Here is a 57671-nt window from a genome sequence, read left to right on the forward strand (position 1 = left end):
CATTTCTATAACAGTACTAAAAGTTGAGTACTGAACTATTATCACGGATTGATAAGAATCGAGTCTATTGTCTCACATATGACTATGATTTTCGAGGTACGGAGTATTTACCGTTTACGTTTATTTTTTCTGTGACATATCTTTGCTGTCTGTGCCTTCTTCTATTTTTGTCTGCGCCATCTTACAAGAACAGCTCCGGCCGCAGTAAGACTAAAAAGCCCAATAAGAATTAACGGATAAATTGGGTTATCGTCGCCTGTCTTTGGTATGTTGTCTGTGTCTGTCGGAGACGGCTGTTCTTTGGCTGAGATTTTAATTGCATCGCTGTCTTTTGTGTATTCTGTTTCAGCAACCGGGGTTCCGTCATGTTTTTTGCCGGTGACTTTTACTGTGTTCTTTATGGTACTTTCAGACGCCTGCTGAGCTGTTACGGTGGCTTCAAAGGTCACTGTGATACTGTCGTTTGGCTGCAGGCTGTCCAGTGTCAGGGTGTTCGCCGTTTTCTTCTGAACTTTTATCAGATTACCTTTAGCGGTTTCCAGGGATTCTCCCACTGACAGGGTGAATCCTTCCGGCTCCAGAGATTTTTTCCAGGAAGATGACGGGATTTCTTTGATCGTGACCTCACTTGCTGTTGCTGTTCCGTAATTGGACACAGTGATTTTATATATCACACGGTCGCCCTCGTAGTAGGTTCCTGGTTTTCTTGTCCCCTGATAACGTCCTTTTTTCAATGTGATTCCCTTTGTTTTGTCTGCCTTCTTCGCCACCCGAAGTTCCGGTTCACCCGGAATATTGACATGGTCCTGATCTTTCATCAGCTCTGTCACCGGTATCGGTGTATACGGGCTCTCCGCCGGTTCATCGCCGCTGTATGCCGGACTATCTCCGTCGAAACTGCTTTTTGGCATTTCTTCCCAAAGCGCATAGAATATCGTATCATTTTCCGGAACTGTATAGGCACAGCCCGGATAGATGATATCTGTCTGTTCCATGGCCTGCTCCCATGTCTGTTTTTCTTCGCCTTCTCCTGCGGATGCGGTGGAATCCGTGGCCTTTAGCGGCTCCAGCTTTTCTGTCGTCCAGCCAAGGAACCGATATCCATCCCTTCGGAATGAAGACGGATTTATCCGGATGACTGAACCGGCAGTGCACGGCGTCTCATCATCAATAATCCTTCCATCACTTTCTGGATTGGAAACTGTGGCCGCTCCTCCATTGCCGTCATAATATACTCTGTGACTCTGCTCTTCTTTCCATACAGCATACAGAACGGTATCCCCTGCCGGCTGCTCAAAGCGCTGTCCCGGCAACAGGAGATCTTCCGAATCGGCTGCGGCATCTTCATCAAGACTCCAGCCCGCAAAAACTGCTCCCTCATTGGAAAATGGATTTGCAATGATTGTCTGAGGGGTTCCCGCCGGAGACGGCGAGGACGGTGCCGCTTCCCAGATAGCTGCCTTCGTATTGGAGGAATAAAGCAATGCATATTCTTCGCACTGATCCGTCCATATTGCATACAAAACCGTATCTGCTGTAATCGTATACTGCACCTCCGGGATGATAAGTTCCGAGCTTCCGTCCGGTGTCATGCTCCAGCCGAGGAACCGGTATCCGTCACACTGAAAGCTGCAGCCGTCAATGCGGACAGAAGTCTGTTCCGGACACGGCGTCTCACTGTCCATTCTTTGCTCATCAGGAACCGAATCTTTCTTATCCGGGTAGTTGGAAAGGTAGGTGAGCGTATGTTTTGCAACTTCCTTCCACTGGGCATACAAATGTACATTTCGGTCCGGCATTGTAAAGGAATCATTGACATTCCATGTCTTTCCTGTTCCGTCTGCTTTGGTATTCCAGCCAGTGAACACATGTCCGTCATAAGTAAACAGATTCTGTGAAAGTATCACAGATGTTCCTGCTATGCACGGAGTTTTAAAATCGACAAAGGAATCTCTGGTTTCATTATTTCCATGATAGGTCAGCTGATACCGGAATTGTTCCTGCCCGTCTTTTTCTTTTTCCCACACGGCATATAAATCCAGATCATTTTCAAGAATCAGACTGTCTCCCGGATTGATTTCGGCTTTTGTCGCCGTTTTTTCTTTGCTCCAGCCGACAAAAATGTAATCCTCTCTCTCAAATTCACACTGTTTGATAACAACTTTCATACCTTTTGCACAAGGTGTCTCAAAATCAGCTCTCGTCTGTTCCTGATCTGAAACATTGGAATGATATGTCAGAACCGCTTTTTCATCCCTTTCCCACTGTGCATATAAATGTATGTCTTTCTTCGGCATTCGGCAGGTGTCGCCCGGCTGCAGCAGATCTTCTTTTTCATCTGGAGTCAGGCTCCAGCCAATAAAATGATATCCTTCATAAAGAAATGAACATTCATCAAGCAGCACGGCTGTTCCCGCGGCACATCTGGTCTCGCTGTCCGGATAAGACTGTGACAGGGTATTATTTGAGTGATATGTCAAGGCATACGTATAATTTTTCTTCAATACACTGCCTTTTCCTCCCCATCGTGCATACAGATGAACATCCTGGGCCGGCATGGTATATTCCGCTCCCGGAGCATAATCCTGCCCCGTTCCGTCTGCCTTGGTATTCCATCCTAAAAATTCATATCCTTCTTTTGTAAATGGATTGCCATTAATGCGCACAGTGTCTCCCCGATGCGCCGGCGTCTCGCTGTCGGGCGTTTTCTCTGTGGTTCCATTATTAGCGTGATACTCCAATACATAGGAATGACCGGATACCTCGGCTTCTTTTTCATATTCCTGCTGGTATTGTTCATTTCCTTTTCGGTAATGGCCTGTCACATATACCTTATTTTCCAGCTTAAACAGATCACCGGCCTGTCTGCTGACCACTGCCCGAAACAGCAGATTCACGCTGTCGCCGGCCCGCAGACGATTCATCAGCAGGACATCCGCCCCCTTAGATTCAGTATCGATCAGATCCCCTTTCGATGTGGTATATCTGCCATCCTGAAAACGAATGCTGTCTTTATCAAGAGCCGACAAAAGCCTCTCTTCCATCACATCTCTGACTTTCAGGTCATATAAATCCGCAGTACCAGAATTGGTAACAGTAATCGTATAGACAATCTCATTGCCGTTATCATAGCTGCCGGTTATTTTTTCATTCTGATATCTTCCCTGTACTAAGACCGCTCCCGTAGTTCTGTCAGCAAGCTTCGCCACCTTTGCCTCCGGGACTCCAGGTATCTCGATGATATCTGTGTCTGTCTTTTCCGGTACAGGCGCGTCCTCCTCACCGGTAAAATAAGAAGCGTTCACAATGGCTGTATTTAACAGATCATAAAAGTTGGCAGCGTCTTTTTTTACTCTGGCGTAAAAATGCAGTACGATGGTATCTCCCGGACGCAGACTGCCCTCACCGGTTACAGTATCCACATCTTCACAGAGAATCACTCTGGAGGCATCAATCTGCCGGGCAGATACTTTCTCCCCTCTGCCTGTCAAAAGAGTGAACGTGGAATTATTTTTTTCTGATTCCTTTTGGTCTGCCGCTCCGCCTTCCGCTGCGTTGTCCGTTGTCGTCTCATCTTCTTCAGCGCCATCCTCTGTTGTTCCCTCTTCCGCTGTATTGTCGTCCTCAATCTCAACCTCTTCCTCCTTAGCATCATTCTCCAGGCGGAAGGCTGCTGTACTCTCATCGACAATCTGCTTCAGTTCTTCCGACATCACATCAGTGACGAGAATGTTTTTCAGGTTGGCTGTTCCGGTATTTTTAATATGGATATCAAAACGTACCCTGTCGTTTTCATAATACAGGCCCGGCACCTTTGTTCCGTTGAGTTCTCCGTCGGTGACGATGGCTCCGGTAGTCCGGTCCGCGATTTTTACCACAGAAGTATCCGGCGTTCCCGGAATATGTATCTGATCTTCGTCTTCTGTCAGAGGATTGCCATCTTCATCTACCAGCTGCTCTGTATTGACAGGAATCAGATGCTGTCCCGGCCGCTCTTCGTTATTATCGTAGCTTGCCGTAACGGTCACCTTATTTATGAGGTGATATATATTGGCTGCGTTATTCAGTACGGGAGCCTCGAAATACAGTTCCACACTGTCACCCACCGGCAGCCTGCTGAGAAGCACCATCCGGCCATTATCCTCTGATAACGAAGCTGTGATGCTATTTCCTTTCTGCGTCTCATAGCTTCCAGCCGCCGGAAGGACAAAAGACGCCCGCTCCGTGTCCACATAATCTGCCAGTTTCTGACCGGCTTCGTTGGCTTCTTCCATACTGTCGTAAACCCTCACATGGTACAGATCTGTATTTCCCGTATTGGTCACGACAATCCGATACCTGATAGTCTCTTCGGCGTTATAGGTTCCCGGTACCTTCTCCTGTGTATATCGTCCTGTGTTCACATCAAACTCTACTTCTTCTCCTTCCGGATTCCGGGTCCGCTCCGCCAGTTTTGCCACTGCGAAGGCCGGGCGCATGATGACATTTCCCGCCTGCACAGTTTCTTCCACCATTGCAGTATCATCTTTTTCCGGATATGTGAATGTCACCTCATAGACTTCCTCCGACTGTACATGCTCCGGTGCGCCGCCTATCTCTGTCACCTGATACTTACCAATATAAAGCGGCCTGGACACTGCTCTGCCATTTTCATCTGTAGTCAGGCGACCGCAGACCATGCCTTTCGGAACCAATGGTTCCTGATCCGGCGCAGCCGTCCCATCTTCTTTATACTGCCACGGCGCATAAATATCTTCCGCTGCTTTTATCTCAAACAGCGCTCCTTTGACCAATGCTCCTTCATCGTCAGTCTTAATAATCTTGAGAATTCCTTTCTGAAGTTCATTTGTATAGATCAATTCTTCTTTCTGCGTTTTTTTCCTTCCATTTTCTGCCGTATAAACAAACTCAATATTTTTCTCATCGTCTGCATAAGCATCTGTGGTAGAAAAAGTCCAGCTTACACCGGCATTATAACAGCCATAGGGAGCCTTTTCTTCCTTTATCATAAAACGTCCCAGATTATCCTCCGTAGCAACAATATCTTCCGGATTGCGATAATAGATCCTTCCGTCTTCATCTGTGGCTTCTTCCAGAGTACATGCTTTCATATAACTGTTTCCCGCCTCAGACCATTGATACAGACCAAAAACCGCGCCTTTCAGAAAACCACTGGTCTCCCGGTTCTTTTTTCTCACCTGGACAGAATACTTACGGAGAATTTTTGCCACATCCTCCAGAGTAGAAACGCTTTTATCCTTCTCTTCTCCGTAGACAACCGCGTTACCTTTATCACTGGAGAAAGCATAATGCCACGTCTCATCCAGAAGATATACATTATCAAAAACTCCCCGGGATATCTCACGCACATAATATGGCCCTGCTTTTCCTGCCAGATTGAAAAAGGAAGCTGCTCTGAAATGCGCCACGCCGTCCTCTCCTGTTACCGCCGTCATCAAAGGTTTATCTTTATGGATATCTGCGTCCGGGCTGGCAAAAATCCCAAAGGTAACCCCCTTTACCGGACGTCTTTCCTCATTGACCTTTCTGACCTTCAGTTGTTGCGGAATCACAGTCTCAACATGATTGGACGTATATGTCGTACCGGTAGACAGTGTCGCATTATTTGAGAGAACATATCTGCCTGTCCCGGAACCGCTTCTGACATACTGACTCGCGAAGTCCAGATGCAGGCTCTCCAGTTGTTCCTGCGTCTTCACTCTGACCGTGATATATAAGTCATACCAGTTTTTCTCATAGAAAGACTGCGCTGCCGGGTTGGATGCTGTTGCTGTTACCATCGTGGAACCGTCTCCCTGCACCTGCTTTTGTATCTTAAAATCAGATGCACGGTTCCCTGTACCGTCATAGACGACTGCCTGCTCAACGTTGAGGTACGGGCTTACCCGGTCTGACACAACCCAGGATGAATAGTGATGCTCAGAGGCATCTTCATATGGACATACCGTCCGCACTTTATAAGTAAAAACATCTTCCAGTCTGGATAATTCATTGGAAACCCCATTGTGCGGCGTGCGGATCTCAGCCTGTATATCGTTTCCATTGAAAACAGACTTCTGAATTTCAGGCTGAGCCAGATACGGCTGTCTCGCATCAAACCGGATATAACCGCTTGATGAACTGGTGGAATAGTCTTTCACATCAGAATTATCAAAAGGCACTTTATACTTTGTCAGATTACTTCCATTCTGCGGGCCGCCGTCATCTTTCCTGCTGCACTTTGCAAAAGTGTAGCGCAGAGTGAGCTGCGAACCCGAAAACAGCGTATAAAAGGAGCTTCCCGCATTGCCGGAAACCGCCGCAGAACTCAACGCATAAATGTATGCTTTGCTCCCCTGATTATACACACCTTTACTGTATCCGAGATATTCATTAGCTGCATCAACAGCATAAAAATAATTGGCTTCTCCGGAAAACTCAATACCCTGCTGAGCGTCAACATCCCGAAATCTGGTAAACCCTTTCAGCTGAATCGGCGTCTGCGTGCCATGAATATAAAAAGAATACCGGACAGTTACTGCATCACAGAAACAGGTGAGCACTCCGATGGACCCCACCGACTGGCCGCCCACAAAGCAGAACAGCGGACCTCCGTCATCGCCCAAAGCTCCATCGGCAATGGCACCTTTCACATCTTCCGTACCTTTTGGTTTCTTTGTAAAATCGGTCACCACCGCCTTCATGTCAATGGCGTATGATCTGCCGGAAGCCCGGTCATAGTATCGCCCCACATTATAATAAGTGCAGCTCAATTTATTCTTCATGGAAGCGTCCAGTTTAAAAACCCGTCCTCCGATAATATTCGGAGACATGCTCGCCAGTCCGATTCCGCCCACGTGCTGCGCCTTCTTTGGATCATTGACATAATAGCTGACATTCCGGGAACCGGACTGCGTGGACAGAGATGCTGTGGTATCGATTCCCCAGTGAGGGGTAAAAGAAACATAGTCATTATGTTTCTGCGTTATATCATTCTGAATCGCCCTTCTGGAAGGCATCATCGTCACCTTGCCGCTGTTTCCTATCTTCTGCCCTTTTCCATTTCTTCCCTGCAGAATAAATGTCTCATAAGTTGCTTTCGGCATATTAAAATCATTTTTTGCCCGGACATCAGCGCGCAGAAGATTCTTATTGAGCAGCCGGTCAAAAATATCCTCCTGCTGCCTAGCGGCGTTTTCTGTCGTCTGCTCAGTATTCTCCTGTTCTTCTCCGGGATGTGCCGGGATGGAAACAGAACTGTTATTCTCATTCTTCTGCGCATCGTCTTCTGTTTTCCCTTTTTGCTCTGTCTTGTCCTCCTTGATGCCTTCTTCCGAATTCAGGTCATTCTGCTTCCGGCCGTCATCGTCGTCTCCCCCTGCATTCTCTGTCTCGCCTTCTGTACCGTCTTCGCCTCCCTGTTCATTGTTTCCGGGCTCTGTCTCATCTATGGCCTCCTGATCATTTTTTCCGGGCTCTGTCTCATCCCCGGTATAACCTGCTCCCTGATCATCTTCTCCGGTCTCCGTTTCATCACTGGCAGTTTTCCCGGCTTCCTCTCCGGTACTGCCGGCGTCTTCCTCGTCAGAAGAAACTCCATCGTTATCTTTATCTGTTTCCGCATCCTTCTTATCTTGTACGGACTGTTCTGTTCCTGCAGTCTCCGTGATCGTTCCTCTGGCTGCTTTTGTATCTTGCTTCTTTCGTCCCGAATTATTCCCACCGGAAGCCTCGATATACCGATTCCTGCCGGCTGTCCGAACATTCTGATCTCTGGCTGCTGCCCAGTTACTCTTCTTTATAAATGTATCCTTTGTATCTTCCGCTGTTCCCACTTTATCCTTCGAATCAATAAAGACTGCCGCTACCCCCGTTGTCCCTGCATACAGAGGCATAGAAATCTGCTGAAAGATCAGACATCCTGTCAGCAAAACCAGCAGCAGCTTTCTCAGATGATTCTTCATAACTTCTCCTTTCTTTTCTGGAAATATCTGGAACAGTTTCCATTTTTATGGTATCATCTGCGAGCCAAAAAGTCAATCTTTAAAATTAAAAACATTTTATAGATATAATTTTTGATAAAAAAATCCCGCTTCTGCCTGAAAAATCCCCAGACAAAAGCGGGTCGCTGTACATTTGTTATGCTGTTATCTGTCCGTCATGCTGATAGACTCGATGGCGACAATACCGCCCCGGACAATCTCTACCTGATCAAACTTGCGGTTCAGCAGATCAATCAAATCATTGTTTCTTCCTTCTGTCGCCACACATTCCAGCAGAACGCTGTTGATACCGTAATCAATAGCTTTTGCTCCGAATACCTGCGCAATGCGGAAGATTTCCCCTTTCTCAAACTCAGAACATTCATGAATTTTGATAAATAGTATCTCTTTCATGTGCGTCGGCGCGTCAGTGATATCATTAAGTTTTATTACTTCCACACAGCGATTCAACTGCTTCTTTATCTGTTCAAAGGTGGCGTCATCGGAACTCAGACCGATGGTCATTCTGGAAATAGTCGGATCTTCTGTCACCCCTACTGTGATACTGTCAATATTATAAGATTTGCCGGACATCATGCCAGAAATCCGCGCCAGAACACCAATGCGGTTCTCCACGTACAGGGAGACCCATCTTTTTCTTTTGGTATGATTTACTTCTCTCATGATACCGCCCTCCTAATATATGATTTCATCAAAACTGGCGCCGCCCCGGATCATCGGAAGCACAAGCTCTTCCGGTGAAACTGCACACTCTATAATAACCGGCCTGTTATGCTCTTCGGCATAATCCCTTGCCTCTTTGATTGTCTTTTCCAGCTGGGAATCCTCCGTTACCAGATAACCTCTGGAACCATAGGCTTCAGCAATCTTTACAAAGTTCGGGGAATAATCCGGACAAGTCCAGCCAGGTTTGCCGCATTTGCCTCTGCAGGACTTATGATATCTCAGACAGGTGATAGTGTAACGCTTGTTATGAAATAAATCCTGCATCTGCCGCACCATGCCAAGATAATTGTTGTTCAGCACAATATTGACCAGCGGCAGCTCCTGGTTCATGGCAGTCGCCATCTCCTGAATATTCATCTGAAAACCGCCGTCGCCGCTGATGGACACCACTGCTTTACCCGGACATCCAATCTGCGCACCCACTGCTGACGGGAGACCAAAGCCCATGGTTCCCAGTCCGCCGCTCTGCACCAGACGGTGCATGGCATCCAGTTTCAGATACTGGCAGGCCCACATCTGATGCTGTCCCACATCCGATGTATAAATGGTATCCCTGTCTGCATATACTTTATTCAACGTCTCCATGATACACTGCGGATTCACGCCCGCCTTCACCTGAATACCCAGAGGATGCTCTTTATCCCATCCCTTGACTTCCTCTATCCATTCTGTATGCTCCATCGGCTCCGTGTGATCAAGAATCTTCCGAATCGCCATCTTGGCATCCGCCACGATTGGAATATCTACCGTTACATTTCTGGAAATTGCCGCCGCCTCGATATCAATATGGACAATCTTGGCATGAGGGGCGAACTTCGCTACATTTCCCGTCACTCTGTCATTAAACCGGCATCCAATGGAAAACATCAGATCACATTCATCCGCTGTTTTATTTGCCGCATAGGAGCCATGCATACCGATATTGCCTATATATAAAGGATGATCCGTCGGAATTGCTCCCCGTCCCATCACTGTAGTAATCACTGGAACATTTAATTTCTCGCATAATTCTGTCATCTCTTCCTGCGCATGGGCCAGATTAACACCTCCGCCAATTAAAAACATCGGTTTTCTGGCTTCTTCCATCAGTGCGATGGCCTTTTTGAGCTGACCAACATGAACTCCCTTATTCGGTTTGTAACCGCGGATATTGACTTCTGTCGGATAGGATGTAGAGCCAAGCTCCGCCATCACATCTGTGGGCAGATCCACAAGCACCGGACCAGGTTTGCCGGAGCGAGCTATATAGAAAGCTTCCTTGATGCGCTGAGCCAGCATCTCTCTATCTCTTACCATTATAACAAACTTTGCCACATTCCGGGTAATTCCCACGATGTCTACTTCCTGAAAGGCATCATTGCCGATAAGGTCTTCCGCCACCTGTCCGGTGAAACAGACCAGAGGAATACTATCATAATTGGCTGTGGCTATTCCTGTTACCAGGTTCGTTGCTCCCGGGCCGCTGGTGACGAGACAGACGCCGACCTTTCCTGTCGCTCTCGCATAACCGTCTGCCGCATGAATCAGCCCCTGCTCATGTCTTGGAAGCACCAAATCAATACTATGACAATCATGGAGTGCATCTAAAAGATTGACGACCATACCGCCTGGATACGCAAAAATAGTATCCACACCTTCTTTTTTCATTGCTGTTACAAAAAGGTCATTTCCTGAAATCTTCATCTTTTCCACCCCTTTATGTTGATAATTTTGCAAAAATATGTCCTTTTTCTTTCAAAAAAGCCGCGTAATGAGTTAATGATATAACATAATTTGCCGGATTGTCAACTATTGTTTGCAGAATTATACAGCACTGCCGCAGCGCCCGCAGATAAACCCGGCACCGCGGCAGAAAACAGCCGAAGCATCTTTTTTATCGGATTTTTACTTTCTTCACTTTGCTGAATTTGCCAAAAATTTTTCCTGTACTGCTCTTTTTAAATGTACGAATCTTTACATAGTATTTTTTATTCTTTAACTTCCTAATTGTCTTTTTCACCTTTTTATTTTTCTTTATGAGAACAGTTTTCTTACCTTTTGTAAATTTTTTATTTCTGGCAATCCACACCTGATATCCATCGGCTCTGTCATTCCTGTTCCAGCGGACGGTAATAGAACGTCTGCCGGCTGCCAATTTTACGCCCTTTACTTTTTTCAAAGCTTTTGAACCGGTTTTCTCAGACTGTTTTTTATCTGACTTCTTATCAGAAGAGTTTCCAGTCACCGTCAGCTTCGTTGTCACCGAGGCCGGCTGATAAATACCCGACAGACCAACCGATACGGTAATGCTGGTTGTCCCCTCTTTTTTGAGCGTTACCTTTCCGTTTGCATCCACCGACGCTACGGAAGGCTTGCTGGAACTGTAAGAGAAGACTCCTGATCCCTCTGTTTTCGGGTTCAGCTGAAATGTACCGGCAGAAAGCTTTTTCGTGTAAGAAGACGCTATTCCGGAAATACTCCTGCTGATGGATGTCTGTTTTAATTTCGCACGCTGGACTGCCGCCAGCGGATTGATGATACCGTGACCGTAAATCTTGTCATAACCTGGCATTCCGGCATCTGAAGCGGTCTCACGGAGAATCTGTGCGCATTCTGCCGCCGTCAAATTTGGATCTGCCGCAAAAACTAAAGCTGCCACACCGGCGGCATATGCAGTGGCGGCGCTGGTAGTTCCATTAGGAGCTGCGATATCTATACGATCGTTTCGGGTGGAATCTGCGCTCACAAATTGTCCGTTTTGATAATTTACCGCAGAAACGCCAAAAGAATCTGTATATGAAGCTGGATAACGATATTCTTCTATATTGGTATTTCCGGCGGAAGCTACAAACAGTACACTGTTCCAGCTTCTGGAATAAGCTTCGCTGATAGCATTCTCCACATCTGCATTATAAACAGAATCACTGAGACTGGCACTGATCACTCGGCAATTATTGCGAACAGCGTAGTCGATTCCTCTCTGCAAGGAAGACTGCCAGGTTGCGTCATTCCCGCCCACTCTTATTAGATACAGATTTACACCGTAGGCAACACCTGCCGATTGATACTGATTGTTCCCAATGGCTCCCAGTATTTTAGAACAAGATGTTCCATGTGCAACACGGTTTGCATCATCCGGTTTTATCTTGTCGGCTCCTTCCTGATCTGTCATCGCATTATAACAGCCTTTTATTTTTCCTGCCAATTCCGGATCGCTGATATCAAAACCTTCATCAAACACCGCCACATTAATACCGCTTCCTGTGGAGTAATCCCACGCTGTTAATCCCGGCCCCGCCAGATACATCTGGAAATAATCCGGCTGACTATCCGGATTAGCCAAATATTTCGCCTCTGAAATATCCGGATCATTGGTATATCCATCCATACGCGAAAACATACTATACCATCCTGTCGTAGTATCTTCCGGTCTGCTTTCCGTCAAACTCATGCCAACGATTAAAAGCATCAGTATCACAGCAGTACTTTTTTTTACAACCTTTGCCATATTTTTTCCTCCCTTTTGTTTATTTTCAAACATTTTCCGCACGCAAGCATAATTTCTCCCGAACACCTGCTTTCTGCCGCACACCTTTTATATAAAAAGTGTAACATATGGCAAAGAAAAAGACAGCCGGAGCCCTTCCCACATTTTGTGGGAACATCCCGACTGTCTTCTAATGATTTCATTTATTCTGATGTATCTTCGCTGTCCTTATCTCCGGTTGTAATTGATCAGACAACCTTTCAGGATAATCTCCCGCTCATCATCCGTAAGCTCGCCCATGGACAAAGTAAATTCATGGAGAGCGCCGTCTTTTACCTGATATACCGTAAACTTCGTCGCTTTATCTTCTACTGCTTTGCGGACATCCGGTACGAAAATATAATCTCCGTTGGCGAACGGCAGATCTTCTCCATCGATCAGGAATGGCAGCATACCCCAGTTGATGAGGTTGGAACGATACCGTTTTGTGGCATACTCATTGGCAATGTTCGCCCAGCCGCCCAGAACCTTCTGGCAGGAAGCTGCCTGCTCTCTGGCAGATCCATCGCCCGGTTTTACAGCGAAAATAGTACTTCCAACACCCATGTTACTCTCGTTCACATCGGCGTATTTAGCGTGAACGGCATCGAGAACCGCCTGCAGCTCCGGCAGCGCCTCTGTCGGACTCTCTCCGGACTCGATAGCTTTCTGTGCTTTCTGTACTTCTTTTGCCCGCCCTACATAAGCCGGATCTTTTCTGGACAGCGTAAACTCTGCCAGTCCCAGCGGATTGGAACGGTAGGAAGAAGTCTCTCCTGACGGAATCAATTCGTCCGTGGTAGTTACCGGATCATGGATCTCAGAAACGACTTTGAGAATCAGATGCTCCGGCAGCGGACTCATGGCCGGCCAGTCTTTGATGTTCGGTCCCATCTTGATCTCCACCGTCGGATCTGCGATACCTTTGCTGTCAAAGACACGATTTTCATAAATGGTACTGTCAAAGAAATATTTCTTTCCTTTTATCTCCACATCAAGATCTGTAGCCGGCGTCAGGAAGCCTTTGTTGGCTGCCGTGGCCGCAATGGATCTGGCATCCATCAGCGCCACGGAAGCGATCTGACCGTTCTGCAGCTTGGATCCTTCACGGTTCGGGAAGTTTCTGGTTGAATGACGGATACTCAGGCTGTTGTTGGACGGCGTGTCGCCTGCGCCGAAGCAAGGGCCGCAGAACGCGGTCTTCACAATAGCTCCCGCTGCCATCAGGTCAGCCACAGAGCCGTTCTTTACCAGTTCCATGAAGATCGGGGTGCTGGCCGGATAAACGCTCAGCGTAAACTCATCCGGTCCGATGGAGCGTCCTTTCAGAATATCAGCCGCCGCGCAGAGGTTCTCGAAGCCGCCGCCGGCACATCCGGCGATGATTCCCTGCTCTACGTACAGCTTTCCGTCATGTACTTTATCTTTCAGTGTAAATTCCACCTGACCGTCCAGACTGACGAGCGCTTTCTTCTCGCAGTCATCCAGTACGTCCATCAGGTTGGCGTTCATCTCCTCGATAGTGTAGGTATTGCTCGGATGGAACGGCATGGCGATCATCGGGCGGATGGCACTGAGGTCGATCTTGATCATGCCGTCGTAGTAAGCCACGTCGGCCGGAGCCAGCTCCTTATAATCCTGCTCTCTTCCGTGAATCTCATAGAACTCGCGGATGGTCTCGTCGGTCTTCCAGATGGAGGAAAGACAGGTGGTCTCTGTGGTCATGACATCCACGCCGATACGGAAATCCGCGCTTAAGGAAGCCACGCCAGGGCCTACAAATTCCATGACTTTATTATTTACATATCCATTTTTAAATACCTCGCCGATGATGGCAAGAGCCACGTCCTGTGGACCCACGCCCGGAATCGGTGCTCCGGTCATATAGACGCCCACCACGCCAGGCATATTGATATCATAGGTCTGATTTAAGAGCTGTTTTACAAGCTCCGGACCTCCCTCGCCCATGGCCATGGTTCCCAGCGCTCCGTAACGGGTGTGTGAGTCAGAACCTAAAATCATGCTGCCGCCGCAGGCCAGCATCTCTCTGGCAAACTGATGAATGACTGCCTGATGAGGCGGAACATAGATGCCGCCGTAACGTTTCGCGCAGGTCAGACCAAACATGTGGTCATCCTCGTTGATGGTGCCGCCCACAGCGCAAAGGCTGTTATGGCAGTTTGTCAGTACGTACGGCATCGGGAACTTCTCCAGTCCTGATGCTCTGGCAGTCTGAATTATGCCGACATATGTAATATCATGAGACGTCAGTTTATCAAAACGTATCTTCAGCTTGTCCATGCTGTCTGATGTATTGTGCGCCTCAAGGATCCCATACGCGATGGTTCCTTTTGCCGCCTCTTCTTTCGAAGGAGCCGCGGCACCGAGCATGGCCTGAAGCTTCTTTGCCGCCTCAGGCGTGTCCTCTACAATCTCACTGCCGTGAACCAGATACGCGCCGTGTTGTAATAATTCTATCATTTTCATGCCCTCCTGTGTGTCTCTCTGCAAAGCTGCAAAACAAAATATTGCATATATTCTATCATATATTCACGAAAGCTGACAAGAATCTTCCTGTAAAAAGATGAATTGTCCCGGGAAAAATACAAATTCTATGCATATTTATGCATGGATATGCATCCACATCCACCAAAGCTCTCTCCACAGAGCCAGCCCGCCGCATATTACATAAGAAACCAGAAACATCCAGTAAAAGACCGGGACGCCCGCTCCGGAGCACCCTGCAAAGAGCATGATACCGTTGAAAATGCAGAGCATTGTCAGCGTTCTTTTCTGCACCATTTCCGTGATATTCTCAAAGGTATTCCATCTGCTTTCACATTGAAACAGACGAAGCAGCCCATCACTCCAGTGTTTCTTAAAATAAAAATCTCTGTCAAGGCTTGACTCATCAAGAAGTCCCAGCCACAGAATGCGGCCTTTTTCTTTTTTCCTTTCTGTCTCTGCAATGTCCGGCACATTTTCTGCGTTACTACGTTGAGTCAGATTTTTCTGGTCGGAAAAATCCTTTTCCGGCCTCTGCCAGTTTCTGTCCGGAAGAACGTACAGCCAGTCGCATTCCTTGCACCATCCATCCAAAACCCTGCTTTTTTCCTGCTTGTTCAGCCCTGCATAAGCGCGTATGGTTTTCAGCTGACGCCGGTAATCGCTGTCCAGATAACAGGCAAACTGTTTCTCATCAATCACATCCCGCTCCTGTTCCGCCAGCCCCACCCTCTTTAAAATATCAAATGCTTCTTCCCGTTTTTTATCCGTAAAAAAAATAAGCGGAACAGCTTCACGCTGCAGCAATTTTGTCAGTTCCCGCAGCGCATGAGGTTTCAGGGAAGATGGAAAATATTCTGTATCAATGACGACCGCCCTTTTCTTTCCCTTTCCGGGCAGGCAGGACGTTTCCATGGCAATCACGCCCCGTCTGTACAACATTTCCTGAGCACGGAGCGGAAACAGTGCTGACTCTGACAAAATACGGGATAAAATACCTCGTTTCTGCAGCGCGGTGGAACCTGCGGATCCCATGGCGACCGCTTTTCCTGATTCTTCGGGAAAAACGTCGCCTTTTTCATAGACAACGCCGGGATTTATCAGGCTACGGACCGCCGCGGGAACTCTTTTCCCCTTTTTGAGACGCAGAATGTCTCCAATCACGATTTCCCGCACATCAATATATCGGTAAACACCATCCCGCAGCACCTGGATTTTGGGCAAAAAAAGTTCTTTCCTTTTTTGCAGGAACATGTTATTTCTCTTTGCCTGTCCCACTTTAAGCAACAGAACAATCACCGGCAGGGGCAGTACTGCCAGCCAGCCTTTCTCTTCTGTCAGGAAATAAAATATACAGAGAAAAAGAAGAAAAAAGAAAAGCGGATCAAGACATTCCTGCTCTGCGCTGCGAATCCATGACCGCTTTTTCTCCTTTGTGAGATATTCAAATCTGTTTTCTGAAAGTCTCCGGTTTACCTCTCCGGCTGTCAGACCTTTTTCCAGGCTTGTCTCATATTCCTGCTCCAGATTGTCCGCCGGTATGTCACAAAGCGTTTGCTTTTTCATAAGGATGTCCTCCTGCCTTTGCTCTTCCCTGGGGCAGAGAGTTCTGCCTGACAGAACTCTCGCGCTGAGCGCAGCCGCTTCAGCGATAAGCTTCTGCTCGCGCAAGTACGCATCCCGCCCGGAGGGCTTTTATTTTATAGGAATTCCAGCGGAATCTCCTATAAAATAAAAATATGCCGCTTCCGTCTGTTCTATGCCAATCCTGCTTCTATACCTGCTCCAAAATCAAACCGGAACGGTAAGCATGAAGAAGTTCTTCCAGATCTTTGATCTTTTCTTTGATTTTCTTTCCATTTTCTGTATCCCGGACACGCTCCCGGTAGCTGGACAACTCGGTGATGACGGTGTCAGAATGTACATCGATCTCATTTTCTATGACATCTTCCGTCGAAGTGAACGTATTGTGCGAGACGAGACGCAGACCATAGGAGTTATAGATCAGCGTATATCCCGCTATCCCCGTAGTCCGGCGGTAAGCCCTTGAAAAACCTCCGTCGATGATCATTACTTTACCGCCGCATTTTACCGGAGATTCTCCCTGTACTGTTTTTACAGGCATATGTCCGTTGATGATATGGGAGTGTTCCGTATCCATACCAAACTCTGTGAGAATCCGGTTGGCTACCTCTTCCTTTTCGATGAGCTTGTAATAATAATCTTTTTTCTCTTCCTGAATCGCCTTATCATCTATAAAATACCGCTCAAAAGTAGCCATCTTTTCCTTGCCGTACACCGGGGAATTCTCGTTGGACCAAATGTACCACATGATATCCTTGCCGTATTCATGCTCCTCCTGATTATCCTGCTCATAATAGCCTTTCCGCGCGTAATACTCCAGTACATCGTAAAGTTCTTTGCCGGAATATTCCCTACTGCCCAGCTTGACTTTGCGGAAATATCCATTTTCATCCAGCGGCACACAGCCGTGATACAGCAGATTGGAATTATAGCACAGGTACATGCTTCCTTTATTAAAGAGGAAACGTACATGCTCCTGCAGTTTGTCACAATTACGAAAATTCATGCGAAGCCGTTTCATCAGACTCTCTTCTTCTGGAGACAGGCGGTACGGATCCGCCGGATCAATGGTCGGGAAGGACTTATCCAGAAGTTCATATGTCTTCCCGTCAATGGTGATCGTTCCTTTCTCATAATCAATCTTATGAAGAAGCATCCGGTTATCCATGTTAAACTCCGGCCTTTTTTTGATGACCTGCCCCTCCAGTTTAAACTGGATGACAGCAATGGCCTTGTGCATTTTCTTATTGAGAGATACCTCCCTCGGATCATGATGATCCTCAGCGTGAACACCGAAACAATCGCATGGATCATCTCTGTAAGTCTCAATGGCAAAACTTGCCAGAGGCACCAGATTAATTCCATAGCCGTCTTCCAGCACATCAAGATTATTATAGCGGGCAGACAGCCGGATAACATTGGCTATGCAGGCTTCATGCCCGGAAGCCGCACCCATCCATACCATATCATGATTCCCCCACTGGAAATCCACGTTCTCCAGCTGCATCAGATGATCCATGATAATATGAGGCCCAGGTCCTCTGTCGAAAATATCCCCGATCACATGAAGTCTTGTGACAACCAGACGCTGAATAGTCTGGGAAATAGCCACAATAAACTCTTTGGCCCTGTTGATTCGGATGATAGTATCAAAAATCTCATTATAATACTGCTCTTTCTGCACCACCCGGTTATTCTCGCTGAGCAATTCTTCCAGAATGTAAGAGAAATCCGGAGGAAAACTCTTTCTTAGCCTGGAACGGGTATATTTCGCAGAACTTTCCTTGCAGACTGCAATGAGACGGTTCAGAGAAACCTTGTACCAGTCCAGGAGATCCTCATGGGACAGTTCCATCTTCATCCGTTCCACTTTCTGCTCCGGATAATAGACCAGAGCCGCAAGGCTTTTTTTGTCCCTGGCGCTCAGCGTGTTGCCGAAAACGTCCTCAATCTTATTACGGATGGCGCCGGAACCGTTTCTTAAAATATGTAAAAACTGTTCATATTCCCCGTGGATATCAGACACAAAATGTTCCGTCTCTTTGGGAAGATTAAGGATTGCCTGAAGATTAATTATCTCCGTGGACGCTCTGGCAATATTCGGATACTGGGTCGCCAGACTCTCCAGATACTTTAAATTCAAATGCTGCATATAGTGAACCCCCTTTATATACATTTTTTGAATAACAAAAATTCATTTCCTTCTCCCTGCATACCTCTAGCCCTGCTGCTGATAATCATCCTTCTGTGTCAGCTGCAGATACTGCCGCATCTCTATGATCGGCGCGCCGTTATTGCGGATATAGTCTTCCGTAATGATAACTCTTCCGATGTTATCGTCCTTCGGAATCTCATACATGATATCCAGCATAAACTTTTCGATAATGGCACGAAGCGCTCTCGCCCCCGTATTCTTTTCCATCGCTTTTTCCGCGATGGCATAAAGCGCTCCGTCCTCAAACTGCAGATCTACCTCATCCAGCGCCAGAAGCTTCTGATACTGTTTTAAAATAGCGTTCTTTGGTTCTTTCAGAATAGCAACCAGCATATCTTTTGTCAATGGATTCAGCGTAAAGAGAATCGGCAGTCTTCCGATAAACTCCGGTATCATGCCAAATTTGCGCAGGTCCTCGATAGTCACATACGACAAAATATTTTTATCATTATCGTATTTATCTTTCAGTTCCGCCGCAAATCCAATGGAGGACTGCTTGTTCAATCTCTCTTTTATGATAACATCCAGATCAGGAAAAGCTCCTCCGCAGATAAAGAGAATATTTCTCGTGTTCATAGTCACCATCGGCACCATGGCGTTTTTGGAGCTTGCTCCCACCGGCACTTCAACCTCGCTTCCTTCCAACAGCTTCAGCAGAGACTGCTGAACGGATTCTCCGCTCACATCACGGCTGGTAGTATTTTTCTTCTTGGCGATCTTGTCGATCTCATCAATAAAAATAATACCTGTTTCCGCCCTCTCCACATCATTGTCCGCGTTGGCCAGAAGCTTGGACAATACGCTCTCCACATCGTCTCCAATGTATCCCGCTTCCGTCAACGACGTGGCGTCACAGATGGCCAGAGGTACATTTAACAGTCTTGCCAGAGTCCGCACCAGATAGGTCTTTCCGGAACCAGTCGGTCCGATCATGAGCATGTTGGATTTATCAATCTCAATCTCATCCATGGTATTGGTGATCACCCTCTTATAATGGTTGTACACTGCAACGGATACTACCTTTTTGGCATAATCCTGTCCGATGACATACTCGTCAAGCTTCGCCTTGATCTGGTGAGGCGCCGGAATATTTTTGATGGAAAGGGTCTCCTTCGGAGCCTTGTCTTTATCTTTTTTCTTTTTCTTCTTAGCTTTCTTCGGTTTCACCTTCTGGGCCGTCATATTGCCGGCCAGCAGATCGCCCAGGTTCATATTCCGCAGGCTGTTTAAATCCATGTTGGACAGATCCACAAACTGAATGCCGCTGTTATTGCCAAAACCAGAGCTGAACGTGTCAAAAGACTTCTGCATACAGTCCGTACAGATACTCATGTCGTTAGGCATCCGAAGCAGTTTGGCCCCCTGACTCTCTGTCCGATGGCACATGCAGCAGTATTCGGTCTTCTTCGATGTATCGTCTCCGTCGCCCTCTTCTGCCGTTGTCAGCTCCGTGGATTCTTCGTCCTCCTCAGAGTCGCTTTCATCCTCCTCATAGATATCATCGGATTCTTCGTCAAGTTCGCCGAATACCTCATCAAACCCATCGGAACCTTTTTTTCGTTCATTATATTCTTCTTCCAGCCCTCTTTTTGCCTCTTCCAGCAACGGACTGATTAAGTTGTGGTAAATCTCTTCTGCCACATTTTCTCCTGAAGCAGTTACGTTATCTTCTCCTGTCTTGTGTTCCAGTTCATCTTTTTTCATTCTCACCGCTCCTGTTTCTTCATATTTTGCAAAATAGCCTCTCCCAGTATGAAATCACCCGGGGTCGTCAGCTTGATATTTTCGTAGCTTCCCATGATCATTTTCACCCGGCGGCTGCCGTATTTTTCCATGACCATGGCGTCATCCGTCATGGTAGTGTCGCCATTTTCGAGCATCTGCCGGTACGCCTCCCTGATCTCGGACAGACGGAAGCACTGCGGCGTCTGCATCTGCCACATAACGCTCCGGTCCGGCGTGGAGATGGAATATTGCTCCTCATCCACAATTTTGATGGTATCCTTCACCGGCACCGCCATGACGCAGGCGTCATATCGCTTCACATCGCGGATACACTGAGCGATAAGCTCCGGCGTGATAAACGCTCTGGCGCCGTCATGGATGAGAGCATAGGTAATATCCTGTGCCGCGCAGAGTCCTTCGTATACGGATTCATAGCGTTCTTTACCGCCAGTGACAATGCGGCTCACCTTCTTATAGCCAAAACGTTCCACGATCTGTTCCCTGGCGAAAGGGATCTCTCCCTCGCCCACCACCAGGATGATCTCGTCCACTTCGCTGGCTTCAAAAGAATCCAGCGTATGGGCGATGACCGGCCGGCCCAGTATTTCCGCGTACTGTTTCTGTATATCCATGTGCATACGGCTTCCTTTTCCTGCCGCCAGCACGATAGCTGCTGTTCTCGTTTTGTTTTTCATTTCCCCCGCTGTATCCTTCCCTTATGCTTTCTTTCTCTCCCCGATCTTCAGATTCGGCACAGCATTCAGATCCCAGCCGTCACGGACCCCTTTTCTGTATTCATAATAGCCCGCCACGCCGATCATGGCTGCATTGTCCGTGCAGTAAACCGGCGACGGATGATAAAAGGTCAGGTGATTTTTCTCACAAGCCTTTTCCATCTGCGTCCGCAGGGAGCTGTTAGAAGCCACGCCGCCGGCGATGGCAACCTTCTTGATGCCCAGCCGCTTCGCTGCCGCTGCCGTATGCTCCGTGAGCACGTCGATGACCGACTGCTGGAAGGAGGCCGCCACGTCCGCTTTGTTGACTTCGATACCTTTCATCTCGCATTGATTCAGATAGTTCAGCACCGCGGACTTCAGACCGCTGAAGCTGAAATCATCCGGCGCGTCAGCTATTTTTGCCCGCGGAAAGGAGATGGCATTTTTGTCGCCTTCCTTTGCCAGCTTGTCAATCTTCGGGCCGCCGGGATAGCCGAGACCGATGGCTCTCGCCACCTTGTCAAATGCCTCTCCCGCCGCGTCGTCTCTCGTTCGCCCGACAATCTCGTATTCCCCATAGTCCTTCACCAAAACCAGATGGGAATGTCCTCCGGAAGCCACCATGCACAAAAACGGCGGCTCCAGTTCTCTATGTTCAATATAGTTGGCGCTGATATGGCCTTCGATGTGATGCACCCCGATCAGCGGCTTTCCAGCAGCGTAAGCGATGGCCTTTGCCTCCGCCACGCCCACCAGCAAAGCTCCCACCAGTCCCGGGCCATAAGTAACAGCCACGGCGTCAATATCCGCCAGCGTGACGCCGGCTTCCGACAATGCCGCCTCAATAACGGGATTTATTTTCTCTATGTGCTTTCTGGAAGCAATCTCCGGCACCACTCCGCCAAAAACGGTGTGCAGTTTTATCTGTGTATAGATCACATTGGACAGAATCTCTCTTCCGTTCTTTACTACCGCCGCGGCGGTCTCATCACAGGAAGTCTCTATCGCCAGAATCAGCACATCCTTTTCTGTCTGCTCCATATTCTCACTTCCCTCTATCTTTCAATCTCTTTTTATTCATCCTCAAACATCAGCGTAATGCTTCTGCCGTCTTTGCCCGCGCTCGTAGCCGGAAAGATTTCTCTCGCCTTCGGAATAAATTCCTCCGGATATACTAAAGACGGACTGTAGTGGGTCAGCCACAGCTCTTTTACTTCCGCGTCGCTGGCCAGTCTGGCCGCCTCATAAAAGGTCATGTGCTTGTATTCCACAGCTTTTTGCTGCTTATCCGGCTCACCGTACATGCCCTCGCATATAAACAGATCCGAATGCATGGCGTGGGCCGTGATGGAGGCTGTCGGCCGGGTATCCGTAGTGTAGGTACATTTAATACCCTTTCTTGCCGGGCCCATCACCAGATCTCCGGTGAGTGTCCGGTCCGGCAGCTCGATGGTCTCTCCCTTCTGCAGACGGTTCCAGTATTTCATCTCCACCTGATTGGCTTTAGCCCGTTCCACATCAAACTTACCTGCCCTGTCAATCTCAATGGTGTACCCGTAGCAGATCACATTGTGATTCACCCGGAAAGCACGGAGCCGGTAACCGTCCATCTCAATGGTCTCCGATTTCTCTTTGAGTTCCCGGAACTCTATCGGGAAAGGCAGATCCGGCGCGATGACCCGGAGAGCGTTTACCACCCGTTCCAGTCCCCGCGGTCCGATCATCAGAAGCGGCTCCGTCCGCTGTGCGTTGCCAAGCGTCAGCAAAAGCCCCGGAAGGCCGCTGATATGGTCGGCATGATAGTGGGTAAAACAGATGACGTCAATGGGCTTGAAACTCCATCCTTTTTCCTTGATTCCCACCTGGGTTCCTTCGCCGCAGTCGATCAGAATACTTTTTCCGTTATATCTTGCCATCAGCGAAGTCAGTTTGCGGTGCGGCAGGGGCATCATGCCCCCGCATCCTAGCAAACACAGTTCCAGCATAATTTTCCTCTCTTTTCTAAGTTTACCTTCTATAAAAGTTCTGTCTGCATCTTTTTTTCGACAGGTATGCAGAAATGTTCTGTCAGTCTGTCGTAACAGGACTCACACAGAATAAAATGGTGGATTTCTCCGTCTTTCCGGGAGAAATATCCCCATTCTTTGGTCACTTTCAGGTACTCCTCCCGGTCTGCCATCGGCTCTGTGTGAATCTCTTTTCCGCAGCAGTTGCAAATTATTCTCAGTTCTTTCTTTTCCATGTTGTACCTCCAGTCGTCAGTGTCTTTTTCGCCAGTGTCATCTTTCGCCCTCATTATAAAAGATACTGTCGAAAAAAGCGTTAGTAACTATTGGAAGAACATTATCATGTTTCACCCGCAGTATCTGGCATCAGAAAATCCCAAACCATGATATACGCGTCTTCTTTTGGCTTTTCGTAATAGTTCTTTCTTATGTCTATGATCTGAAATCCTGCTCCTTCGTAGAGCGCCCGCGCCGCCGCATTAGAGGTGCGGACCTCCAGAAAGATCCGGCACACGCCCTCTGCCGCCGCCTGCCGGAGCAGTTTCTCAAGAAGCTGTTTTCCGATACCCTGCCGCCGGTGATCCGGATGCACCGCCACGTTGGTGATATCCGCCTCGTCAAGCACCGCTTTGATGCCGATATAGCCGGCAAGAACTCCGTCTTCCCAGGCGGTCAGATTCAGGTAGCCCTCAGTCTCAAACATCTCCCGGATGCTTTCCAAAGACCATGGCACGGAGAAACATTTCTTCTGCAGTTCCCAGACTGCCCCGCAGTCTCTTTCAGACATTTTTTTTATTTGCACCGTCGTATTCATTTTTTATTCCAGAGACTTTCCCTTCGCCAGAAGCTCCCGCTCCGCCTGGGATTTGCGAAGGTAGACCGGCGCATGCTGCGCTGCCGTCTCTATTCTGTCCTCACGCATATAATCAAAAGCCCGCATTCCCACAGCGCCTGCTCTCTGCCGGCTCATATGCGCCGGGGCAAATGTATAGGATACCTGCATTTTTTCTTCGATGATGGAACGATATACAGGCACGCCATCTCCAAGAAAAATCACTTTTCTTCCCAGTGCGTTGCACTCCGCGAGAATCTCTTCCACCGGACAGGCGGTCTGGTCTTTGAGAATCTGCATTGAACCATCCTTAAAAGTGTAAAGTCCGGTGTATACCTGCTTCCTTCTGGCGTCCATCATCGGACAGATGACGTCCTCACATCCGTAATAATTAAATGCAATCCCTTCCAGTGTCGGAACGGAAACCAGCGGTTTATCGAGAGCCAGTCCCAGTCCCTTGGCGGTGGCCGAACCGATGCGCAGCCCGGTAAAAGAACCTGGCCCTGCCGCCACGGCAATAGCGTCAATCTCATTCAGATCAAGTTCTGTCATTTTTACCACTTCATCAAGCATGGGAAGCAGCGTCTGAGAGTGCGTCTTTTTATAATTAACAGTGTACTCCGCAATCATGCGCTCCTCCTCGAGAACCGCCACAGACGCCACCAGTCCCGAGCTGTCAAAGGCAAGTATCTTCATGGACGCTCCTCCTCTCTTTTTCGTTCTGTCCGAGTAATCAGCCGGTATTCAAATCCCCTGGACAGATCTTTTTCTATGGTGATCTCTGTGCGCTCCTCCGGCAGAATCTCGTCAATGAGCCCTGCCCACTCAATAAAGCACACGCCTCCGCTCTCCAGGTATTCGTCAAAGCCGACCTCGTACATTTCCTCCGGATCGCTGATGCGATACACATCAAAATGATAAAAAGGAAGCCGCCCTTCTTCATATTCCTGCACGATGGTGAATGTAGGACTGGTGACCGGCTCCCGGATTCCGAGCCCTTTGGCAAATCCCTGCGTAAAAACGGTTTTGCCCACGCCCAGGTCGCCGTAAAGGCAGAATACCTGCCCGGCTTTGGCTTCCCTGCCGCATCTTTCACCGAAGGCAAAAGTGTCTTCTGTGCTGTAGCTTTCTATTTTCATGTTTCACAACCTTTTCTCATGCAAATGCTGTTTTCTCCATATGCCCGGAAAACAGTATGCTCCTATTTATTTTTCATTTTCTTCATAAACGCATTGATCTCTCCGGCCTGTTCACCCATAGCTGCAGTCGGAATCAGAAATGCGTTGACTTTACCCGTGTAAACAGTTGTTACCGATTTCATAAAAGTACATTTATATACCTTTTTCCACTCCACATCGATACATTCATCACCCAGTTCCAGATGCACACCCCATTCATCCACCATATAATGGAAAGTCTGCTGGTACGCCGGATTATTTTTGACCGTTTTTCTTCCCCTGTTCCATGTGGACAACGGAAGAGCAATGAGAATGATAGCCGCCAGCGCAATGGCAAGCCACATGTTGCTGTCATTTCTCACAACGACGATTATCGGCCAGATGACCGCGATCGCTACGGCGAGCAGCATCAGCGGCTGGCGATAGTTGTGTCCGAAAAGGAAGGCGAGCATCTCCTTTTCTGTGATCTTGGCATCAATATAGTAATGCGTTCCCTCCGGCTGACGCATCTGTTTCTTTTCAGCTGCGCCTTCTCTCGTTTCCGCCGTTCCCGCTGCAGCCGTGCCCTCCACATCTGCAACTGTCACGATCTCAGGAGATGTGTCGCCAGATTCAGCGGCATCAACCTCCGCATCCACATCCGGATTCGTATCCAATTCATCCGGATCATCCTGTGTCCCCGGTCTGTCAATATCAGCGAGATTCATTTTGCTGATTTTTTCAAAGCTCTGCATGGTCGTTCCTTTCTTTTTCTCTTAATATTTCTTTTCAGATTGTTCTGAACCAATTCAATCATGTATCCATGTTCTTTTATGAACTGTGCCTATTTTATCTTCATGGTAAGCTGAATTCTTTTTTTCTTCACATCTACGCTCAGCACCTGCACATCCACGATGTCCCCGACGCTGACCACTTCCAGCGGATGCCTGATATATTTATCGGACATCTGAGAAATGTGTACCAGGCCGTCCTGATGGACGCCGATGTCCACAAAGGCTCCGAAATCAATAACGTTTCTCACAGTTCCTTTCAGAACCATGCCCTCTTTTAAATCCTTCATCTCCAGCACATCCGTCCGGAGAATCGGCTTCGGCATGTCATTTCGCGGATCTCTTCCTGGTTTTTCCAGTTCATCCACAATATCCTGCAGCGTGAGCGCTCCGATATGAAGTTCGCCGGCCAAAGTCTCCATGTCTGTAATCTGATCCTTCAGATGACAGCCGCCGCCGGCCCCAAGCTGTCCCTTTTCATATCCCATGGTGGAAAGAAGTCTGTCTGCCGCTTCATAGGATTCCGGGTGAACTCCTGTATTGTCCAGCGGATTATCTCCGTCCGGAATCCGGAGGAAGCCCGCGCACTGCAGAAATGCCTTCGGCCCCAGTTTCGGAACCTTTTTCAGCTCCTCCCTGGAATGAAAGCTTCCGTTGGCTTCCCGGTAAGCGACGATATTTTTAGCCACAGTCTTGCTGATACCGGAAATATACGACAGCAGGGAGAAGGAAGCGGTGTTGAGATCCACGCCGACCTTATTAACACAGTCCTCCACCACGCCGTGCAGCGTCTCTTCCAGTTTTTTCTGATTCATGTCATGCTGATACTGTCCCACGCCGATGGCCTTCGGCTCGATTTTTACCAGCTCTGCCAGAGGGTCCTGCAGCCGTCTGGCGATGGACGCGGCGCTTCTTTGCCCCACGTCAAATTCCGGGAACTCTTCCGTAGCCAGCTTGCTGGCAGAATACACGGAGGCCCCCGCCTCGTTGACGATGACATAGGATACCTTCTCCGGTATCTCTTTTAAAAGCTCCGTGATCACCTGCTCCGACTCCCGGGACGCCGTTCCGTTGCCGACGCTGATCAAAGTGATATGGTATTTTTTAATCAGATTATGAACCGTTTTCTTCGCTTCTTCCACCTTAAACTGCGGAGCAGTCGGATAGACGACCACCGTATCCAGCACCTTGCCGGTGGCGTCCACCACCGCCAGTTTGCAGCCGGTCCGAAAGGCCGGGTCCCAGCCCAGCACGGTCTGTCCTTTGATCGGCGGCTGCATCAGGAGCTGTTTCAGATTCTTGCCGAAAACAGTGATGGCTCCGCTCTGAGCCTTCTCCGTCAGTTCATTGCGGATATCCCGCTCTATGGCCGGGGCAATCAGCCGGTTATATCCATCCACAATGGCGTCTTTGAGAACCGCCGCCATCGGCCCGTTCTCGTCATGTATCATGGTCTTACAGAGTGCATGGAGAATCTGCGGTTCCGGCGCTTCCACCTTAACGGTGAGATATTTCTCCTTTTCTCCCCGGTTGATGGCAAGGACGCGATAACCGGTCATTTTGGAAAGAGGCTCCCGGAAATCATAATACATCTCATAGACAGATTCCTCTTTTTCATCTTTCGCCCTGACGGCCAGCCAGCCTTCCTTCATGGTCCATTCCCGGATACTCTTGCGGTAGTCGGAACGGTCTGCCACCTGCTCTGCGATGATGTCGCTGGCTCCGGCGATGGCCTGCTGTACATTTTCCACGCCTTTCTCCGCATCCACATAAGAAGCGGCTTCTTCCTCAACGCTCCTTGCCGTCTTTTGCAGCAGAATGATATTGGCCAGCGGCTCCAGTCCCTTTTCCTTGGCGATCATGGCGCGGGTTCGTTTCTTCGGACGGTACGGCCGGTACAGATCATCCACCGCCACCAGAGTCACCGCCTCGGTAATCCTGGTGCGAAGTTCCGGCGTCAGCTTGCCCTGCTCTTCTATGGTCTGGAGCACCTGCGCCTTCTTTTCTTCCAGATTCCGGAGATAAAGCAGTCTCTCATGAAGATTTCTTAAAACCTCGTCCCCAAGAGCGCCTGTGGCCTCCTTCCGGTACCTGGCGATAAAAGGAATGGTGTTTCCTTCGTCAATGAGCTGTACGGCGGCTTCTGCCTGTTCTTTTCTGATTTGCAGCTCAGAGGCGAGCTGTTTGATTATATCCATATATTTTTGTCCTTGCTTTCTGTTAAATGTTATATACTAGGTATCATGCGGTTTCCTGATCCGTACTGTTGATAAACCGCAGGTATGCGTTCATAAACGCGTCCAGGTTGCCATCCAGCACACTCTGCACGTTGCCGCTCTCTTCGCCTGTTCTGTGGTCTTTGACCATGGTGTACGGCTGCAGAACGTAAGAGCGGATCTGGTTGCCCCAGCCGTTGTCGGAAACTTCGCCGCGGATGTCGGAAAGCTTCTCCCTGTTCTCCTGCTCTTTGATGAGATAGAGCTTTGCTTTCAGCATCTGCATGGCTTTTTCTTTGTTCTTGTGCTGGGAACGCTCATTCTGACACTGTACCACAACGCCTGTCGGAAGATGGGTGATACGGATGGCGGAATCGGTCTTGTTGATGTGCTGTCCGCCGGCGCCGCTGGAGCGGTAGGTATCAATGCGGATATCCTCGTCGGCAATCTCCACAGATAAATCCTCCTCAATATCCGGCATCACATCGCAGGATGCAAAAGAGGTCTGCCGTTTGCCCGCCGCGTTGAACGGGGAAATACGTACCAGACGGTGGACCCCTTTCTCAGACTTGAGATATCCGAATGCATTTTCTCCCTTTACCTCAAAGGTGATGGATTTGATGCCCGCTTCATCGCCGTCCAGATAATCAAGAACCTCCGTCTTATAGCCGTGGCTCTCCGCCCATTTGGTATACATGCGGTAGAGCATCCCCGCCCAGTCGCAGGACTCGGTGCCGCCGGCACCGGCATGGAGGGTGACGATGGCATTGTTGCTGTCATACTCACCGGAAAGAAGGGTCTGAATCCGCATTGTCTCAAAGGTTTCTTTGAATTCGTCAATCATCTCCCCGATTTCCGGAATCAGACTGGCATCGTTCTCTTCATAGCCCATCTCAATCATGGTATAGGCGTCGTCCATGGTGCTTTCCAGTCCGGCAAAGGAGTCCACGGTATCCTTCATGCCTTTCAGCTCCTTCGTGATCTCCTGGGCCTTTTCCGGGTCGGACCAGAAATCCGGCTCTTCCATCTTTGCCTCAAGCTCTTCCATGCGGGCCTTCTTCCTGTCAAGCTCCAGGGACGCCTTCAGCTCTTCCATGGGCTCCTTATATTGATTAAGTGTAAATTTAAACTGATCTAATTCTACCAATTGCAGGTTCCTTTCTCATTCATTTTGCGGCTGCCGCCATGACCGGCACCGTCTTTTACGGCTCGCAGCCTGCGGCACGTCCTGCTTTTCAGCAGAGATGCCAAAAGGGGGATGCCGCAAGAAAGCGGCAGCCCCTTATGATTGTCTGCGTGTTACTCTTATTTGTTTGCTACAGTCTACTCTGCGAATCTTCCGCAGCACTGTTTATATTTCTTTCCGCTGCCGCAAGGACAAGGATCGTTTCTGCCGATCTTGGCTTCCTTTCTCTTGTATGGTCCCTGCGCCACGGTATCATCCTTGTTGGTGCCCGTCGCCTTGGCAACCTGCTCTCTCTCCACCTTCTGCTGGATGCGGACATGCATCAGTGCGCTGACCGTATCGTGGCGGATATTCTTTGTCATCTCCTCAAACATATCATAGCCGAGGAACTTATACTGTACCACCGGATCTTTCTGTCCGTATGCCTGGAGACCGATGCTCTGACGGAGCTGATCCATGTCATCGATGTGGTTCATCCATTTGCTGTCGATCACTTTAAGCAGGATGACTCTCTCCACCTCACGGATTCCCTCTTTGTAAGCCATGGCGTTGTCGTCTTCCAGAAGCGCTTCTTCCGGCAACTCTGCCTGGCTCTTGGCAAATTCTTCGAACTCTTTCTCCTTGGCATGGTAAAGCTCCATGGCTTCTTCCTGCAGACGCTCGATGATGGCGTCTTTATCCTTGGCTGCCTTCTCCTCGTCGCTCAGTACGATCGGCTGCAGCGGAATCTCACGGCGGAGGGTCTCGTTAAGCTCCACCATGTTCCATTCTTCCGGAGAAGTCTCTCCGCCGATCATCTCCACGTCATCACGGACGGTATCCTTGATCATGCGGTAGATCACATCCTGCATGCTCTCGCCATCAAGCACCCGGCGTCTCTCTGCATAGATAACCTCACGCTGGTCGTTGTTGACCTGGTCGTAATCCAGCAGGTTCTTACGGATACCAAAGTTGTTATTCTCAATCTTTTTCTGTGCCTTTTCAATCTGCTTGGTGATGGTCTTGTGATGAATCTCCTCACCTTCCGGAATACCAAGCGCCTTATAGACATTCATCATACGCTCAGAACCGAACAGACGCATCAGATCATCCTCCAGAGACAGGAAGAACTTGGATTCACCCGGATCTCCCTGACGTCCGGAACGTCCGCGGAGCTGGTTGTCGATACGACGGCTCTCATGGCGCTCCGTACCGATGATCTTCAGTCCGCCCAGCTCTGCCACGCCGTCTTCCAGCTTGATATCGGTACCACGGCCGGCCATGTTGGTGGCGATGGTTACGGCTCCTTTTTCACCGGCGTGGGAAATGATCTCCGCCTCCAGCTCATGGAATTTGGCATTCAATACGTTGTGTTTGATGCCCTGTTTGGTAAGCAGTCGGCTGACTTCCTCGGAAGCGTCGATGTTGATGGTACCAACCAGAACCGGCTGTCCTTTCTCATGGGCTTCGACAATCTCATGGATGACCGCATTTAATTTCTCCTTCTTGGTCATGTAAATGGAATCATCCTTGTCCACACGAATCATCGGCTTGTTGGTCGGAATCTCCACAACGTCCATGCCGTAGATATCCATGAACTCCTTATCCTCTGTCATGGCGGTACCGGTCATACCTGCTTTTTTCTTATATTTATTGAAGAAGTTCTGGAAAGTGATGGTTGCCAGAGTCTTGGACTCGCGATTAACCTTCACATGTTCCTTCGCCTCGATAGCCTGATGAAGACCATCGGAATAACGACGGCCCGGCATAATACGTCCGGTGAACTCATCGACAATGAGAACTTCATTGTCTTTTACCACGTAATCCTGGTCGCGGAACATCAGGTTGTGAGCGCGGAGCGCCAGAATAATGTTGTGCTGAATCTCCAGATTCTCCGGATCTGCCAGATTCTTGATGTGGAAGAACTGCTCTACCTTCTTCACACCTTCCTGCGTCAGCATTACGTGTTTTTCCTTCTCATTTACAAGGAAATCACCGTCTTCCTCGATGTCAATACCCATGATGGCGTCCATCTTGGACAGCTCGCCGTCGGAAGTGCCCCGCTGCATCTGTCTTGCCAGCACGTCGCAGGCCTTATAGAGGTCTGTGGACTTACCGCTCTGTCCGGAAATGATAAGAGGTGTTCTTGCCTCATCGATCAATACGGAATCGACCTCATCGACGATGGCATAATTGAGATCCCTCTGCACCAAATCTTCCTTATATATAACCATGTTGTCACGAAGATAATCAAAACCAAGCTCATTATTGGTAACATAAGTAATATCACAGTTATAGGCTTCCTGACGCTCTTTATTATTATAGCTGTTCAGGATCACGCCGACCTTAAGTCCCAGAAACTCGTGTACCTGGCCCATCCATTCCGCATCACGCTTTGCCAGATAATCATTGACCGTCACGATGTGAACGCCTTTTCCTTCCAGCGCATTAAGATATGCCGGCAGAGTTGCCACCAAAGTCTTACCTTCTCCTGTCTTCATCTCAGCGATACGTCCCTGATGAAGAATAATACCACCCATGAGCTGTACCCGGTAATGCTTCAGATGGATGGTTCTGTCCGCCGCCTCTCTTACTACGGCAAAGGCTTCCACCAGCAGATCATCCAGAGTCTCTCCGGCAGCCAGACGTTCCTTGAACTCTGCGGTCTTCGCACGAAGCTCCTCATCGCTCAGCGCCTGCATCTTCTCATCCAGGGCCTCTATCTGATCCACTGTTTTTGATATTCTTTTTATCTCTTTTTCGCTTTTGTTACCGAAAAATATATCTGCAATTCCCATATATACCTCCTGTAGGACATAATTACATTTTAAGCATACGCAGTATATTGTAACATTGATAAACCTGCATTTCAAGCCGGGAAATCTTTAAATATTCTTACTATTGGCGGGGTTCGGCTATATATAGATTTTACAAAAGAAGCGGGAACGCTGTCTGCGTCCCCGCCTAGTGTCGATAACTATATCTGTCATGCATCTCGATTAGAACTCTGGCTCGATCAGTCCGTAAGTCTTATCTTTCCGCTTATACACCACATTTACCTCGAAGGTCTCGGCGTTGCGGAATACATAAAAGCTGTGTCCCAGAAGTTCCATCTGGATACATGCCTCTTCTGCATCCATCGGCTTGATAGCAAACCGTTTGCTCCGTGTAATAGTAATAGTTTCATGATTATCCGCATCTTCCTCAAGGAATTCATCAGTAAATGTACCGATTCCTTTGCCGTGGCTGGATATCTTGGTCTTATATTTGCGGATCATCCGCTCCAGAACATCTACCGCCATATCTATCGAAACATACATATCTGTACTCGTCTGCTCTGCCCGCAGGATCGTTCCTTTCATCGGGATTGTTGCTTCCACTGTCTGATTTTCTCTCTGAACACTTAATGTGATCTGTACCTCGGTATCCGGTGTAAAAAACTTGTCCAATTTGCTGAATTTGTCATTAATCGCCTGTTTTAATCCTTCTGATACCTCCAGGTTCTTTCCATAAATAATGTAACGCATAGGATCACACTCCTTCTTTTTATTCTACGGTTTTATTATACCAACTTTTTACAAGAGTTGCAATCAAATAGTATAATTTTCAGAATTTTTTACTTATTATAATTAATTTTTCCATATCAAAAAATTTTCTCTGAAAATAATTTATGGATTTTTTTGGTAAATATTAAGAATTACACAAAACGAATGTTTTATCTTGACGAATCTTTCCACAATCACTGTTCACAGAAAAAATTGTGGATAATGTGGATAACTCAGTGGATAACTTGAATTTATCCCGATTTTTTCCGTTTTTTTCTGTGGACAACTTTTTCAAGTTGTCCACCGGAAGTTTTTTCCATCTTTTTATTCTTCAAAAAACGACATTTTTCTTATATATTTTGCACAAATTTTACAAACAACTTCCAACAATCCTCAATTTTATGTTTTCAGAAATTGTTCCGGATATTCAACTTTTTATTCTGAATTTTTCAGAAACAAAAAGGAGAAGTCCACCAATTAAAATACAAAAATCACTGATGTTAAAAACAAGCCTGCGGACACAGGATACAGGACATCTGGTAAAACGCAGATAGTCCGTTACTGTCCCCTTTTTGACTCTGTCCACAAAGTTACAGAGACCTCCTCCAAGCAGCAGCGCAAGTCCCGTCCCCTTTACGGATATGGACTGTTTTCTTCCTTCCTTTGCCAGAAGCAGACCGCAGACGGCAAGAATCGCCCCGCTGCACATTTTTATCTCCTTCTTCCGGTCGGAGAATAGCCCCGTGGCCGCCCCTCCGTTTTCCAGGCGGCGAATCTCTATACCTCCCGGCAAAGTCCACGCTTTTTTCCCTTCTTCCTCTTTTTCAGAAATATACTGTTTAATCAGAGTTTCTCCGGCGATAACAGTCAATATTATTTTTGCGTAAGTCTTCATGATTCTTCTCCTTTATCTTATTTTTTGTAAATATCACATTTTTTTGGCATATTTTAAATTATAACACTTTACGAAAGGATTGAGACGTTTTGCCACCTAAAAAAATATTTTTGTCTGTCAAAAATCTCTCCCATGCCTACCACACAAAAAACGGCGAGACACAGGCTCTTCACAATATAAATTTCGACCTTTTTCCCGGCGAATTTGCAGCCATCGTCGGTCCTTCGGGCTGCGGCAAGTCCACGCTTCTCGACCTGGTCGCCGGCTTCATTCCTGTGCAGACGGGCTCCCTTGTCTATCCATCCAGCGAGCGTCCGCCCGCCATCGGATACATGCTGCAGAAAGACCATTTATTAGAATATAGAACAATCTACAAAAACATTATCCTGGGACTGGAAATTCAGCATCAGCTTACAGCGGGAAACATTGCGTATGTCCGCTCCCTCATGGAACAGTATGATATTGCCGACTTCGCCGACGCCCATCCCCATGAGCTCTCCGGCGGCATGCGCCAGCGGGCGGCGCTCATCCGCACCCTGGCAGGGCACCCGTCCTTTCTTCTTCTTGACGAACCGTTCAGCGCCCTTGACTACCAGACCCGCCTGGACGTATCCAGCGATATCGTAAATATCATCCGGGAACAAAAAGTTACGGCTCTTTTGGTCACTCACGACCTGTCGGAAGCCATCAGTATAGCTGACCGCATCATCATTCTCGGAAAACGTCCAGGCTCTATCCGCTCCATTGTCACCATCGACTTTGAGACGAAACACCGGCCTTCCCCGCAGAAAGCGAGACTGCACCCGAAATTTCAGAAATATTTTGACCAGATATGGAAGGAGCTGAAATCTGATGAGAGCATTTCATAAATTATCCCAGGGACTGCGGGATGAGAGAGCGAAAGCGGCCGCCCCGACGGTGCCAGATTCCACCCGAATTGAGACAACCGGCGTCCTCGCGGCAAGCCCGGCCCAGACCCTTTATATGAAAAAAATAAAACAGCACCGTCGTCTGGTACTGTTTATTCAGGTGTTTCTTCTTGTATTTATTATTGCTGCCTGGGAGATCTGCTCCGACGTCGGACTGCTGAACTCCTTTATCTTCAGCAGTCCATCCCGGATGATCAAAAGCGCTGCGGAGCTTTATCACGACGGAAACCTTCTGGGGCACATCGGCATCACCCTGGCGGAGACCTTCGGAAGTTTCCTCCTGGTGGTGGTCTTCACCATCCTCATCGCCGTGTTGCTCTGGTGGAACCAGACCTTCAGCGAGATTCTGGAGCCGTACTTCGTCATCCTGAACAGCCTGCCGAAATCCGCCATGGCGCCCATCTTCATCGTGTGGCTCGGCAACAACATGAAGACCATCATCATCACCGCCATATCCCTGGCAGTCTTCGGCAGTATCCTGAACCTGTATACAAGCTTCATATCCACGGACCCGGACAAAATCAAGCTCATAAAAACACTCCACGGCAGCCGCATCGACTGCCTCACCAAGGTGATCCTGCCGCTCAATCTTCCTTCCATCCTGAGCATCCTAAAGGTAGATATCGGCCTCTGCCTGATCGGCGTGGTCATCGGAGAGTTCCTGGCAGCAAAACAGGGACTGGGGTATCTGATTATTTATGGGTCGCAGGTGTTGAGGTGAGACAATTTAGGGAGAGAAATGATAAAATGAGCATTAGTAGAGTTTTATTTGAACCCCTCATAACCATCTGATATAATGAAAAAACATATACTGGCTGACTGCTGCAACAGTCCAGGGTTCTGCTACCAACACTATCATCTCGTTATAAAAGCTGACTTATTGCTTCGCAAAACTGTGTGACGATAGAAGTACATTCCATCGTTCACATACTAAGGAGGTATTATGGATAATCTATTTTCAATCGGCGAGTTGTCAAAATATCAGAATATATCAAAGCAAACTTTGATTTTTTACGATAAAATCGGTTTGTTCAAGCCTGCCTATGTGGACCCGAATAACGGTTATCGTTATTACAGCTCTAAACAGATTGACTATCTGGACACCATCCTGATTATGAAGAAAAGCGGGTTCTCCCTGAAAGAAATACGGGAGCATATGCAGAGTTATACCATCGACAGCAGCCTGTCTGCGCTTGGAAAACAGTTGACCGCCATCGACCGTCAGATCGAGGAACTTCGTCTGATTCGCAGCCGGCTGCAGCATCGCTGCACGCAGATGGAAAATGCAAAAATATACCGTGAAAAAGAAAACACAGTTATCCTGGAAAATGTAAAGGCGCAGTACATTTTACTTCACGCAGTGGAGCCTCCTTACAGTATGCGGGAGATCAGCATCGCAACGAAGCAGTGTTTCGCCGATTCTTTTCAGAAAAATCTACCCATCTTTTTTCAATGTGGTGTGGTTGTCCCTTACCAGCATATCATGGAAGGACGTTTCACCGAATCCACCTTTGCTTTTCTTCCCATAGAAGCAACGGAGCAGACCTGCAACATCAAATATCTTCCCGCCGGAAAATGTGTCAGTATCTATCACGTTGGGGATTATTTATCCATCGGACGTTCTTATCAGAAGATTCTTGATTACTGTCAGGCGAATGACCTGCAGATCGTATCGGATTCTTATGAATTCTGTATTAACGACTATATAACGACTTATGATGAAAACGAATACATCACCAAAATTATGTTTTATATCCGACAGCCTGATGCATAAATTAACGCCACTCTGCAAAGGTAACAGGATTCGCAAATAGTTCTACTCCGCAAAGACGGCCCGAAAAAAAGAACAGGCAGGAAGCCTGAAAATGATATGCTCCCTGTCTGCTTTTTGTTACGGATTTTTTTCTTATTCCAGATACATGTGCATCGGCCATGTAAGATACTCCACATCCTCAAGTTTCTCCGCTGTGATATATCCCGCCGGTGCATTTAAAATAGTAGGAATCCGATTCACCAGTGTGGCGCAGGTGTGTTCCGGCGTCGCAGGTTTTACCACGTGAAATTCTGTATCCGGCTCTCCGATAATCTTCCAATCGCACATGTCTCCATCGTCCGGCCCGTAAACTTTGCCGATGCACTGGGTTTCAATCGTAATTCCCTGAAACGTTTCCGTGGTGACCACAGCGCTCATACCGATACAATTGCCTTTTTTGATGGTCTCGCCGGTGGTCTCACACCAAAGGTCGGTATCATAAAAATACGGTACACATTTCTGGCTGATGGATTTGATAGTCAGTCCCAGTTTATTTGCCAGAGCCTCATTGGAATTCCAGACATAGGCCGGCTCCACCGTTTCCGGATGAGCCAGCTGCGTCTCAAACTCTTCCGGTGTCAGACCCACCCCGTGGGCTTTAGCCAGCGCAAGACCGTAATCTTCCACATTATAGCTGACGGCTCCTTCTATTTTTTTGATGCTGTGTACGCCGCCCGCCACAGCTCCGATCATATTGATCCAGTAAATGTCCTGCATCCCAGTGCCGGTGATAGTGCAGTTATTTTCCTTAGCCAGCTTATCCAGACGATTGGTAATGGAGGCCGCGGTCGTCCACGGATAGATTGCTTCCTCGCAGGTGGTGACCACATTAATGCCACGGGAGAGGCAGCGTTCAAAATGCGGCAGCACATCATTCATAAAACTGAACAATGTCACAACGGCAATATCCGCATCACATTCATCAAGCACCGCGTCAGCATCCGACCGAATCGGAACATTCAGCTTCACACCCAATCCTGCATAATCGCCGACGTCCATACCCACAATCTCAGGGTTGGTATCAATTGCTCCCACGATTTCCGCGCCCTTTTCAAACAGATAGCGCAAAATGTACTTGCTCATTTTTCCGCATCCATACTGTACCACACGAATTTTTTCAAGATTAATCATAAATGAATCGCCTGCCTTTCTAACACAAATAAATCTGTTTCTGAAGATTATCAATTACCTTCTGTAAATAGCATAAACGATATAGTTAGTATAAGGTCAATACTTATTTCAAATATTATTATCAGATTTTACCAGTCAAAAAAATTTTCTCTTTTTTCTATTGACATTATAGTTACTATATGCTTTATCCTGTTTCCAGATTACAAAAAAACAAGGAGTGGATATATATGTCTGATAAAAAACAACCAACAATAACCACGGCAATCATTCGCAGAATCCCCTGGAAAAAACTGCTGTTTATTATTCTCGGCGCAGCTATCTGTTCTTTTGGAATACACAATATCCATCAGCGTGCCGATATCACAGAGGGAGGCATCATCGGACTCATGCTTCTGACAGAACATTGGCTCGGCATTTCACCAGCCTATATTACGCCGGTGCTTGATATCATCTGCTACCTGCTGGCTTTTAAATATCTGGGCGGAAAATTCATTATTATGTCTGTTCTTTCCACCTTTAGTGTATCGGCATTTTATTCTTTATGGGAACTGTTTCCACCCATGCTTCCTGATCTGTCCGCTTACCCTTTACTGGCCGCCATAAGCGGAGGTATCTTTGTCGGGCTTGGCGTTGGAATCATTATTCGGCAAGGAGGTTCGAGCGGCGGCGACGATGCATTAGCTCTCACAATTTCCAGGATCACACACTGCCGGTTATCACGAGCTTATCTGTTTACAGATTTTGTAGTATTGGGACTTTCACTCACATACATCCATTTTTCCAAATTGGTTTTTTCTGTTTTTACAGTTATTATTTCTTCATTCCTGATTGACCGTATCCAGGAATTTCGACTACCGGGCCGGCCAAAATTATTAAAACATAATACAATTTCTCCTCCAAATATAAAATGCCACCGGATAAGAAGAATTATTCCTGGATGGAAAAAGAAATCGGGAAAAAGAAACAGGGAAGTATGTTGATTACTTCCCTGTTTCTCTCCAGCATAGTTTCCTCGGCGGCATGTTTGACTTCAAACAAGATTGCCCGGCGGTGTTTTCGATACTTGATCACCACATCGGAACGCCCAGCCCATGTTCATAATTGGATTCCACAATATAGCCTGCACCGGAAAACAGGCCGGCCAGAAAGGCATGATAAAAACTTTCCTGATAGTCATGGTAACTGATCGTATCAAACAAAATATTTGACAGAATTTCGGTCAGCACGTTTTATCTATATAATAGTAGCTATTTTTTCTTATCTTATCAAAGCTGGAGATACCAATGGGTAAAGAGTATCTTTCCACACCGCAGTTCCCTCCTATATTTTCAATTTTGACTTTATTAGAAATTGTAACACAATGTTATAGAATTTTTATTGATTTTTTTCCTTTCCTGCATATAATAAAAGTAGGGATTTCCCTACTTTTTTAGAAAGGTGGTATAACATCATGGTAACAAACACATTTGTAGACAACGCTAAGGTTATGTCAAAAGGTCAAATTACTATCCCAAAAGATGTTCGTGAAGTTCTTGGCGTGTCAAGTGGCGACAGAGTGACTTTTATCGTTGAAGGAAGTAATGTTCGCATTGTTAATTCTGCCGTTTATGCGATGCAAATACTCCAGCAGGACATGGCCGGGGAAGCAGAACGTACCGGACTAACCTCAGAAGATGATATTATGGCACTTGTAGAAGAATTAAGAAATGAGGATGAAAATTTTTGATTTTGCCTCTGCCGCTGCTTTTTCTGAAAGTTTTTAAAAGAATTGAAGAGATCAGCTATCTCTCAGAAATATCTCTGCCCGCTTTATTCTTCTTCCACAAAATGTACAGTGGATTCCTCCCAATATTTCTTATAAACTCTGTCTTTTTGTCCATCAAGATTTAACTGATACATGCGAAAAGTGACCAGCACATTTTTTGGCTGCCACAATTCTTCATAAGAATATTGGTATTTCATCCCCAGTTTTTTCATCACATTACCGCTTCTTGGATTCTTTACATCATGCGTGGCAGTAATATACGGAATCCCGTCCTTTTTGAGCTGTTCGATCACTGCTTCGCAGGCTTCTGTGATGATACCATGATGCCAGAACTCTCTGCGCAGTCCATATCCAAAGTCAAAACTGTCCTCCATACCGACATTGACATAGCCAACGGGCACATTATCTTCTTTCAGACATACTGCATAATTATAGGCGCTTTCCTTCTCATACTGTCTGAACAGATGCTTTTCATAAAACATCCTGGCTTCTTCCATCGTTTTCATCGGAAACCACGGCAGAAATGTATTGGCTTCTTTATCGCTGTAAATCTCATAGAGTGCTTTCAGATCACTTTTTTCAAATTTTCTTAAAATCAGTCTTTCTGTTTTGAGAGTTGAGGTATTCATTTGGTCTCCTATGTAGTTCATTTTGTTCTGCAAAAAAATCCAGCAATTTTTAATTCTATATATATTTTATCGAGGAAGCTGAAAGACGGCGCCCGATACAAACATATCAAGCGCCATCTTTTTAATTATCAATAAAATCAGTTTCCGTTCCCACTTATTTATTTTATTTTAATGGTCACTGTCATCTTCTTGTTGCTTCCATCCGTCGCCATGGCCGTGATCTTTACTTTTTTGCCTTTTCCAGGCTTCTTTGTCTTCACCTTGCCGGACGCGGATACGGTGGCATATTTCGTATTGCTGCTGGTCCAGATCAGTTTCTTGTTGGCGCCTTTGGCGGCCGTCACTTTCGCTTTCAGCTTCAGTTTTTGTCCCGCTTTCACCGTCCGCTTCTTAGCTCCCGCTATAGTCACTTTCTTCACAACGCCTTTCATGGATTTGATACGGAAAGCGGCTGTAGTTCCGCTGCCATCGGCAGCTCTCGCGGTAATAATGACAGATTTACCGCCGGTCTTTTTCTTCATGGTCACTATGCCGGATTGATTGACGGTTGCCACCTTCGGATTGCTGGAAGACCAGATCAAGCGCTGATCGGATGCATTTACCGGGAAGATGTTGGCAGTCAGCTTGATACGTTTACCCGCGGCGATTTTATTGGAAGGACCAGAAAGACTCATGGCACTAATCTTTACTGGTCTGTACGTTTTGTCAGTCTGCACAGTATTTTGTCCCGAAGAAGCTCCCGGAATTGTCTGATTATTTCCCTTATCCGGTTCTGTCTGAGGCCCGCTTCCCGGAGTGTCTGGTTCTTCCGGCTTATCCTCGGAAACATTCATCACGGTAATCGGCATATTTACCTTTCTTGTCCGGTAAACCTCCTCGTAAGTGATGACCAGCTCCTTTTCTCCCGGAACCGTCATATCGATATCCGATACATTTGTGGTGTAATCCGTAACGATCGCTTCGCTTCCATCTGTATACACGGCTCTTATTTGCAGATCATTCAGATTCAAAACCTCACCTTTTTTATACTCTACTTTCGTCTTCGAAGCCACCAGATGATCCAGAGTTTTCAAAGTGTCTTCTCCCACATAAACGGAAGCGGTATTGTTAAACGGCAGCATATCCTGTTTTTCATTCGTAACCTCAATCTCAAGGGTATCACTGCCCAAAGCTGCCAGTTCTTCTCTTGTAAAGTCCCGGGTTGCCTGCTCGCCAGCGGCAATTTTATCCAACTCTTCTGTTTTGATAGGCTCACCTGTTTCATTTTTTATTGATAAGGAAGCTGTGGTATCATAACCGCTCGTATTGGAAACAATCACAGAAAATGTATCCATGTCCGGCTGTTCTACAGTCAGGTTCAGTTCCGCACCCCCCGCTGTGATCTGCTGTGTATCATCGATTCCACCTGCCTCAGAAATAGTCTGCACCGTTAACTCTGCATTTTCCGGTAAATTCTCAGGCATATCAGCAGTAATTTCTACCTGTTCCGTCTGTCCCGGTTCCATTTTCTGATTCAATACAGCTTCTCCGATCACTTCTGTTCCACATGCAATCTGCACTTTGTCATTTGTACCTGTGCTTTCCAAACCATCATTGGTCACCGGAACCGTCAGCACTGCAGTATCTCCCGGCATCATATCTTCCTCGGTATATTCTATCGCTCCCATCTCCAGTTTACTCTGAGGGAGGACAGAAGAAATGCACAGATCTGTCGTTGTCTCCATGCCCAGTTCACCGTTGAAGGCAGCATCTGTCCTGGTAAATAAAAATTCAAAATCTGTTTCATTCCAGATGCCCGACGGATTCGCCGCATAGCCTTTCACATTTGTCACAGTTACCGGCTCACTGATCTGACCGTTTCTCATCACATAGGCATAAAGGTTACTTCCATCCGTGTCTTCTTCAGGTTTATTGGATGCGCATACAACCAGCTCACAATCATTTCCCTCTATCACGTTATAATCGGAAGTAATCACTGCATCTTCCAAATATGTATGAATCTCCCCACCGGGAACGTCCGCATATTGTAAAGAAGCTGCGCCATCGGCATCTTCGGCATACCAAAGAAGAACATTTTGTTCATTGATCCGGGCAAACGATGGCTTTTGATTCTGCGAACGACTGGCCACTTCCGTCACCGTTCCCTGCATATCCATCACCGAGATGGAAGTCTCCAAATTTTCTTCTGTTCCGAAAGAACATTCCCACGCCGCCATTATATTATTCCTCATAGAGCCTATTGCCACTGACTGTACAGGAGCATTTACCTCTTGAGATGCCCGCGATACAAAGGCATCTCCCTCCAAAGCTGCCACATGAACAATGTTCGTACCTGTTCCTTCCAAAATATCATTGTTTTGGTTTTCATACCACGAAATGTATGGGACATGGTTATTTACCGTAACAGCCGGTTTCAAATCCGCGTAGTCATTATCCGTTACCTGATAAATGGTCACATTTCCTGCAGCGGTTTCCTCCAGATTCAATCTTGCCACAGTAATCTCGCAGGCACCTGCCATTTCTTTCATGGAATTCTCAGTTTGTGGCTCATCTTCCGTCTCTGTAAAGGTTCTCTTTGCGTCAGCCCAGGCAATATAGATATTTTCTCCATCCACAGCCGCCACTGCATCAAAATCAGCAGTTCCGTCGTTTTCCACCTGTATCGGATCAGACCACGATGCCATATTCTCATCATATATGGAATAGACCACTGCCGTATGATTTCCTGTGGTTCTGCCTGAAAGATCCGCCGTATAAATCAATACCTTTTTCCCACTGTCTGTCTGCAATAGTGTCGGTTTCGCACTGGCATATATATCCGATTGCAGGACCTGCACCGCTGATTCTGAAGTTGCTTCCACACCGTCAGTGTTTGCCGCTTTCGCCCTGCTTTTCTTCTGAGAAGACATCTTTCCGTTCCAGGCGGAACTATCTGTCCGCTTTATCTCCCACTGGCCTTCATCAGGCAAGCTATATGGGGCACTTTTTGATCTGACTTTTGCATTCTCTGATGAATAATATTCCCAATCACCCTCCAGCAACGCTTTCTCATAGGAAAAGCACAATGCAGTGGCGCTGACACCAAGTTCTCCTGACAGCGTACCGGTGAATTTTCCCTTCGGAGCGCCATTTCCCGGCGCTTCCATCTCGGCTGTCAAAACATTTTTTCCGGAACCATATACGGACACATCCGCAATATAGGCAACGCCGACGCCGCCGGACAATTTCAGCTTTGGCAGCGTCAATTCTACTTCTCCTGAACTATATACACTGCTGTTGGCCAAATCCAGTCCAAGAGAAGTTGTCACAGCCACGCCGGCTTCTCCCGAGAACTTCACCACAACCGGAACGACAACAACCACTGTCTGCCATTTCTGCTCCGCTTTCGCTTTAATCTCTATGAAAGACTTTCCGCCAAAAGACTGGATTCCATCTTCTGTAATCGTGCCTTCCGCATAAGCAAAGAAACTGATATCCGGCTTCACCTTCATTCCCATGGAAGCCGTTCCGTGTTTACTGGATAAAAGTGCCTTGCATCCTTTTCTATAAGATTCTTTCTGCGTCTCTATGAACTTTTTAAAGGTTGCCCATCCATTTTCATCCAGATCCTCTAAACTATCGACTCCCACGCCAAGCCGGAACTCATTTCCTTCCCGTTCAAACTGCACCGGGATTTCTCCAAAATCCAGCGAGACCTCTCCGCCGCCGATCAGCGGAATATCATCTGGAACCTCAAACTCCACATCACCGCCGACCGTCAGCTCCATGTCGTTTTCTTCGGTGTTATCGCCGGTTACGGTAGTATTACCGGATGGCAGCGGTGGCAGCGGAACGTCATCCGGACAAGTACTGTTATAATGAATGACAGCGGTTTCTAAAACAGCATTATAATCTTTGATCCTAATATTTTCCCACGCCTCTTTACTGCCGCCATAATAGACATCTGTCAAACTGTCACACATATGAAATGCATAATCATCTATCCCCGTCACACTTTTCGGAATTCCTACCCCTCTCAAACTGGCGCAGTTACTAAAAGCCGTATCTTCTATCTTGGTTACACCCTCTGGAATCTCATACACGGTCTGCTTTTTCCCAATGGGATAACAAAGTAACGTGGTTTTTTCTTTATCAAATAACACGCCATCTTCCGAGGAATACGCCGTATTATTTTTATCTACCTTTATGCTGCGCAGACCGCTGCAATATCCAAACGCACTATTTCCAATGCTTATCACGCTTGCCGGAATCTCTATATTGTCCAAACCAGCGCAATTTTGAAATGCTTCTTCCCCTATTTTTCTTGTTTTATCCGGAATCTCTATGCTGCTCAGATTGCCACAGCCCCAAAATGCCCAGCTCTCTATTTTTTCCAAATTTTTCGGCATCTTCACACTATTCAAACTGCCGCAATTGTCAAATGCAAAAGCTTCTATCACTGTCACGCTATCCGGCAGCTCTACACTGCTCAAATTGATACAACTTCCAAATGCTCTGATTCCCACTTCCTCCACTAAAACTCCTCCAATGGTATCCGGAATAACTGCCTCCGTGACACTCTCATCACAGTCCGTAATGGTTCCCGTGGACATATCAAACGTTATATTTCCTCCGGTAACCGCATAAGTAATTTCCGTATCCGCTGCTTCTATCTTCAGTCCAGGCACAGAAAGAACCATAGTGAGCACGACTATCATTGCCATCATACAGGAAATCAATCTTTTTTCTCACATCATTTCATCCATCCCTCTTTTCTCTGCAAGATTAATTCTTTTATCGTTTCTTCGCTGAAATATCTTTTCTTCCTCGCCACCTCGCTTTTGAACACAAAATGTAATAAAATTATATCATAACTTTGGAATTATTGGCCTATTACTTTATAAGCAGTATCTCTTAATTATTTTATCATTAAAAAAAGGATACGGCGCTAACCGTACCCTTTTTCTCTTTGTTATCTCTGTAATTGAAGATCCCTTTTCTTCAATGTCTCTCTTAGTGTCTTCACAGAGATATTTAATTTTTCTGCTGTTTCTTCATCAGAAAAACCAAACTCTTTACACATCATGATTTTTCCGACGAGCTCTCCAATTTCCATGCCACGCTCCATACCACGCTCTTCATACATCTCTGATAAGTTGCACATCAAATCAACCTCCTTCCCAAAACCGTCTTCCATTGGAATTCCGTATTGGCCTGACAGCTCTTCCTTAATCTCCTCTTTTGATTTTTCCGATGAAAACACCGTATTCAGCAGCCCGATAAGTTTGTCATCTTTTTGATCCATGTCCTCCCTCAGGCAAATCATGACAACTTCTAGTTTATCATATGCCTCCTTCTCATCCGGGATACCAGTAAGAAGGTCTTCTTTTTGGATATGGTACCGACTAATGGCATTGCCGATATAATCTGGCGGATTGAAGCAGATCCAGATGGAATAAACTTTTTTCAAATTATCGTAATGTTTCAGGTCAAATTCCTGATTAATCTGTGAGGAAATCATCCTGGCGCAGTAAACAAGCCCTCTTGTCACGATTTTATAACCAGGGTAATAGTTTTTCTGTGCCTCCACATCAAACAAAATTTTTGTTTTTCCTTCGTTGACAAGGATATAAAAACGAATGTCGTAATATATAGTTCCTTCATTCCTGGATGTTGACTCTGTATTACTGCCTTCAATCCGTTCCTCTCCTTCCAGGAAAGGGACGTTTCCAATAGAAGGGCTTCCCTCAATGGAAGCAATTATTTCGTCAATCTCCATATCTGCCACTTCTTCTACTGTCCTTTTCAGTATACGGGCAAGGAGCGGCTTGTGGGACAGTACAATCTTGCACTGTTCGTCCAGTTGTCGTTTTTGTGGATCATCCTCAATACTATGAGCAAATGATGTCTGCATTTATTATCCCTTTCTTTGAATTTTTACAAAAACAATATGAAAGAATCAATATAAAAAGTTTTAAAAACGAGATTTTTTATTGTTATTATGTATTGTACCACATTTACGAAAAAAAGAGGGAATGTTTTGTTTCGCTCTGTCACTAAATCTGAAAACCAAAGGAGACCCGTGCCGGGTATTTCCTTTGCCGACTCGCTGGCCAGAAAACACTTTTTATTTTTATCTTTTTTATTGTTTTTATATTTTTACTATAATACAATAGATGAAAAAAGTCAAGCCAAATTTTAAAAAAGCAATCCCCTACACAAAGTTCAACATAATCTGCACACATCTGTTCTCTTGTCACATAACAACAAAGACATCAACAAACATAGCCAACAAATATGATGGCATCTTCCTAACTCGAAATTCTTTAATATTTCCTGAAAATAAAATTCAGATGATAAAGATTGAAAAAATAAAAAGATACGATTAAACAGACTATTGAATCTTCTCTCAAATTACTATAGACTACAATCAAAAACTGCAAATCTGGCACTCATTTTAACCAACTTAAATATACTCAACTAAGATTCATTTAATTACTCGTGAAAGGAAGTGTATCTCATGCCAGGCTTACAGACACCACCGAAAATTATCACTTTAGAACAGTACGAAAAGCTTCCCGAAGATATCAGAATTGAAGTTTTTGACGGTATGGCATGTGACTGCATAATTCCATCCCAGACTCACTAAACCGTTCTCACAGAACTTCTTGTTTCCATCCGCGCTTATCTGAAATCCAAAGGAGACAAGTGCCGGGTATTTCCTGCGCCTTTTGACGTAAAGCTCTCCGACAAACCGCTGACCATCGTTCAGCCGGATATTATGGTTGTCTGTGACAAAGAAAAACTGGATGGAAAGCGTTGCAACGGCGCTCCGGATTTTATTATTGAAATTGTCTCGCCGGGTAATCCGACAGACGATTACATTCGCAAGTTATATTATTATAAGAAGTACGGAGTAAGAGAATACTGGATTATTGACCCGAAGCGGAAAGCTGTGACTGTGTACTTCTTTGAGGCAAATGTTCTGAGTGTACCATATACTTTCGATTCAACGATTAAGGTCAATATTTACGATGACTTATATATCAATTTCTCTGAGATTGCCGATTTGCTGGATAGGTGAATATTTCCGGCCGCAAAAAAGAAAGACATGCCCTTTTACACATGTCTACAGTCTGGACGGGCAGCAGATGTCATTTCTGCTGCCCTCATAAGATTTTCTGATAATTTTCTAATAAAATGCCGCCATTTACTGGATTGATTTTCCCAGTTCATACGCCTGCTGAATTTCCGGCTTATCTTTAATATCTCCTACATTCATATTCCCGCCGGCAAGAACATGACCGAGATTCTTCCAATGCAAATGTTCCATCAGATGATCATAATAGGTAAGTACGTCCTCGAATCCCTGCCCTTCTGCTGCCATCAGCAGAGCGGACGCCCTGTCATGTCCTCTGAGAAGGTTGCCATCGCCTTCCTCCAAGGCAAATAAACGGTCAACGGCTGTTCTGATCTGACCACTCATATTCCAGTAATAGAGCGGAGAAGCCAGTATTACCACATCACATTCTCTTATGGCCGGATAGATCTGCGCCATATCATCCTTTTGTACACAAGGACATTCTTTACTGCTGTGTCCGCCGAAGCATCCTTTACAGCCATGGATCTCCATACTGTCAAGGAAGAACTCTGTTACAGTATTCCCCGCACTTTCCGCGCCTTCAGTAAATGCTTTTACCAGCATAGATGTATTTCCATTCTTTCTTGGACTTCCATTCAACACCACGATTTTCTTGCTCATTACATTTTACCTCCTATCGTTTTCATAAACGATTACATCGTTATGATATATCCGTCCTAAAATCAGTATGTAACCCACATTCCTGTCAAATTGACTTTTTCATGTACTGACATTATAATCATAGCAAGAATGAAACGAAAAACAAGTACGCACATTAAAGTGCGATACTTACAATCAGGTTATATACTTACCTAAAGGAGAGTGTAGAATGGGCGAAAGATGTATCGCGAACGAATGCCTCAGTTCAACCGGATTCAATTACACGCTGTCATTGATCAGCGGGAAATATAAAATGACAATATTGTATACTTTAATGGAGTTTGGGGTAGTCCGCTTTAATGAAATGAAAAGATATATCGGCACAATTTCCTATAAAACTTTAAGTTCAGCGTTGAAAGAGCTGGAAGCCGACCAGCTTGTTCACCGGGAAGAATACCCGCAAATCCCGCCCAAAGTAGAATATAGCCTGACTGAGCGGGGCAAATCTTTAATTCCTATTTTAGATGGCATGTGCGAATGGGGAGATAAAAACAGATTATAACCTCTATTCCCTTTTCAGTACATTTCTTTCAGCTCTTTCAGTTTCTGCTGCCGCCGGCGACCGGTAATCCTTTTTACTGCATCACCGGACGCCTCATATACAAAAGCGGGTATGGATTGCCCTGCTCGTCTAAATCTGTTCTTTTGTAAACCTGAAATCCCATATGTTCATAAAATCCCTTTGCCTGGGGATTCTGTTCATTTACGGTCAGTTTTTCCACAGAGTAATTTTTTATCCCATATTGAATCAGGCGTTTTCCCAGCCCCTTTCCTCTTTCTTCAGGAGCGATAAACAACATTTCCAATGAACCGGCCTCCACTCCCATAAATGCAACCGGCCGACCCGATTCATCTTCTGCAATCAGCAAATGTAACACTTCATTTAAGGCCTGCGGCACATATTTTTTTATACTCTGAATCTCACTGTCCGATAAAAACAGGTGGGTAGCCCGCACGGAATTTTCCCATACTTCCAGCAGGCCCTTTATCAAATCCGTAGTCCGTTCATTCACCTCAACTATTTTCATGTCTGCCTCCATATATTCATGACATTTTCTTATCTTCTCACCGACATTCCCGCTTCATGGCAAAATACCCGATCAGCACAGTCCACACATAGGCGCATGTTTTTGGAATCATCAACATTCCGATCATCGGGATGGCATCCGCCCACAGTACCACCGGAATATAAAACGCAAAGCTCAGCACGATGGTCAGCCACATCCAGCGAAATGCCTTATCTTCATGAATTTTGGCGCTGCGGTAAAACAGTACGATTATCACCAGCCCCAGCAGTGCAAATGGAATATTACGATAGATTCCCCAGGAAAGGGGTGCTTCGGCGCTCAGCCACTGGTTCTGAGGCATCATGCACAGGATGATTCTCATACCGGCCAGGATGTACACGATGGCGGTAAGACCGGCTTTTCCCTGAATCTTATACCGCTGCCGCCACACATAGTAGAGCAGCACATAAAAAATCGTCATTGTTACAGATGTGATCCATTTTCCAAGGCCCAGCGGAACAGTGTAATTCTCCAGCCCGGTGGTACAGAGGGCCAGCGCGCGTGGAACAAGGTGGAAGGCATCGCCCGCTCCCAGCACCACCGCCATCCATCCAAACAAGCGGAACTGACGGTTTCCTTTGCTGCCGCGGATCATTAAAATTCCGATTGTAATGACGGAAATCAAATAGACAACGTCAAATAGTGTTTCTCCAATTGCTTGCATCATTTATTCTCCCTTTCCTCTATTTTAAACTTTGCGGCCGTAAATATTGCCCGGCCATAGTTACGGCCAAATAACAGCCCGGCCAGCAAGAGCGAAGCTCCCAATCCGGTATAAAAAAATGCGATGAACCGCTCCGGCGCCAGTCCGCCGACCCGAAGACCAATGCGAAGGATATTAAATCCCGCCGCGCTCCACACCAGACAGGCGAGGAGCAGCAGGGTATTGCGCTTTACTTTCATAATCTACCTCCTTTTTGAACATTGTTCAGTTTCCGGGATAAAAAATTCCCACATCTCAGCGGGAATTTTATAAAGCCAATCAGCTTTTATAATTTCAGTCAGCTTTTTCATAGAGGGTTCGCCGGATGATTTCCAGCACTGCGCCCGGATTATAATCCTTCCGCAGCAAAGCAGACAGCATCAACGAAAACAAAACATCCGCAAAGGTCTCCGCCGTAAACTGCTCTGTAAAAGCATCTGCCCTGATCTTTGTATCCCTCTTCAGGACGGAACATAATTCATCCAGAATGTGCTGCCAGGTCCGCTGCATCCTCCGTTTTCCATCGGATTTCTCTTCCTGCATAAATCCCAGAGAATGAAGAGTAAAAAATCCGGGGTATTGTTTGCAGCCATATTCCATCCGTTCGTATATCCATGCGATGCAGGTTTGCGTGTCCTGAAACATGCTCTCATCTTCTGGACGGTGAAAAATCTCATGCCAGACACTCTCCACCACAGCTCCCATCAACTCCGCTTTGGAATCAAAATAATTGTAGATTGAGCCCACGGACACGCCGCAGGCAGCCGCAACAGAACGGATATTGACCGCAGACCAGCCCTGCTGCTGAATCATATCCCGGCTGATTTTTAAGATCTCTTCTTTTGAAGTTACGATTGTATTCATTACATCACCTCAATATGAACATTGTTCATTATATAAAGGAGTGAGAAAACTGTCAAGTGATTACAGCCTTACGCCTTGATATTTCGATAATTCCATTCTCATATTTTCAGCATCAGGCAATTTTTATTATCAGGATTCTTTTATCAAAACTCTTTTCCCTTAGCAGAAGAAGCAGCCTGATCTCCCAAACTGCTTCTTTCACTATCTATTATTTCTTTTAAAATTTACTTGGGGAATAGCGAACTGTTACCACAATTACCATCTTCTGAGCCTCGTTAATCCGAAAGACGACTGTATAATTCTCTACAAAAAGTTGTCTGTATCCCCGGTTAGCATAAGCTCCTTGTTTCCGTTCTGGGCAACGATATGGCATAGTATCCAACGAGAGTATTGCATCCTCGATTCGATTCACTAAGTTCAAAGCCGTCTCTGGTTCCAACAGCGTATGGGCAATGTAATTATAAATGCCCTCCAAATCTTTCACGCTCGGCTCATCAATTTGACGCTGTATTTATCCAAAATGCTTCCTCCTTAAAGACTTCAACGCTTCCTTTGCATCATAAAGCTTCCCGTCTTGTTCGAATTCGGCCTCTGCTTCTGAAATTGCGGTATCTATCGCTGTATTTTCCACCATTTCCTCATAGGTTTCAATACTCATCACCACCAAATCACCATATCCATTTTTCGTAATAAATACGGGCTCACGCCGGGCATGACAAATATCTGATATCTCGTTAGTGTTACGAAGATCTGTAATCGGTCTAATCTGTGGCATACTGCACCTCCTTTTTGTACATTATTATAACATAATTATGCTCAAAAGTACAAAGGGCAAAAATGTATTTATTATGATTTCTTCTAAAAGACATTTACTCCCTCACTCTCCACTGACCTTTTCCTCCTGTCTTATCAAAGTAAATCTGACCTTTCTTTTTGTAATCAGCAAGCCAGCGGCGCAGGGTAGAAAACGTAACATCCAGACGTTTTGCCAGTTCTTTATTGGTGAGAAACGGCTCTTTTCTGAGGATATCTGGGATACTTTCTTTTTTCTTCTTTTTGATAATGCGGGTATCGGAGAAGTAGCGGGCTGTAGGCACTTCTATGAGATACTCCTGCAAGTAATCTTTCTGTAAGACCCCCGGCTTCTGCATGATCCATCCATGGACAGATGCCACCCCAGGCAAAGCCACCGGATTCAGTTTTATCTCCAGCCGGTCTTCAAAAACCCGGATGTGGTCCATGACCTGCATGAGCAACCCTGCCTGAATCTTTTCGCAGCCATCGGCCCGGAGTTTTTGCTCAATTCCCACCAGACGTTCCTTCGTCTGCCGGATTTTTTCTTCCTCCACATCCATCCTCTCCAGCCGCTCTGTCCAACGCTGTTCTTCCTGCTCCAGTTCTTTTTGCTTGCTTTTATACCCCCGCTTTGAGATGGTGTTATCAAGCAGCAGATCAAGTAACCGGCTCTTCCGGTTCCTGACAGCCATAAGATTCTTCCCCACTTCCTCTTTTTTCAAATGTGTCTCTCCCGTGAGAAGCACCTCAGAAAGTATTTTGATAATGCGACGGATCATATTTTCTTCATCCTGCCATGCAAACAACTGTCCGGACAGCTCCCGCATCATGCGCTCCAGCCCTTCCTGCTTTAAATGGATATTGTCACAGCCGGTAATCTGACCGCGGCGCAGCTTCTGTTCATCAGCCCCCCATTCTTTAGATTGATTCTTCCCTTCTGCCACCTCTTGTTTCTTCCGCCCATGTTTTAAATAAGAAGAACATCTCCATTCCACGATGACATGCTCCGGATTAGCATACTGCCGGCGGAAGGTTTTATAGTAGGGAGCTCCGCACTCTCCACAGATCAGCTTACCGGAGAAATCATAGAGTTCTCTGTGTTTTTTCTGCCGGCCGGCGCCCTTTACCTGCGCTGCCGATAATTTAAGCATCTTATTGGCCTTTTCCCACAATTCCTTCTCCACAATGGCAGGTACAAGCCCCTGATGATAAATCCACTCCGATTCCGGATTCTTTATTTCTTTCTTTTTTTCAAAGTCAAAGTGCCGCTTATTCATGACAACGACGCCTTTAAAGAGCGGATTTTTGATAATTCTCCGGATGCTGGACTCCTCCAGCTGATTGCCATTGCGGTTCCGGATGCCGTCCTGATATAAAATCTTACTGATCGTGCGGGAACCGCAGCCTTGCGCCGCCAGCCGGTAAATCTTTCGTATCATTTTCGCTTCCTCAGGATGAATGGACACAGATTTATCCGGATTCTTGACATATCCATAGGTATTATTATTGATCAGAACCGTTGTACCGTTTTTCTGCCGGTACTCGTGCGCATTATTGATTTTGCTGCTCAAATCTCTGGAATATTGTTCCGCCAGGATCGCCTTCACTCCGGAGATAAGGCGATCGTCGGTTTTATAAAACGCTCTGTCCATGTATATGTAAAGGAGCTTGTCATTGTTGACAAGCTCCTCCACAAACAGATACCAGTTTTTGGCCGAACGATTCAGGCGATCCAGGGATTTGATGACGATAATATCAAATTTATTTTTATCCTTTATGTCGTCAAGCAACCGCATGTATTCTGAGCGACCATGCTTCGTTGTCCCGCTCTCCATCTCGATATACTGGTCAACAAGCACCCATTCATTGCTCTTTACCGCATTTTGGGCTTCTTCCACCTGCACAGCCAGTGCATCCCGCTGCGCCTGTTCCTGCGTGCTGACACGGCAGTAAATGACAGCACGTTTTTGATTTTCCGGCATATTTTTCACCTCATCAGGACATATGAAGTCATTCTTATATATGAAAATATATGCAGAAATGTTATTTTCTACCCTTTCCTAACCCTCTCCTTCAGCTCCAGTACCTTTCCCTCAATCGCTTTGATCACCTGTAAAAATACCTCGTCGCTGCTTCCGGTGGGGTCTTCCAGTCCCCAGTCTTCTCTGTGTTTGCATGGAAGAAACGGGCATTCCACGTTGCAGCCCATGGTAATGACTATGTCGACCGGAGGAATCTCCGATAGTAGCTTGCTGCGCTGCGTTTTTTCCATGTCAATGTCATAGAGCTGTTTCATAAGACGTACTGCGTCCTGGTTGATTTGCGGTTTCGTCTCTGTTCCCGCAGAATAGCTCTCAAATACATCGGACGCGAGATGTTTTCCCAGTGCCTCCGCAATCTGGCTTCGGCAGGAATTGTGGACGCAGATAAATGCGACTTTTGTTTTTTTCTTCATTTTCAGCCCCTCGCCTTCTGTATTATGTCTTTTGCTTCCTCTTTTTTCAATACTTTGCCGTAGGATACGACTTTGCCGTCAATCACCAGAGCAGGAGTCGTCATCACTCCGTATGCGGCAATCTGCGCAAAATCTGTTACCATTTCGACAGAGGTGTCCATTTCCAGTTCCGCCAATGCTTCTTTTACTGCATTCTCCAGCTCATGGCATTTGGCACAGCCGCCGCCAAGCACCTTGATTCCGGAACTGTTTTTCTTTGTCTCTGCCTGCTGCATGGTTTCCGGCGTACATCCATCGCCGCAGCAATTTCCGGTTTTCTGTTTTGTTTTTCCTCCAAATAGTTTCATTGTAAAAACCTCCCGATTCAATATTCAACCTTCATCAGTATATCTTCCGATACATTTTATCTTATCTAAGCACATGCTATATCAACATATATTGCACTGCATTGAACAGATATCCCACAACTATGATGCCAACTGCACAAATGGCGATAAACAGCCCCAACAGCTTTGGCTTCACCGCTTTTCGGAGCATGATCATTGAAGGCAGTGACAAGGTGGTGACCGCCATCATAAAGGACAGCACCGTACCAAGCTGCGCTCCTTTGGCGAGTAATGCTTCCGCCACCGGAATCGTCCCAAAAATGTCTGCATACATGGGGATTCCCACGATGGTTGCGATGATCACGCCGAACGGATTACGATTCCCCAATACTGTTTCCACCCAGCTTTCCGGTATCCAGTTATGGATGACCGCGCCTATACCGACGCCGAGAAGGATGTACGGAAATACCTTTTTAAATGTTTCTGCCATCTGCTCTTTGGCATAAATCAGACGCTCCCGTACCGTCAGATCCGGAGATTCTATATCTACGCTGCCAGCGGACAACACAAAGCTTTCTACATATTTTTCCATGTGCATTTTCTCAATGATCATGCCTCCCGCCACCGCGATCACCAGTCCGAGAAGGACGTAGACAAGAGCCACTTTCGTTCCGAAAATGCTCATGAGCAGTACAAGGCTTCCCAGGTCCACCATAGGGGAGGAGATCAAAAAGGAAAATGTTACGCCCAATGGCAGCCCTGCACTGGTAAAACCGATAAACAGCGGAATTGATGAGCAGGAGCAAAAAGGCGTCACCGTTCCCAGCAAAGCAGAGATGATATTTGCCCGGATACCGTGAAACCTCCCAAGAATCCGTTTACTCCGTTCCGGCGGGAAAAAACTCTGAATATAAGAGATAACAAAAATCAGAAAACAGAGCAGTATGGTAATTTTTACCACATCATACAAGAAAAACTGTATGCTGCCTCCAATCCGTCCGCTCACGTCAAGACCCAGGGCAGAAAGCCCAAATCCAATCACCTCATTCATCCATTTCATCCCAAGAATCTGTTCCTGAATAAACTGCCATATTCCCATGTAGTTTCCTCACTTTCTCAAGAATATCACATCAAGTTTTTTTGATGTATTAGTTTAAAGGAAACGCCATCTGATTACAGATGACGTTCATTTCTCCTTATCGTCACACTCATTCCAGACTGTATCCGGGGTCGTCAGCTTTTTCAGCAGTTCCAACGCATAATCTCTGCCGGATGTGCTCAGACGATAATGCGTCCACTTCCCTTCCTGACGGCTGACCACAATGCCGGAATCACAGAGTATCTTCATATGATAGGACAATCCTGATTGTGTCAGATCCAGAGGCTCCTGAAGCTTACAGGCACATTTCTCGCCGCTGCGCAGCTGCTCCAGTATCGCAAGACGTTTTGCATCACAGAGAGCCTTGAATATCTTTGCATGTTCCTGATGAATCGTATCCATCGCCTCACCTCACATCAAATTATCTTGATGTGAGAATTGTACCTGAGAAATGTGCAGATGTCAATAAATTTTTCTGAGAAATATATTCCAGTGCAGTATATTTCATATAAAATTGCTCTATAAACGTTTTCCACTGCCATCCCCTTACATTTCCTCCGCCATCCACTGTTTTCGAAAAAGCTTTATCTGCTCTTTGTCAAGAATCTGCTCCTCTTCAAAGTATGTACAGAGGACGTCCAGAAATAAAAGCGCGGACTCTTTCGCCGGCGTACCGCATGATTTTCTGCTCTTAGCCTCTTCTGCATATGAGGAATCTTCCTTCATAAAGATACACCACGAGTTTTTATTTTCTTCTTATTAGTATGCGGAAAAATGTCCGGGGTGACAGAAGGCAGGTTACTCACATCTTCACATAACGTTTATTTTCATACATCTTCTCGTCCGCCCGTTTCAGAATTTCTTCAACTGATCTATCTTCCGGGGTGGCTGCCGCATGACCGGAAGCTACGCCGCAGACAGGAGAAATATCTTTGCACGCTTCCTGTACGCGGGAACGAAGCTCCTCTTCCAGCTTCTCCAGCTTTTCTTCCGGGACGCCGGTTCCCCAGAAAAGAAATTCATCACCGCCCATCCGGTAACAATCTCCCAGCTTCCCAAAAATATCCAATATAGCGTCAGAACATTTTTTGATATAGACATCTCCCACATGGTGTCCCATCACATCATTAATCTCCTTCAGATCATTCAGATCTATCATGAGAAGCACATCGTTTCCGCCGGGAACCCAGCTATCCTCCCGCTCTGTAAAGGCGCGCCGGTTCATACATCCTGTCATCTGATCTACATAGGAGAGTTTTTTATAATATTCTGACTGCAAGCCCTGCACATAAAGGTCAAAAGTAGTACGAATGCTGAATACACAAAGAACAACGTAAAACGCCAGCACTCCCACCTGCAGATATGAGCCTAAAGCTCTGTGAATATTAATCAGTCCATGCGTCAGCTCCATACAGGCAAAGACAGAAAATATGGTGATTGCCACTACCATAGGAAGAATTTTTTTATTGTGATTGTGAAAAAACTCCCAGTAAATCAGAAACAGGTTACCTACACAAATCAAAAGTAAAATCATCAGCGATATGTTGAGCATCTGCATAAAATCCCGGATTCCCGACACCTGCAGTCCGATCAGCATTATCAAATATCCCATCAGAAAATATCTGCCGCCTCTGCATATGCGTCCGTATGAATAGTCCGGCAATTTCTCCATGATTCCGAGAAGCGGCAACGGCATTAAATGTATGACAATCATCGTCATATTATACCAGGCAGCCAGCTTTCCCGTGAAAAACTGAAGCATGTGGCTCTCTCCGAGCATCCATATTCCCGCCAGCATTCCAAAAACTGCCAGAAGCAAAAATTGACTGCCAGGAATCTTCCTGACAAAAAATAACAGATAGAACAGAAACAGTACCACGCTGATGGCTATGAGCAGACAAGCAACTGCAAATCCAAGTCCATAAGTATGCAGAACAGCAAATAACAGAGCTGCTTTTGTACCTATATAAACCTTATGCAATAATCCCTGATAATTTTCATAGGGAGAGGACAATTCTATTCTCAGTTCTTTCCCTCCGCTGTCTGCGGGAAGCCGGAACATAACCCAGCCGCTGGAAGGAGCCTGTCCAAAAATACCGATATCCAGATTCCCTTGTTCCAGCACCAAAGAACCGTCAATCCAGACGCGCACAGCTTCCTGAGAAGCCCGAAAACAAAGAGTATTCCCCTGTTCCATCCATTTTTCATCAATCGTCGTATACACGGTGGCCGTTCCATTTTCATCATGTGCAAAAACAGCAGGCAGGCTGTCCACGCTCTCCGACTGTCTCTCTCCATGCCAGACAGTCTCAAGTTCATATACTCCTTCTTCATCGAAAAAATGCTCTGTCGGACTATATCTCCATGAAATAACTAAGAAACTGAAAATCACCAGTAGAAATACCCACAATCCGACAGAAATCTTCTTTTGTTCTCTTATTTCACCCATGGGGTTCCTCCTGAAATTCTTCAAATGCCGAAGCATAATAAAGAGATTTGTATTGTTTATGTAAATTCCTCCTGCTTACTATACCACATTTACCATTAATTGGATGCCCTTCTTCCTATAAAATATCAATTATTGCAATTTCTTCTTTAAATAACCGTTTAGAATATAAATAATATTTACTGCAATACCCACTTTATCATTTTCCTTTCCATTTTGTCTCAGCTCTTCAAAATGGATTGGGTAATGCTATCCATCTTTCTCCTTTGTCTGATGGCCGCAT

Annotated in this window: 46 protein-coding genes and 1 pseudogene; 7 read left to right on the forward strand and 40 right to left on the reverse strand. The window is 46.4% G+C overall.

The window, feature by feature from the left end; all coding sequences use genetic code 11:
• Positions 1–161: 161 nt before the first annotated feature.
• The 21 genes from B5F87_RS12235 to B5F87_RS12335 all read right to left on the reverse strand — a co-directional run bounded on the left by B5F87_RS12235 (position 162) and on the right by B5F87_RS12335 (position 33586).
• Positions 162–7964: an InlB B-repeat-containing protein gene (locus tag B5F87_RS12235; protein ID WP_087281443.1), complete on the reverse strand. Its 7803-nt coding sequence runs from the start codon at positions 7962–7964 to the stop codon at positions 162–164.
• Positions 7965–8147: 183 nt separating this feature from the next.
• The gene (gene ilvN, locus B5F87_RS12240) at positions 8148–8666 is read right to left on the reverse strand and encodes an acetolactate synthase small subunit (protein ID WP_087281445.1); all 519 of its coding nucleotides are present in this window, start codon (positions 8664–8666) and stop codon (positions 8148–8150) included.
• A 12-nt stretch (positions 8667–8678) separates the two neighbouring features.
• Entirely contained in the window at positions 8679–10412 is a 1734-nt protein-coding gene (gene ilvB, locus B5F87_RS12245) for a biosynthetic-type acetolactate synthase large subunit (RefSeq protein WP_087281447.1), read from the reverse strand.
• 190 nt (positions 10413–10602) lie between these two features.
• Positions 10603–12216: a S8 family serine peptidase gene (locus tag B5F87_RS12250; protein WP_242964462.1), complete on the reverse strand. Its 1614-nt coding sequence runs from the start codon at positions 12214–12216 to the stop codon at positions 10603–10605.
• 207 nt (positions 12217–12423) lie between these two features.
• Complete coding sequence (locus tag B5F87_RS12255) at positions 12424–14715, reverse strand: hydratase (protein WP_087281449.1); 2292 nt, start codon at positions 14713–14715, stop codon at positions 12424–12426.
• A gap of 141 nt (positions 14716–14856) precedes the next feature.
• The gene (locus B5F87_RS12260; RefSeq protein WP_087281451.1) at positions 14857–16305 is read right to left on the reverse strand and encodes a cation-transporting P-type ATPase; all 1449 of its coding nucleotides are present in this window, start codon (positions 16303–16305) and stop codon (positions 14857–14859) included.
• Between the two features lie 208 nt (positions 16306–16513).
• A complete protein-coding gene (locus B5F87_RS12265; protein WP_087281453.1) occupies positions 16514–18475 on the reverse strand; it encodes a fructose-1,6-bisphosphatase in 1962 nt (653 codons plus the stop codon).
• Between the two features lie 66 nt (positions 18476–18541).
• Entirely contained in the window at positions 18542–20242 is a 1701-nt protein-coding gene (gene clpX, locus B5F87_RS12270) for an ATP-dependent Clp protease ATP-binding subunit ClpX (protein ID WP_204246073.1), read from the reverse strand.
• A gap of 2 nt (positions 20243–20244) precedes the next feature.
• The gene (gene ispD, locus B5F87_RS12275) at positions 20245–20958 is read right to left on the reverse strand and encodes a 2-C-methyl-D-erythritol 4-phosphate cytidylyltransferase (RefSeq protein WP_204246074.1); all 714 of its coding nucleotides are present in this window, start codon (positions 20956–20958) and stop codon (positions 20245–20247) included.
• A gap of 21 nt (positions 20959–20979) precedes the next feature.
• Positions 20980–22020 carry a tRNA (adenosine(37)-N6)-threonylcarbamoyltransferase complex transferase subunit TsaD gene (gene tsaD / locus B5F87_RS12280; RefSeq protein ID WP_087281455.1) on the reverse strand — a complete coding sequence of 347 codons (1041 nt, stop codon included), beginning with the start codon at positions 22018–22020 and terminating at the stop codon, positions 20980–20982.
• A 32-nt stretch (positions 22021–22052) separates the two neighbouring features.
• Positions 22053–22964, reverse strand: coding sequence for a ribonuclease Z (locus B5F87_RS12285; protein WP_087281457.1), 912 nt, complete (start codon positions 22962–22964; stop codon positions 22053–22055).
• Positions 22965–22993: 29 nt separating this feature from the next.
• Positions 22994–23221: a hypothetical protein gene (locus B5F87_RS12290; protein ID WP_087281459.1), complete on the reverse strand. Its 228-nt coding sequence runs from the start codon at positions 23219–23221 to the stop codon at positions 22994–22996.
• Positions 23222–23325: 104 nt separating this feature from the next.
• Positions 23326–23799 (reverse strand): ribosomal protein S18-alanine N-acetyltransferase, encoded by a 474-nt coding sequence (rimI, locus tag B5F87_RS12295; RefSeq protein WP_087281461.1) that lies wholly within the window; start codon positions 23797–23799, stop codon positions 23326–23328.
• Positions 23800–23802: 3 nt separating this feature from the next.
• Positions 23803–24513, reverse strand: a complete 711-nt coding sequence (gene tsaB / locus B5F87_RS12300; protein ID WP_087281463.1) for a tRNA (adenosine(37)-N6)-threonylcarbamoyltransferase complex dimerization subunit type 1 TsaB — start codon at positions 24511–24513, stop codon at positions 23803–23805.
• Entirely contained in the window at positions 24510–24956 is a 447-nt protein-coding gene (gene tsaE / locus B5F87_RS12305) for a tRNA (adenosine(37)-N6)-threonylcarbamoyltransferase complex ATPase subunit type 1 TsaE (protein WP_087281465.1), read from the reverse strand. Before tsaE ends, tsaB begins: the two co-directional genes overlap by 4 nt.
• Before the next feature lie 62 nt (positions 24957–25018).
• On the reverse strand, positions 25019–25729 hold the full coding sequence (locus B5F87_RS12310) for a YcxB family protein (protein WP_087281467.1): 711 nt from the start codon (positions 25727–25729) through the stop codon (positions 25019–25021).
• 89 nt (positions 25730–25818) lie between these two features.
• Positions 25819–27963: a Tex family protein gene (locus tag B5F87_RS12315; RefSeq protein ID WP_087281469.1), complete on the reverse strand. Its 2145-nt coding sequence runs from the start codon at positions 27961–27963 to the stop codon at positions 25819–25821.
• Between the two features lie 43 nt (positions 27964–28006).
• A complete protein-coding gene (prfB, locus tag B5F87_RS12320; protein WP_087281471.1) occupies positions 28007–29128 on the reverse strand; it encodes a peptide chain release factor 2 in 1122 nt (373 codons plus the stop codon).
• Positions 29129–29304: 176 nt separating this feature from the next.
• On the reverse strand, positions 29305–31944 hold the full coding sequence (gene secA, locus B5F87_RS12325) for a preprotein translocase subunit SecA (RefSeq protein WP_087281473.1): 2640 nt from the start codon (positions 31942–31944) through the stop codon (positions 29305–29307).
• Positions 31945–32145: 201 nt separating this feature from the next.
• Positions 32146–32673 carry a ribosome-associated translation inhibitor RaiA gene (gene raiA / locus B5F87_RS12330; RefSeq protein WP_087281475.1) on the reverse strand — a complete coding sequence of 176 codons (528 nt, stop codon included), beginning with the start codon at positions 32671–32673 and terminating at the stop codon, positions 32146–32148.
• A 445-nt stretch (positions 32674–33118) separates the two neighbouring features.
• The gene (locus B5F87_RS12335; RefSeq protein ID WP_087281477.1) at positions 33119–33586 is read right to left on the reverse strand and encodes a signal peptidase II; all 468 of its coding nucleotides are present in this window, start codon (positions 33584–33586) and stop codon (positions 33119–33121) included.
• Between the two features lie 89 nt (positions 33587–33675).
• On the opposite strand from B5F87_RS12335, the gene B5F87_RS12340 reads away from it, so the two are divergent.
• From B5F87_RS12340 to B5F87_RS12350, 3 genes are all read left to right on the forward strand, one after another.
• Entirely contained in the window at positions 33676–34455 is a 780-nt protein-coding gene (locus B5F87_RS12340) for an ABC transporter ATP-binding protein (RefSeq protein WP_087281479.1), read from the forward strand.
• Positions 34439–35236 carry an ABC transporter permease gene (locus B5F87_RS12345; protein WP_242964465.1) on the forward strand — a complete coding sequence of 266 codons (798 nt, stop codon included), beginning with the start codon at positions 34439–34441 and terminating at the stop codon, positions 35234–35236. The genes B5F87_RS12340 and B5F87_RS12345 overlap by 17 nt, the downstream gene beginning before the upstream one ends.
• A gap of 222 nt (positions 35237–35458) precedes the next feature.
• The gene (locus tag B5F87_RS12350; RefSeq protein WP_087281481.1) at positions 35459–36289 is read left to right on the forward strand and encodes a MerR family transcriptional regulator; all 831 of its coding nucleotides are present in this window, start codon (positions 35459–35461) and stop codon (positions 36287–36289) included.
• Positions 36290–36421: 132 nt separating this feature from the next.
• On the opposite strand, the gene B5F87_RS12355 is transcribed toward B5F87_RS12350, so the two are convergent.
• On the reverse strand, positions 36422–37459 hold the full coding sequence (locus B5F87_RS12355) for a dihydrodipicolinate reductase (protein WP_087281483.1): 1038 nt from the start codon (positions 37457–37459) through the stop codon (positions 36422–36424).
• A gap of 227 nt (positions 37460–37686) precedes the next feature.
• Between B5F87_RS12355 and B5F87_RS12360 the strand changes: the two genes are divergently transcribed.
• Positions 37687–38439, forward strand: a complete 753-nt coding sequence (locus B5F87_RS12360) for a YitT family protein (protein ID WP_087281485.1) — start codon at positions 37687–37689, stop codon at positions 38437–38439.
• Between the two features lie 87 nt (positions 38440–38526).
• On the opposite strand, the gene B5F87_RS12365 is transcribed toward B5F87_RS12360, so the two are convergent.
• The gene (locus B5F87_RS12365) at positions 38527–38685 is read right to left on the reverse strand and encodes a hypothetical protein (RefSeq protein WP_242964466.1); all 159 of its coding nucleotides are present in this window, start codon (positions 38683–38685) and stop codon (positions 38527–38529) included.
• 224 nt (positions 38686–38909) lie between these two features.
• Here B5F87_RS12365 and B5F87_RS12370 point away from each other — a divergent pair, with 224 nt between their 5' ends.
• Positions 38910–39185: an AbrB/MazE/SpoVT family DNA-binding domain-containing protein gene (locus tag B5F87_RS12370; RefSeq protein WP_087281487.1), complete on the forward strand. Its 276-nt coding sequence runs from the start codon at positions 38910–38912 to the stop codon at positions 39183–39185.
• An 83-nt stretch (positions 39186–39268) separates the two neighbouring features.
• Here the strand turns inward: B5F87_RS12370 and B5F87_RS12375 are convergent, their stop codons facing one another.
• From B5F87_RS12375 to B5F87_RS12385, 3 genes are all read right to left on the reverse strand, one after another.
• Positions 39269–39853: a GNAT family N-acetyltransferase gene (locus B5F87_RS12375; protein WP_087281489.1), complete on the reverse strand. Its 585-nt coding sequence runs from the start codon at positions 39851–39853 to the stop codon at positions 39269–39271.
• A 158-nt stretch (positions 39854–40011) separates the two neighbouring features.
• On the reverse strand, positions 40012–44559 hold the full coding sequence (locus tag B5F87_RS12380; RefSeq protein WP_143405251.1) for a leucine-rich repeat protein: 4548 nt from the start codon (positions 44557–44559) through the stop codon (positions 40012–40014).
• A 245-nt stretch (positions 44560–44804) separates the two neighbouring features.
• Positions 44805–45746, reverse strand: a complete 942-nt coding sequence (locus B5F87_RS12385) for a hypothetical protein (protein ID WP_087281493.1) — start codon at positions 45744–45746, stop codon at positions 44805–44807.
• Positions 45747–46499: 753 nt separating this feature from the next.
• Between B5F87_RS12385 and B5F87_RS12395 the strand changes: the two are divergent.
• Positions 46500–46916: pseudogene (locus B5F87_RS12395) on the forward strand (Uma2 family endonuclease); the annotation flags it as partial.
• Positions 46917–47042: 126 nt separating this feature from the next.
• On the opposite strand, the gene B5F87_RS12400 reads toward B5F87_RS12395, so the two are convergent.
• Positions 47043–47594: a flavodoxin family protein gene (locus tag B5F87_RS12400; protein ID WP_087281496.1), complete on the reverse strand. Its 552-nt coding sequence runs from the start codon at positions 47592–47594 to the stop codon at positions 47043–47045.
• Between the two features lie 208 nt (positions 47595–47802).
• On the opposite strand from B5F87_RS12400, the gene B5F87_RS12405 reads away from it, so the two are divergent.
• Positions 47803–48135, forward strand: coding sequence for a helix-turn-helix domain-containing protein (locus B5F87_RS12405; RefSeq protein ID WP_087281498.1), 333 nt, complete (start codon positions 47803–47805; stop codon positions 48133–48135).
• A gap of 73 nt (positions 48136–48208) precedes the next feature.
• Here the strand turns inward: B5F87_RS12405 and B5F87_RS12410 are convergent, their stop codons facing one another.
• The 13 genes from B5F87_RS12410 to B5F87_RS12470 all read right to left on the reverse strand — a co-directional run bounded on the left by B5F87_RS12410 (position 48209) and on the right by B5F87_RS12470 (position 57391).
• Positions 48209–48661, reverse strand: a complete 453-nt coding sequence (locus B5F87_RS12410) for a GNAT family N-acetyltransferase (protein ID WP_087281500.1) — start codon at positions 48659–48661, stop codon at positions 48209–48211.
• A gap of 37 nt (positions 48662–48698) precedes the next feature.
• Positions 48699–49364, reverse strand: a complete 666-nt coding sequence (locus B5F87_RS12415) for a hypothetical protein (protein WP_087281502.1) — start codon at positions 49362–49364, stop codon at positions 48699–48701.
• Positions 49364–49603, reverse strand: coding sequence for a hypothetical protein (locus B5F87_RS12420; protein WP_087281504.1), 240 nt, complete (start codon positions 49601–49603; stop codon positions 49364–49366). The genes B5F87_RS12415 and B5F87_RS12420 overlap by 1 nt, the downstream gene beginning before the upstream one ends.
• Before the next feature lie 94 nt (positions 49604–49697).
• Positions 49698–50267 carry a TetR/AcrR family transcriptional regulator gene (locus B5F87_RS12425; RefSeq protein ID WP_087281506.1) on the reverse strand — a complete coding sequence of 190 codons (570 nt, stop codon included), beginning with the start codon at positions 50265–50267 and terminating at the stop codon, positions 49698–49700.
• Positions 50268–50484: 217 nt separating this feature from the next.
• Positions 50485–50751 carry a type II toxin-antitoxin system RelE/ParE family toxin gene (locus B5F87_RS12430; RefSeq protein WP_343215763.1) on the reverse strand — a complete coding sequence of 89 codons (267 nt, stop codon included), beginning with the start codon at positions 50749–50751 and terminating at the stop codon, positions 50485–50487.
• 27 nt (positions 50752–50778) lie between these two features.
• Complete coding sequence (locus tag B5F87_RS12435; RefSeq protein WP_087281510.1) at positions 50779–51042, reverse strand: type II toxin-antitoxin system Phd/YefM family antitoxin; 264 nt, start codon at positions 51040–51042, stop codon at positions 50779–50781.
• A gap of 94 nt (positions 51043–51136) precedes the next feature.
• A complete protein-coding gene (locus tag B5F87_RS12440; RefSeq protein ID WP_087281512.1) occupies positions 51137–53044 on the reverse strand; it encodes a recombinase family protein in 1908 nt (635 codons plus the stop codon).
• Between the two features lie 68 nt (positions 53045–53112).
• Positions 53113–53517 (reverse strand): arsenate reductase ArsC, encoded by a 405-nt coding sequence (locus tag B5F87_RS12445; RefSeq protein WP_087281514.1) that lies wholly within the window; start codon positions 53515–53517, stop codon positions 53113–53115.
• A 2-nt stretch (positions 53518–53519) separates the two neighbouring features.
• A complete protein-coding gene (locus B5F87_RS12450; RefSeq protein ID WP_087281516.1) occupies positions 53520–53864 on the reverse strand; it encodes a thioredoxin family protein in 345 nt (114 codons plus the stop codon).
• A gap of 76 nt (positions 53865–53940) precedes the next feature.
• Positions 53941–54942, reverse strand: coding sequence for a permease (locus tag B5F87_RS12455; RefSeq protein ID WP_087281518.1), 1002 nt, complete (start codon positions 54940–54942; stop codon positions 53941–53943).
• 87 nt (positions 54943–55029) lie between these two features.
• Positions 55030–55344, reverse strand: coding sequence for a metalloregulator ArsR/SmtB family transcription factor (locus tag B5F87_RS12460; RefSeq protein ID WP_087281520.1), 315 nt, complete (start codon positions 55342–55344; stop codon positions 55030–55032).
• A 144-nt stretch (positions 55345–55488) separates the two neighbouring features.
• Entirely contained in the window at positions 55489–55668 is a 180-nt protein-coding gene (locus B5F87_RS12465) for a hypothetical protein (protein ID WP_087281522.1), read from the reverse strand.
• 76 nt (positions 55669–55744) lie between these two features.
• On the reverse strand, positions 55745–57391 hold the full coding sequence (locus B5F87_RS12470) for a GGDEF domain-containing protein (protein ID WP_158097045.1): 1647 nt from the start codon (positions 57389–57391) through the stop codon (positions 55745–55747).
• Positions 57392–57671 lie beyond the last annotated feature (280 nt).

It is taken from the genome of Eubacterium sp. An3 (genome assembly GCF_002159465.1).
GTDB classification, from domain to species: domain Bacteria; phylum Bacillota; class Clostridia; order Lachnospirales; family Lachnospiraceae; genus Anaerobutyricum; species Anaerobutyricum stercoris.

Excerpts from the sequence above, each read along its gene's own strand:
- B5F87_RS12235 (WP_087281443.1), bottom strand. The coding sequence starts at position 7,964 with ATGAAGAATCATCTGAGAAAGCTGCTGCTGGTTTTGCTGACAGGATGT.
- ilvN (WP_087281445.1), bottom strand. The coding sequence starts at position 8,666 with ATGAGAGAAGTAAATCATACCAAAAGAAAAAGATGGGTCTCCCTGTAC.
- ilvB (WP_087281447.1), bottom strand. The coding sequence starts at position 10,412 with ATGAAGATTTCAGGAAATGACCTTTTTGTAACAGCAATGAAAAAAGAA.
- B5F87_RS12250 (WP_242964462.1), bottom strand. The coding sequence starts at position 12,216 with ATGGCAAAGGTTGTAAAAAAAAGTACTGCTGTGATACTGATGCTTTTA.
- B5F87_RS12255 (WP_087281449.1), bottom strand. The coding sequence starts at position 14,715 with ATGATAGAATTATTACAACACGGCGCGTATCTGGTTCACGGCAGTGAG.
- B5F87_RS12260 (WP_087281451.1), bottom strand. The coding sequence starts at position 16,305 with ATGAAAAAGCAAACGCTTTGTGACATACCGGCGGACAATCTGGAGCAG.
- B5F87_RS12265 (WP_087281453.1), bottom strand. The coding sequence starts at position 18,475 with ATGCAGCATTTGAATTTAAAGTATCTGGAGAGTCTGGCGACCCAGTAT.
- clpX (WP_204246073.1), bottom strand. The coding sequence starts at position 20,242 with ATGAAAAAAGATGAACTGGAACACAAGACAGGAGAAGATAACGTAACT.
- ispD (WP_204246074.1), bottom strand. The coding sequence starts at position 20,958 with ATGAAAAACAAAACGAGAACAGCAGCTATCGTGCTGGCGGCAGGAAAA.
- tsaD (WP_087281455.1), bottom strand. The coding sequence starts at position 22,020 with ATGGAGCAGACAGAAAAGGATGTGCTGATTCTGGCGATAGAGACTTCC.
- B5F87_RS12285 (WP_087281457.1), bottom strand. The coding sequence starts at position 22,964 with ATGCTGGAACTGTGTTTGCTAGGATGCGGGGGCATGATGCCCCTGCCG.
- B5F87_RS12290 (WP_087281459.1), bottom strand. The coding sequence starts at position 23,221 with ATGGAAAAGAAAGAACTGAGAATAATTTGCAACTGCTGCGGAAAAGAG.
- rimI (WP_087281461.1), bottom strand. The coding sequence starts at position 23,799 with ATGAATACGACGGTGCAAATAAAAAAAATGTCTGAAAGAGACTGCGGG.
- tsaB (WP_087281463.1), bottom strand. The coding sequence starts at position 24,513 with ATGAAGATACTTGCCTTTGACAGCTCGGGACTGGTGGCGTCTGTGGCG.
- tsaE (WP_087281465.1), bottom strand. The coding sequence starts at position 24,956 with ATGAAAATAGAAAGCTACAGCACAGAAGACACTTTTGCCTTCGGTGAA.
- B5F87_RS12310 (WP_087281467.1), bottom strand. The coding sequence starts at position 25,729 with ATGCAGAGCTTTGAAAAAATCAGCAAAATGAATCTCGCTGATATTGAC.
- B5F87_RS12315 (WP_087281469.1), bottom strand. The coding sequence starts at position 27,963 with ATGGATATAATCAAACAGCTCGCCTCTGAGCTGCAAATCAGAAAAGAA.
- secA (WP_087281473.1), bottom strand. The coding sequence starts at position 31,944 with ATGGGAATTGCAGATATATTTTTCGGTAACAAAAGCGAAAAAGAGATA.
- raiA (WP_087281475.1), bottom strand. The coding sequence starts at position 32,673 with ATGCGTTACATTATTTATGGAAAGAACCTGGAGGTATCAGAAGGATTA.
- B5F87_RS12335 (WP_087281477.1), bottom strand. The coding sequence starts at position 33,586 with ATGAAGACTTACGCAAAAATAATATTGACTGTTATCGCCGGAGAAACT.
- B5F87_RS12345 (WP_242964465.1), top strand. The coding sequence starts at position 34,439 with ATGAGAGCATTTCATAAATTATCCCAGGGACTGCGGGATGAGAGAGCG.
- B5F87_RS12350 (WP_087281481.1), top strand. The coding sequence starts at position 35,459 with ATGGATAATCTATTTTCAATCGGCGAGTTGTCAAAATATCAGAATATA.
- B5F87_RS12355 (WP_087281483.1), bottom strand. The coding sequence starts at position 37,459 with ATGATTAATCTTGAAAAAATTCGTGTGGTACAGTATGGATGCGGAAAA.
- B5F87_RS12360 (WP_087281485.1), top strand. The coding sequence starts at position 37,687 with ATGTCTGATAAAAAACAACCAACAATAACCACGGCAATCATTCGCAGA.
- B5F87_RS12370 (WP_087281487.1), top strand. The coding sequence starts at position 38,910 with ATGGTAACAAACACATTTGTAGACAACGCTAAGGTTATGTCAAAAGGT.
- B5F87_RS12375 (WP_087281489.1), bottom strand. The coding sequence starts at position 39,853 with ATGAATACCTCAACTCTCAAAACAGAAAGACTGATTTTAAGAAAATTT.
- B5F87_RS12380 (WP_143405251.1), bottom strand. The coding sequence starts at position 44,559 with ATGATGGCAATGATAGTCGTGCTCACTATGGTTCTTTCTGTGCCTGGA.
- B5F87_RS12385 (WP_087281493.1), bottom strand. The coding sequence starts at position 45,746 with ATGCAGACATCATTTGCTCATAGTATTGAGGATGATCCACAAAAACGA.
- B5F87_RS12400 (WP_087281496.1), bottom strand. The coding sequence starts at position 47,594 with ATGAGCAAGAAAATCGTGGTGTTGAATGGAAGTCCAAGAAAGAATGGA.
- B5F87_RS12405 (WP_087281498.1), top strand. The coding sequence starts at position 47,803 with ATGGGCGAAAGATGTATCGCGAACGAATGCCTCAGTTCAACCGGATTC.
- B5F87_RS12410 (WP_087281500.1), bottom strand. The coding sequence starts at position 48,661 with ATGAAAATAGTTGAGGTGAATGAACGGACTACGGATTTGATAAAGGGC.
- B5F87_RS12415 (WP_087281502.1), bottom strand. The coding sequence starts at position 49,364 with ATGCAAGCAATTGGAGAAACACTATTTGACGTTGTCTATTTGATTTCC.
- B5F87_RS12420 (WP_087281504.1), bottom strand. The coding sequence starts at position 49,603 with ATGAAAGTAAAGCGCAATACCCTGCTGCTCCTCGCCTGTCTGGTGTGG.
- B5F87_RS12425 (WP_087281506.1), bottom strand. The coding sequence starts at position 50,267 with ATGAATACAATCGTAACTTCAAAAGAAGAGATCTTAAAAATCAGCCGG.
- B5F87_RS12435 (WP_087281510.1), bottom strand. The coding sequence starts at position 51,042 with ATGCCACAGATTAGACCGATTACAGATCTTCGTAACACTAACGAGATA.
- B5F87_RS12440 (WP_087281512.1), bottom strand. The coding sequence starts at position 53,044 with ATGCCGGAAAATCAAAAACGTGCTGTCATTTACTGCCGTGTCAGCACG.
- B5F87_RS12445 (WP_087281514.1), bottom strand. The coding sequence starts at position 53,517 with ATGAAGAAAAAAACAAAAGTCGCATTTATCTGCGTCCACAATTCCTGC.
- B5F87_RS12450 (WP_087281516.1), bottom strand. The coding sequence starts at position 53,864 with ATGAAACTATTTGGAGGAAAAACAAAACAGAAAACCGGAAATTGCTGC.
- B5F87_RS12455 (WP_087281518.1), bottom strand. The coding sequence starts at position 54,942 with ATGGGAATATGGCAGTTTATTCAGGAACAGATTCTTGGGATGAAATGG.
- B5F87_RS12460 (WP_087281520.1), bottom strand. The coding sequence starts at position 55,344 with ATGGATACGATTCATCAGGAACATGCAAAGATATTCAAGGCTCTCTGT.
- B5F87_RS12465 (WP_087281522.1), bottom strand. The coding sequence starts at position 55,668 with ATGAAGGAAGATTCCTCATATGCAGAAGAGGCTAAGAGCAGAAAATCA.
- B5F87_RS12470 (WP_158097045.1), bottom strand. The coding sequence starts at position 57,391 with ATGGGTGAAATAAGAGAACAAAAGAAGATTTCTGTCGGATTGTGGGTA.